The 40,450-nt window shown below is 51.9% G+C and carries 39 protein-coding genes and 1 other RNA gene; 29 read left to right on the forward strand and 11 right to left on the reverse strand.

Annotation, left to right across the window (positions count from 1 at the left end):
• Positions 1-691 (reverse strand): glycerate kinase (locus PKO01S_RS22610; RefSeq protein ID WP_164779713.1); only part of this gene is annotated, 691 nt, incomplete at its 3' end.
• Between the two features lie 325 nt (positions 692-1,016).
• Between PKO01S_RS22610 and bioB the strand changes: the two genes are divergently transcribed.
• Positions 1,017-2,063 (forward strand): biotin synthase BioB, encoded by a 1,047-nt coding sequence (bioB, locus tag PKO01S_RS22615; protein ID WP_127533715.1) that lies wholly within the window; start codon positions 1,017-1,019, stop codon positions 2,061-2,063.
• Positions 2,064-2,069: 6 nt separating this feature from the next.
• Here bioB and PKO01S_RS22620 read toward each other — a convergent pair whose 3' ends face one another.
• The 6 genes from PKO01S_RS22620 to PKO01S_RS22645 form a co-directional block, all read right to left on the reverse strand.
• A complete protein-coding gene (locus tag PKO01S_RS22620) occupies positions 2,070-3,389 on the reverse strand; it encodes an ABC transporter substrate-binding protein (RefSeq protein WP_127533716.1) in 1,320 nt (439 codons plus the stop codon).
• A gap of 77 nt (positions 3,390-3,466) precedes the next feature.
• The gene (locus tag PKO01S_RS22625) at positions 3,467-3,844 is read right to left on the reverse strand and encodes a hypothetical protein (protein ID WP_127533717.1); all 378 of its coding nucleotides are present in this window, start codon (positions 3,842-3,844) and stop codon (positions 3,467-3,469) included.
• A gap of 60 nt (positions 3,845-3,904) precedes the next feature.
• The gene (locus PKO01S_RS22630; RefSeq protein ID WP_127533718.1) at positions 3,905-5,116 is read right to left on the reverse strand and encodes an ABC transporter substrate-binding protein; all 1,212 of its coding nucleotides are present in this window, start codon (positions 5,114-5,116) and stop codon (positions 3,905-3,907) included.
• A gap of 226 nt (positions 5,117-5,342) precedes the next feature.
• A complete protein-coding gene (locus tag PKO01S_RS22635; protein WP_127533719.1) occupies positions 5,343-6,065 on the reverse strand; it encodes a cupin domain-containing protein in 723 nt (240 codons plus the stop codon).
• 234 nt (positions 6,066-6,299) lie between these two features.
• Positions 6,300-7,652 (reverse strand): arsenic transporter, encoded by a 1,353-nt coding sequence (locus PKO01S_RS22640; RefSeq protein WP_127533720.1) that lies wholly within the window; start codon positions 7,650-7,652, stop codon positions 6,300-6,302.
• Positions 7,653-8,053: 401 nt separating this feature from the next.
• Positions 8,054-8,602 (reverse strand): pyridoxamine 5'-phosphate oxidase family protein, encoded by a 549-nt coding sequence (locus PKO01S_RS22645; protein ID WP_127533721.1) that lies wholly within the window; start codon positions 8,600-8,602, stop codon positions 8,054-8,056.
• 112 nt (positions 8,603-8,714) lie between these two features.
• Here PKO01S_RS22645 and pdxR point away from each other — a divergent pair, with 112 nt between their 5' ends.
• Positions 8,715-10,151 carry a MocR-like pyridoxine biosynthesis transcription factor PdxR gene (gene pdxR / locus PKO01S_RS22650; protein WP_127533751.1) on the forward strand — a complete coding sequence of 479 codons (1,437 nt, stop codon included), beginning with the start codon at positions 8,715-8,717 and terminating at the stop codon, positions 10,149-10,151.
• Between the two features lie 89 nt (positions 10,152-10,240).
• On the opposite strand, the gene PKO01S_RS22655 is transcribed toward pdxR, so the two are convergent.
• Positions 10,241-11,311, reverse strand: coding sequence for a branched-chain amino acid aminotransferase (locus tag PKO01S_RS22655; RefSeq protein WP_127533722.1), 1,071 nt, complete (start codon positions 11,309-11,311; stop codon positions 10,241-10,243).
• Positions 11,312-11,455: 144 nt separating this feature from the next.
• Here PKO01S_RS22655 and PKO01S_RS22660 point away from each other — a divergent pair, with 144 nt between their 5' ends.
• The 6 genes from PKO01S_RS22660 to PKO01S_RS22685 all read left to right on the forward strand — a co-directional run bounded on the left by PKO01S_RS22660 (position 11,456) and on the right by PKO01S_RS22685 (position 17,180).
• Positions 11,456-12,355 carry a LysR family transcriptional regulator gene (locus PKO01S_RS22660; RefSeq protein ID WP_127533723.1) on the forward strand — a complete coding sequence of 300 codons (900 nt, stop codon included), beginning with the start codon at positions 11,456-11,458 and terminating at the stop codon, positions 12,353-12,355.
• A 195-nt stretch (positions 12,356-12,550) separates the two neighbouring features.
• Positions 12,551-13,432, forward strand: a complete 882-nt coding sequence (locus PKO01S_RS22665; RefSeq protein WP_164779714.1) for an ABC transporter ATP-binding protein — start codon at positions 12,551-12,553, stop codon at positions 13,430-13,432.
• Positions 13,425-14,135 carry a hypothetical protein gene (locus PKO01S_RS22670; RefSeq protein WP_127533725.1) on the forward strand — a complete coding sequence of 237 codons (711 nt, stop codon included), beginning with the start codon at positions 13,425-13,427 and terminating at the stop codon, positions 14,133-14,135. Before PKO01S_RS22665 ends, PKO01S_RS22670 begins: the two co-directional genes overlap by 8 nt.
• Before the next feature lie 231 nt (positions 14,136-14,366).
• On the forward strand, positions 14,367-14,930 hold the full coding sequence (locus PKO01S_RS22675) for a hypothetical protein (protein ID WP_127533726.1): 564 nt from the start codon (positions 14,367-14,369) through the stop codon (positions 14,928-14,930).
• Between the two features lie 82 nt (positions 14,931-15,012).
• Positions 15,013-16,305: an ABC transporter substrate-binding protein gene (locus tag PKO01S_RS22680; RefSeq protein WP_127533727.1), complete on the forward strand. Its 1,293-nt coding sequence runs from the start codon at positions 15,013-15,015 to the stop codon at positions 16,303-16,305.
• A complete protein-coding gene (locus tag PKO01S_RS22685; protein WP_127533728.1) occupies positions 16,305-17,180 on the forward strand; it encodes a metal-dependent hydrolase in 876 nt (291 codons plus the stop codon). The genes PKO01S_RS22680 and PKO01S_RS22685 overlap by 1 nt, the downstream gene beginning before the upstream one ends.
• 16 nt (positions 17,181-17,196) lie before the next feature.
• Here PKO01S_RS22685 and PKO01S_RS22690 read toward each other — a convergent pair whose 3' ends face one another.
• A complete protein-coding gene (locus tag PKO01S_RS22690) occupies positions 17,197-17,733 on the reverse strand; it encodes a response regulator transcription factor (protein ID WP_127533729.1) in 537 nt (178 codons plus the stop codon).
• Between the two features lie 177 nt (positions 17,734-17,910).
• Positions 17,911-20,097 carry a transglycosylase domain-containing protein gene (locus PKO01S_RS22695; protein ID WP_246070690.1) on the reverse strand — a complete coding sequence of 729 codons (2,187 nt, stop codon included), beginning with the start codon at positions 20,095-20,097 and terminating at the stop codon, positions 17,911-17,913.
• A gap of 315 nt (positions 20,098-20,412) precedes the next feature.
• On the opposite strand from PKO01S_RS22695, the gene speE reads away from it, so the two are divergent.
• From speE to argS, 7 genes are all read left to right on the forward strand, one after another.
• Positions 20,413-21,240 (forward strand): polyamine aminopropyltransferase, encoded by an 828-nt coding sequence (speE, locus tag PKO01S_RS22700; protein WP_127533730.1) that lies wholly within the window; start codon positions 20,413-20,415, stop codon positions 21,238-21,240.
• 95 nt (positions 21,241-21,335) lie between these two features.
• Entirely contained in the window at positions 21,336-22,205 is an 870-nt protein-coding gene (gene speB, locus PKO01S_RS22705) for an agmatinase (protein WP_127533731.1), read from the forward strand.
• A gap of 174 nt (positions 22,206-22,379) precedes the next feature.
• Positions 22,380-22,625 (forward strand): DUF7667 family protein, encoded by a 246-nt coding sequence (locus tag PKO01S_RS22710; protein WP_127533732.1) that lies wholly within the window; start codon positions 22,380-22,382, stop codon positions 22,623-22,625.
• The gene (locus PKO01S_RS22715; protein ID WP_127533733.1) at positions 22,570-23,196 is read left to right on the forward strand and encodes a DNA-deoxyinosine glycosylase; all 627 of its coding nucleotides are present in this window, start codon (positions 22,570-22,572) and stop codon (positions 23,194-23,196) included. Before PKO01S_RS22710 ends, PKO01S_RS22715 begins: the two co-directional genes overlap by 56 nt.
• A gap of 60 nt (positions 23,197-23,256) precedes the next feature.
• Entirely contained in the window at positions 23,257-23,484 is a 228-nt protein-coding gene (locus PKO01S_RS22720; RefSeq protein ID WP_127533734.1) for a hypothetical protein, read from the forward strand.
• Positions 23,485-23,686: 202 nt separating this feature from the next.
• On the forward strand, positions 23,687-24,154 hold the full coding sequence (locus PKO01S_RS22725; RefSeq protein WP_246070691.1) for a DUF1934 domain-containing protein: 468 nt from the start codon (positions 23,687-23,689) through the stop codon (positions 24,152-24,154).
• Positions 24,155-24,192: 38 nt separating this feature from the next.
• Positions 24,193-25,869, forward strand: a complete 1,677-nt coding sequence (gene argS / locus PKO01S_RS22730) for an arginine--tRNA ligase (protein WP_127533736.1) — start codon at positions 24,193-24,195, stop codon at positions 25,867-25,869.
• Between the two features lie 126 nt (positions 25,870-25,995).
• Here argS and PKO01S_RS22735 read toward each other — a convergent pair whose 3' ends face one another.
• A complete protein-coding gene (locus tag PKO01S_RS22735; RefSeq protein WP_127533737.1) occupies positions 25,996-27,129 on the reverse strand; it encodes a S8 family peptidase in 1,134 nt (377 codons plus the stop codon).
• Positions 27,130-27,489: 360 nt separating this feature from the next.
• Between PKO01S_RS22735 and rpoE the strand changes: the two genes are divergently transcribed.
• From rpoE to PKO01S_RS22805, 14 genes are all read left to right on the forward strand, one after another.
• Positions 27,490-28,059, forward strand: coding sequence for a DNA-directed RNA polymerase subunit delta (gene rpoE / locus PKO01S_RS22740; RefSeq protein WP_127533738.1), 570 nt, complete (start codon positions 27,490-27,492; stop codon positions 28,057-28,059).
• Positions 28,060-28,532: 473 nt separating this feature from the next.
• On the forward strand, positions 28,533-30,137 hold the full coding sequence (locus PKO01S_RS22745; RefSeq protein WP_127533739.1) for a CTP synthase: 1,605 nt from the start codon (positions 28,533-28,535) through the stop codon (positions 30,135-30,137).
• Positions 30,138-30,431: 294 nt separating this feature from the next.
• Positions 30,432-30,842, forward strand: a complete 411-nt coding sequence (locus PKO01S_RS22750; protein ID WP_281278949.1) for a response regulator — start codon at positions 30,432-30,434, stop codon at positions 30,840-30,842.
• 208 nt (positions 30,843-31,050) lie between these two features.
• Positions 31,051-32,316, forward strand: a complete 1,266-nt coding sequence (locus tag PKO01S_RS22755; RefSeq protein ID WP_127533741.1) for a UDP-N-acetylglucosamine 1-carboxyvinyltransferase — start codon at positions 31,051-31,053, stop codon at positions 32,314-32,316.
• Between the two features lie 113 nt (positions 32,317-32,429).
• Complete coding sequence (gene rho, locus PKO01S_RS22760) at positions 32,430-33,788, forward strand: transcription termination factor Rho (protein WP_127533742.1); 1,359 nt, start codon at positions 32,430-32,432, stop codon at positions 33,786-33,788.
• A 181-nt stretch (positions 33,789-33,969) separates the two neighbouring features.
• Positions 33,970-35,232, forward strand: a complete 1,263-nt coding sequence (locus tag PKO01S_RS22765; protein WP_127533743.1) for a radical SAM protein — start codon at positions 33,970-33,972, stop codon at positions 35,230-35,232.
• A gap of 149 nt (positions 35,233-35,381) precedes the next feature.
• Positions 35,382-35,579, forward strand: coding sequence for a 50S ribosomal protein L31 (gene rpmE / locus PKO01S_RS22770; RefSeq protein ID WP_127533744.1), 198 nt, complete (start codon positions 35,382-35,384; stop codon positions 35,577-35,579).
• A gap of 73 nt (positions 35,580-35,652) precedes the next feature.
• Positions 35,653-36,084: a hypothetical protein gene (locus tag PKO01S_RS22775; protein WP_127533745.1), complete on the forward strand. Its 432-nt coding sequence runs from the start codon at positions 35,653-35,655 to the stop codon at positions 36,082-36,084.
• Positions 36,085-36,167: 83 nt separating this feature from the next.
• An RNA gene (gene ffs / locus PKO01S_RS22780) (signal recognition particle sRNA large type) lies at positions 36,168-36,433 on the forward strand.
• 179 nt (positions 36,434-36,612) lie between these two features.
• Entirely contained in the window at positions 36,613-38,418 is a 1,806-nt protein-coding gene (gene dnaX, locus PKO01S_RS22785; RefSeq protein WP_127533746.1) for a DNA polymerase III subunit gamma/tau, read from the forward strand.
• A gap of 40 nt (positions 38,419-38,458) precedes the next feature.
• Positions 38,459-38,770 carry a YbaB/EbfC family nucleoid-associated protein gene (locus PKO01S_RS22790; RefSeq protein WP_127533747.1) on the forward strand — a complete coding sequence of 104 codons (312 nt, stop codon included), beginning with the start codon at positions 38,459-38,461 and terminating at the stop codon, positions 38,768-38,770.
• 97 nt (positions 38,771-38,867) lie between these two features.
• Positions 38,868-39,467 (forward strand): recombination mediator RecR, encoded by a 600-nt coding sequence (recR, locus tag PKO01S_RS22795; RefSeq protein WP_127533748.1) that lies wholly within the window; start codon positions 38,868-38,870, stop codon positions 39,465-39,467.
• Positions 39,468-39,611: 144 nt separating this feature from the next.
• On the forward strand, positions 39,612-39,899 hold the full coding sequence (locus PKO01S_RS22800) for a DUF2508 family protein (RefSeq protein WP_164779716.1): 288 nt from the start codon (positions 39,612-39,614) through the stop codon (positions 39,897-39,899).
• 2 nt (positions 39,900-39,901) lie between these two features.
• Positions 39,902-40,165, forward strand: coding sequence for a pro-sigmaK processing inhibitor BofA family protein (locus PKO01S_RS22805; protein ID WP_127533750.1), 264 nt, complete (start codon positions 39,902-39,904; stop codon positions 40,163-40,165).
• Positions 40,166-40,450 lie beyond the last annotated feature (285 nt).

The raw sequence follows: 40,450 nt of genomic DNA on the forward strand, positions 1-40,450 counted from the left end.
CCGCGAAGCGGACAAGCCCGCGGTCAAGCTGTTGAACCTCGGCGGGCGAAGCGCCCTTCTGCGGCGCGAATACATGAGCCGCTCCTTCTGGTCCGTGCAGCGGATTGTTCACATCGCATGCAGCTTGAATACGTACATCGGCGAGCCGAGGGTGCGCTCCCGACAGGTCGATGCTGGCAATCGATTCCAGCGCGGCGCCGCCGCGTGCGACCTCGAAGCCATTCCGGTCGCGGAACGAGCAGCCGAGCGCTTGCAGCATGCCGACGCCGGCGTCATTCGTGGCGCTTCCGCCGAGCCCGATCAGCAGCTCGCGGCATCCGCGACCGAGCGCGTCGGCGATCAACTCGCCGACGCCGAACGTCGTTGAGGCCAGCGGATTGCGCGCATGCGGCGGCACGAGCGGCAGACCGCATGCGGCCGCCGCTTCGATGACGGCGGTCGAACCGCCGTTCAGCAAGCCGTAGACAGCCTGTACTGGTTCGCTGAGCGGACCGGTGACCGTTAATGCAATCCGCTGCCCGCCGGAAGCGTGGACGAGCGCGTCGACTGTACCTTCGCCGCCGTCCGCAAGCGGTACGCATACGGTGCGGGCGTCCTCATAAGCTTCATTGATCCCTGAGGCAACGGCTTCGGCGGCCTCGATTGACGACAAACTTCCTTTGAACGAGTCGATCGCGATAACGACTTTCATTTTACGCAGCGCCTCCATCCCTATCTATAAACGGTTAGCGTCACGCTGTACCGTTCATAGCCTTTGCGTACGGTTGACGTTTCGAATTTCAGCTTAACAAGGTGTATAAAACAAGTAATAAAGCAAACGCCAGTCTCATAACCTTCCACCAGCCTAATAAAAGGGTTCGCCATCGAATGCTCTATTCCTATCCCTATTGCAATTCGGCCCATGTCTATGTTTGCCAGTATTTACATCAGAGATGCTGTCCGATACAATGAAAGAATCTATTTGTTAACCGTTGTATTTAAATTTTGGTTAACTAATAATCATGGGAGGGGAAGTAATGACAATCGAGAACACGCTGAATAGACAGGGATCGAATCATCAGACTGAGATAGCGGCCGGTGGAAGCAACCGCTGGCAGTTACTGGCGAACAAGGCGTTGGAAGGGGAGAGGCTGACGCTGGAAGAAGGGTTGTCTATTCTTGAAGCAGACAATTCGGAGGTACTGCCGCTGCTGCATGCCGCCTATACGGTACGCAAGCATTATTACGGCAATAAAGTGAAGTTGAATATGATCCTGAACGCCAAAAGTGGCTTGTGTCCCGAAGACTGCGGTTACTGCTCGCAATCGATCGTATCGACCGCTTCCGTTCCGAAATATACCATGCTGGATAAAGATACGCTGCTCGCCGGTGCGCGAGAGGCGATGAATCGCCAAGCTGGAACATATTGTATCGTAGCCGCGGGGCGCGGACCGACGGAGCGGGAGCTTGGGCAAGTTATCGATGCGGTACGCGAGATTCGTGATACAATGCCGCTCAAAATTTGCGCCTGCCTCGGCATTCTTAACGAAAGCCAAGCGGAGCGTCTTCAAGAAGCCGGCGTTCACCGGTACAACCACAACTTGAATACGAGCCGCGACAATTACAAATCGATTACGACGACGCATACTTATGACCAGCGGGTCGACACGGTCGAGAAAGCGAAGCGGAGCGGCATGTCGCCTTGCTCCGGCGTTATTGTCGGGATGGGTGAAACGCCGGAGGAGCTCGTCGAGACAGCATTTGCTCTGCGGGAGCTCGATGCCGACTCGATTCCGGTCAACTTCCTGAACCCCATCCCAGGCACGCCGCTCGAGGGCAGGCCGTTAACGCATCCGATGCAAGCGCTCAAGACGCTGGCGTTGTTCCGCTTCGTCTGCCCGAGCAAGGAGATTCGCGTTGCCGGCGGGCGCGAGCTCAATTTGCGCTCGCTGCAGCCGCTGGCGCTCTATGCCGCTAATTCGCTGTTCGTCGGCGATTATTTGACGACGGAAGGGCAAGCGGTCGAAGCGGACCATCAGTTGATTGCCGATCTCGGGTTTGAGATTGAGAAGTGCGCCCTGTAGGTAGCTTTAGCGCATGATGGATACGCCTTGATCTTTTAACCGGCCGATTGCGGCGGAGAACACGGTCTGTCCTTCTTGTGCGATCTGCTCTAAAGCTTCGTCGACCGAGATTTGATCCTTGATGGCCATATCGATCCATTTCTCTCCGTTCTCGACGAACGCGTCCGCTGCTTCATGGTGGAAGAAGCCATATGGACTGTACGTTTTCATAGTAGGTTGCAGCATGGTGAACGGAGCAAGGTCGTGGCCTGCAATGGCTGGCAAATATTCGGACCGCGATGGGATGCCCCAGTTAGTCAATTGCACGGCATTGGAAGACAGGTATTTATCGTCATTCGTAATAAATGATATAAATTTCCAGGCTTCTTCCGAATGAGCGGAGGCGGACGATATCGAGAAAATTTCATCGACTGAATATTGATTGGAAATGTTCGGGTTAGCCGGATTAACGGGAGCCGTAACCATTCCCCAATCGATATCTTCGCCTTCGTGTTGAAACTGTTCATTGAAGATTTGGAAGTTATATGCCGTTGCCAAAGAGCCGAAAGACATTGCCGTGTTGCCCATTAAGATCGGATCATAAGTGAACTCGTTAATATCGGGTTTGTTAAAAACGGCTTGCTTGCGAAAAGCCTCGATTACGTATGAGCTGATTTCTTTCCATTTCGGTGTATTGAACGTGATATTCGAGGTGGCGGGATCGATGGCCTGCAGCCCTTCGGTCTCGCCAACGGCAAGAATCGTCATGAACGGAATAAACCGATAGTAGCTCGTAACGAGACCATACAGGCTGCGGCCGTCGTCCATTTGAGAGGGAAACCGTTCTGCCAACTGCAGGATCTGCTGCCAGCTCATTTGATTCGAAGGTTCGGGAACGCCGTATTGGGCAAACAGTTTCTTGTTGAAGAAAAGCACTGAGCTATTGAAAGACGGAGAGATTCCGAACAGCTCCTTGGTTGAAGGGTCTTGGAATGTTTGGTATGTAATCGGGTGCAGTTTGTTCAGGTCCAATCGTTCTTTTCGGATATAGGGACTGAGATCCGTAAGCTTCCCTGCTTCTTGGAGTCTCTTAAATTCGGTAATCTTATTGTTGAACACAATATCGAGCTGGCTGGGATCGAATGATCCATTAGGCGGAGTCACGATAACCTCAAGATGGATGGCAGGATACTTTTGTTCGAAAAAGTAGCCGACACGCTTATAAAAAATGTCGGAGTCCGGGTAATTAACCTTAAGAGTCACAGGCTTGTCGGCAGATTGTGATGCACATGAAGTCAGGATCAATCCCATTGCGATAATGATTTGAATGAACGATATTCGCTTCATAATTCCTCCTGCGGCTAGCTGGTCTTATTCATAAATGATACAAAAGGCGAGGAATTGCTTCCTCGCCTTCCTTTTTATTACCAGGTATTTGTGGATAAAGATTGCTCGCTCCAAGTATTGTTCGTGTAATAGGATCTGGCTGCTGCTTGAAGGAGTAATCCCGTTTTTTTCGTCTCGTAAACGTAGATATCATGCGTGTATCCGTTTGAAGCGGTTTGGCTTTGCTTTAACGTACTGCCGTCATATACGGTGACATATAATTTGAGATCATCCAAATCAGGATTATGGCTAGTCGCCGTACCCCAGCCTGTAATCGTGCTTCCGCCTCCGGAAGACCATTGCGCAAATACGGAACCGTAAGGGTCTTTCACTCCCGTAGATCCGGCTAGAGCAGGGACAGCGGAAGCGAGCAGCAGGGCTAGAGCAAGGACTGAGGTTGTAACTTTCTTGTTCATTATTAATTCCTCCCCAAATAAATGATCTATGTATGAACGGGCGCGCACCGTTGATACCGATTAAGGCGATGATTGGCCGGAAACAAATTCCGATGTTTTCTGCTTGTACGCCGCAAGAGCGTCCTCTCGTGAGATCCCTTGTTGTATGGATAGAATCGCTTCGTTACCCCATCCAATGAACTCGGCTGGAATATCATCAAAGTAAGGGGACGGTGTTAACTGCCCGACGGCGGCCAAATAGTCGCTCGGCGTTACCGATTTATTCGAGCTGATCCCATATATATTGACTTCCCACTTGGCTGCTGTGCTCGAGGTTAAAAACTTCAGTAGTTCGAGAGCGGCGTCAGGATAGGCGGTTTGGGCGGAAATAGCGTAAAATCCTTCGGCCGAAAACAAAGGCGAGCTGTCTGGGTTTTGGGGATCAATGGGCATTGGAGCCAGCTCCCATTGGAAGTCGGGTTTTATATGCTCAATTGTGGCGTACTGTCTGTAATTAATGATCGCCATTGCACACTTGCCCGATATAAAATCGTCGATATCGCCGAAACGGATATTTTGTTTCGCGATAGGTTCCTCCACCATAGCCCATACGGATTGCCAGCCCGGGTTGTCCACTAGAGAGGCCGGGGGACTGGTTTGATATAATCGATAGCCTAGCGTCGATCCAATATCTGTCAAGAAAAATATAGGGGCAGGCTCCAAAGCGGCCAGTCCGTAAGGGAAGCGTTGACTCAACAATAAAAATTGATCCCACGTAAGAGGCGGGGATGGGAAATCAATCTTCTGTTGTTCGAATAAGGTCTTATTGTATACAATGACCCTGCTGTCAATTGACGGCGGAATTCCGTAAAGATTCCCGTCGCCAAGCTGCTTGGCCAATTCAATAGCAGCCGGAACGTAGGAATCCAGTTGAAGCCGCCCCGTCTTAATGAACGAGCTTAGGTCAAGGATTAAGCCTTCCGATATAAACTCTTTCATTCGGGTATAAGGGACGTACACGAGATCGGCAGGGTGCTGGGCCATCCAGTCTGCTGGGGTCTGATCGTCCATCCACACTTCGGAATTGGAGATCACGGTATAGTTCAAATTAGGAAATTCATTCTTGAGCAGCTGCGGGTACCGTTTCTCGAATTCTTGGGAAGAACGGTATCCGATCGTTAGCGCGGCATCGTCTCGAAGCAACGGGTTGTCGCTGGATGGTTTAGAGCTGCAGCCGAGCGGGGCGAGCATACATAAAGCGGTTAATAGTACGAAGTTGAGTACGCGTTTCATCGGGCACACCTCATCGGTCTAGAAAATATTTAAAATATTAAACTTTCTCACATGTTTCATAGTTTAACTAAATCGATCAAATAAGGAAACGAAATGGAAAATTCGGTATACCGCAAATAAAAAGCGGGGAGCGAAAAGAAGGATAGGCAGAATACGTATGAAGGGTGTGTGAATGTTAAGCGCAGTGTAACAAAAAGAACAGCCGCATGCGATACGGCTGTTCACATTATCTACGTTTAATATTCACCGTCGGCTGCGGCGGATTTGGCAGTGTATAGGTGCCTCCTGCCCGTGACCGCATCGAACCGTTCATCGGACTAATATCGCCGCCCGTACTCGTGCCAGCTTGATTGCCGCTCGCTCCGGTTCCGGTTGGACGACTGCTTCCGCTAGAAGCGGGTGGACCGACGAATACGGTCTCATTGACTGCCTTGATCGGAGCGAGCGCTGCCGAGATAAGCGCAGGGTCGATGTTGTACGACAGCTTGAACACTTCGGAAGGCGTCGTGCGCAGAAAATCGGACACTTCGGCATTCTCCACTTGGCTGCTGTTGAAGAACAAGTGCAGATGCGTCCGGTCCGTTACCGGCGTGATCCAGTGGAGCCAGCCCATCGGGATGAAGACGACTTGGCCGGGGCCTGCAGAATTGTTGATGAGCTGCGATGTGTCAGGGTTCAGAATCGACACGATGACTCTGCCTTCAATGACGACGTCGAGCTCCCAAGCGTTCGGGTGCCAGTGCGGTTCGCGGATATGTCCCTTCGTCATATACAGGTCGGCGACAGAGCCGCCAACCATGGCTGGAATTTGTGTCGCGGATACTTCATAGGCGAGGTTTGCCTCGTCAGCCTTGAACAGCAGGTTGTCTTTCATGTTATAAGCCAGGTTCGGGTTGCCTGCGCTTTTCTTTAAGTTCAAATTACCGGGCACGAATCCGGCTCCGCCCATCCCGTAACATCCTCTCGCTAATCGTTATGTTGCAACGTATGGCATTGAGGGTTGCGAGGTGTATGTCCCGCATGGCGGAAGGACCTGCAGATGAACGAGCACAAATCAAGAGCGCCGGCCTCAATAAGAAGCCGACGCCCGTACGCATCCCTAATATTCGACATACATATAAAATGTGCGTTACCTTACTCTTCTCAACACGGTCGTCTGCCAGGATGACCGCGTTTTTTTTGTTTAGAATACGAGATATACCCAATATGACAGCAAAATCAGCGTAAACATGACGGTCAGCGGGATGACCAGAATGGTCACTTTCACATAATCGCCCCATGAGATTTTGACGTTTCCTTTCCGCAGAATATGCATCCACATCAATGTAGCTAGCGTGCCAATCGGCAGCAGCAACGATCCGATATCGCTTCCGATGACACTGGCCAGATAGGAAATTTTCAGTGTGACTGGATCGAGTCCCATGTTCGTCAACGTCAGTGTGCCGACCATAAGAGCGGGATGATTGTTGAACAGGTTCGAGAGCAGCGAGACGACTACGCCCATACCGATGCTGGCATGGAGCAGGCCTCCATGGGCGAATGGGCTTAAATACTTGATCAGCAAGTCCGTCAGGCCGATGTTGTGCAGGCCATAAATGATAACGTACATACTGAACGCGAATATAAGGATATGCCAAGGCGTCTTGCGGACCATGTCGGTCGGCGGGATTTTCAGATTCCACCAACGCCATCCGAGCAGGACGAGCGAGCCGATGACGGCTGCGACCGGCACCGGAAAACCGACATAAGAGGCGACGAACAGACTGATGCGGACGCCGAGCACGAACAAAATAATGTTGCGCATGAACGCTCCCCGGTTTCCGGCAGGGGCGGTCCCTTGTTCATACTTCAGCGGATGGTGTCCAGGCATTGGCGAGTAGGGTCTTGGGCCAGCGGACAGCTTGTTCAGCTTGCGCGGCAAGACTGGATAGAACACGATGAACAGCAGGCCCGACATGAACAGCAGGCCGAGCGTAGCGGGAATAAACATCATGGCGGTGTGCATGTACAGCGACATATGAACGATTTTGAGCGCGATCAGGTTTACGATGTTGCTCACGCCAATCGGCGCGCTGGAGGCGGTTGCGATGAGTGCTCCCGAGATCAGGTAGGGCAGCTTTTGATGGTTTTTGAGTCCCAAATTGTGCAGGATGAGCAGCAGAATCGGTGTCGTAATAAGGATGCTTCCGTCATTATTGACGAAGAGCGTCATTAGGAAACAGAGCAGGTTCGTATACCAGAACAGCTTGATGCCGGAGCCGCCAGACCGCTCGGTCAGCCTCTCGGCGACCCAATGGAAGAAGCCGAAGCTTTCCAATACGATGGCCATAACGATCGTCGCCATAATGGTGATGGCCGCTCCGCCGATCGTCTCGGTAATCGTCCATAGATCGGGCAGGGAGACGGTTCCGCTGAGCAGGACGATGAACGCGCCGACCGTAGCCGGGATTGCCTCATTGACGGTGGGCCGCCAGAATATAAACGATACGGTGAAAATAAACGATAGGATCGTAATCCATATCGCCAGGTCTTGCATCTTACATTCCTCTTCTCACGAATGAATTGATGGTTGTCCTCCTTAGGTTCAGGCCGCTTGCTTCGGTAATCCGCGCTTGCAAGGTAAGGCCTTCCCGAATGTGCCAGCATTTGCGTGATCCTCCTCTCAAGCCCCGGCGCAGCATGCTAGAGTAGCTAGCTATGATGTATGTATACGTATCGGGTAGATGACTTGTACTACGCTATATCCCTAATTCTATCAACTTCCAACGGATATCAATTAGAGACAGGTGCCGTGGATGAACGTCTATCCTATCGTGGCGAAAGCCCATTGCGGGCTCGGACAAAAAGACTGCCCCGCAAGCTTTGCATTGCGAGGCAGTCTTATCTTATTCATCTGGTTATGCCATTTGGTGCACGATGCTTGGAGGGGCGGACAAGCTATGCCCGGTCTTGCTGAACGGTTCTCCCTGTATAATACATGCGGTCAGGCGCGGGCTCGTTCTCTTTGGCGGCCATAGAAGAAATAAGCAGCTTGAACACGGCCGTCTTGCTGCCCATGGACGACACATACCGCTCCAGATGGCTTCGCTTAAGCGGCTCGTTATAATAGCCCGGCGTATATTTGTCGATCAAGCCTTGCATCGCTTCTGTCGCTTCCGATAGATCGATTACGATCTCGACGGAACCGTGGATGACCACGCTCATATACGCGGTATCAATATGCGCAGGGACCGGGTCGGCGATCGTGCCGTACTCTTCGCTTACGGTGAAGCAGGCTCTCGGATTCTCGTGCATAATGGCGACTTTCCGTCCTTCCTGCGCTCCGTGGAAGTACACGGCATCTCCCAGCCATACGAAGTTGAGCGGAATAACGTAAGGGATGCCGTCTTGGGACAAGCCGAGGAAGCCGGTCCGTGCCTGGTTTAGAAAGTCTCGGATACGGTCTGCATCCGTGCAGGCCCGTTTTTGCATGCGAATGGGGAACATCGCTCTCTCTCCTTCAAGTTAACGTCGATATGATATACTCATTTTAGGTATGAAGTGTCCTTTGCAAAAGATACAGTTTCGAACAATTTAAGAGGGACAGATGGTGAGAGATATGATTAGTTTAACGCCGGAGATCGATCGGCAAAGCCGTGTTCCTCTCTATCAGCAGCTATATGGCTACATTCGCAAGCAGATCGAGGACGGCATTCTGAAGGAGGAGGAGCGGATTCCTTCCGTGCGGCAGATGTCCTCCTATCTGCAGGTTAGCAAGAATACGGTGGAGACGGCGTATCGGCAGCTATTGGCGGAAGGGTATATTCACAGCCGGTTGCGAAGCAGGCTCTGCGTGTTTCCGATCGAGACATTGGCTTCGAGTGCGGTGGGGCGGCGGCAAATACCTGAGGGCTTAACCGAAGAGACCAAGGTTCGCACTGCTGTGCCGGCGGCGCATGACGTGATTGATTTTGAATACGGGGACGTGGAGAAGGATAAGTTCCCGCTGAAGCGGTGGAAACAATGTTTGACAGACGCGCTGAATGACCATTTGGAAGAGGTTGTCGGTTATGGCGACCGGCAGGGCCATAAGGGGCTGCGGACGGAAATCGCGAAGTACTTGTACCAATCGCGCGGGGTACTATGTTCGGCGGAACAAGTGTTTCTCGGTGCAGGCACGCAGCAAATGATCAGTCTGCTCTGCCAGTTGCTCGGCTTGTCGGGGCGGGTTGCCATGGAGGATCCGGGCTATAACGGAGTTAGAACGGTGTTCGCGAACCACGGGTACGAGATCGTGCCGGTTCCGCTCGATCCTGACGGCCTGTCCGCCGAACATCTGCGAATGAGCGGCAGCCGGTTGGCGTATGTAACCCCGTCGCATCAATTTCCGATCGGGATGGTCATGCCTGTCCGGTTAAGGACGAGACTGCTCCAATGGGCGTACGAGAATAACGCCTATCTGATCGAAGATGACTACGACAGCGAGTTCCGTTACCAAGGCCAGCCGATTCCGGCGCTCAAGGCGATGGATACTGGCGACAAGGTCATTTATCTCGGCACGTTCTCGAAGTCGTTCTTGCCTGGCGCCCGGCTTAGTTATGCCGTACTGCCGGAATCGCTTGAAGCCGAATTCAAGAAAGGGCAGCAGGTGTACAGCCAGTCCGTGTCCCCGCTCATCCAGACGGCAACGTATTTGTTCATGTCCCGCGGGTACTTCGAAGCGCATATCCGCAGAATGAGGAAGCTGTATCAGAACAGGCATCGGACACTGATCCGCGCCATATCAGAGTATTTGGGAGACCGAGTCGGTGTCATTGGGGAGAAATCGGGCATGCATCTGCTGCTCGACGTGCATGGTCGCGACAGCGATGAACTGCTCGAGGCGGCGTTCTCGCACGGTGTGAAGGTGTATTCGCCGCGAATCCAATGGATGAATCCGGAGGAGTGCCCGCCAACCTACGTCATGCTTGGGTTCGCGGGATTGACGGAGGAGCGTATCCTGAGCGGGGTGGCCCGGCTGCGGCAAGCTTGGTTCGGTGAATCAAGTTCGATTTAAATAAAAATAGCTTCCCGCACATCCTGTCGCAAGGATCGTGCGGAAAGCCAGCTAATTAAACGTTCTTATCAACCGAACGGACCGGTCGATTATACCTCGATAACCCAGCCGAACGGATCCGGCAGGTCGGTGCGTTGAATGCCGGTGATCGTGTCATATACGCGGCTGGACAGTTCGCCCGTCTTGTTGTTGTTAATGACGAGCTTCTCGCCCGCGTAGTGAAGAGCGCCGACTGGCGAGATAACTGCAGCCGTACCTGTACCGAAGGCTTCTTCAAGCGTGCCGTTCTTGTGTGCTTCTACGAGCTCGTCGATCGAGATTGCGCGCTCTTCGACCGGGATATCCCACGAGCGGAGCAACTGCAGAACCGACTTGCGCGTAATGCCGTCAAGAATGCTGCCGTTCAGCTCCGGCGTGATGACCGTGCCGTTGATTTTGAAGAAGACGTTCATGCTGCCGACTTCTTCGATATATTTGCGGTGCACGCCGTCGAGCCACAGCACTTGGGAGTAGCCGAGCGCCGATGCGCCTTCTTGTGCTTTCAGGCTTGCCGCATAGTTGCCTGCCGTCTTCGCGTTGCCGACGCCGCCTTTGACTGCGCGGACATACTCGGATTCGACGTGAATCGGAACCGGGTTCAAGCCTTCGCTGTAGTAAGCGCCGACTGGCGACATAATAATCATGAACATGTACTTCAAGGATGGCGATACGCCAAGCGCTGGTTCAGTAGCGATGACGTACGGACGAATGTAGAGCGACGTGCCCGGTTCCGACGGAACCCACTCGCGGTCGACGTCGATGAGCGTGCGAAGCGCTTCAGCCGCAACTTCCGGATCGACCGCCGGAATGCTCAGACGCTCGTTGGAGCGGTTCAGACGCTGCCAGTTCTGATCTGGGCGGAACAATACGACGCGGTTGTCGTCTGTCCGGTACGCTTTGAGGCCTTCGAAAATCGTCTGGCCGTAGTGGAACACCTTCGCAGCGGGATCGAGCGATATGTTCTGATACGGAATGACGCGAGCGTCGTGCCAGCCTTGACCAGCATCGTAATCCATAATGAACATGTGGTCGGTGTAAGTTTTGCCGAATACAAGATTTTTCTCATCTGGACGCGGCTTTGGATTGCTCGTGCGGGTAACCGAAATTGAAACTTTCGACAACGTGAACAGCCCCTTATCGTTAAATTAAAGTGAAGTAATCGCTTTTATTAATTGAATGGTATCATTCTCTTCTATATATTGAAAGTATCTGTTTTATTGAGTCAACATACTTTTTAGGTATGGACAGGACGGAGGGTGACAACGGTGGATATACGGCAGCTGCGCTATTTTATCGCGATCGCGGAGGCGGGCCAAATTACACGTGCTGCAAAGACGCTCAACATGGAACAGCCGCCGCTCAGCCGGCAGTTGAAGCAGATGGAACGGGAACTCGGCGTGATCTTATTCGACCGCAGCGGCAAGCAATTGACGCTAACGCACGCCGGAGAACTGCTGCGGGAGCGTGCAGAAATGCTGCTGCGGCAGTTCCATGAGACGGTGCAGGAAGTGCGGGAGGTCGAGGAGGGCGTACAAGGGCTGCTGTCCATTGGCGCTGTCGTCTCGTGCGTCTCGCTGCTTCCTCGTGCGATCGAACGTTTCCGGGAAAAGTATCCCCAAGTCACGTTCAAAATAAGCGAAGGTGACCACTTTTTGCTCGGCGATGCGCTGGTGAAGCGCGGTATCGAGCTGGTCGTCGCCAGGCTGCCGTTCGAATTTGCCGCCGATTCGCCGTATGAACACGATGTGCTGCGGCTGCCCTCCGACCCGTATGTAGCCGTTATTCCGCGCAAATGGACGTCCGCCGACACGCAGTCGTCGATATCGCTGGAGGAGCTTGCCTCGCATCCGTTTCTGACGCTGAAGACGGATCAGACGATCGGCATGCACGAGCAGGTCATGAACGAATTTCGCCGCAGTGGTCTTGCCCCGCGCATTATTTGCGAATGCTCGAGCGTCGCGATTATTTTATCGTTGGTTGCAGCGGGCATCGGTGCCACCGTGCTGCCGAAATCAGTCGTTGCAATGTCGCCGATCGATGCGCTTCGCATGCTCCAGATCGAGGGCGCCGACTTCCAATCCGAAGTAGGCATCGTGTGGCTGAAAGACCGGTATTTGTCGAAGAGCGCGCGGCGTTTTATCGAGCAGTATAAGGACGGATATTAAGAGCCTAACACCCATCAACCTAAGGGGAGTGTACCCCCGTTGGATATTGGTGTTATTTGATGGAGTCTCGAGGCGTTTTTGTGCTGGATGGATTGGTGCATGGTGCAGATGTTTATGTTTGGCCAGGTGGCGTTATATACATATATTGTTATTCGAGACGTTTTAAAGAAGAGTATGTTTCGGGAGGCCGGCAGGATGAGCGCGGTAGTTCGTCTGGAAAACGTGAGTAAGGTCTATGAGAACATTGAAGTGTTGAAGCGAATCAACCTTTCGATCGGTAAGCGGCAGGTGGTCGGTGTGGTCGGGCCGAACGGGTCGGGCAAAAGCACGTTGCTCAAAATCACTGCCGGGTTGATTCGGCCAACGGGCGGCGGCATACATACTGAGGCGGGAGGCGCTAAGGCGGCCGTTGGTTATGTCCCGGAGCGGTTCCCGCAGCTGAGGCTGACTCCGCGGGAGTATTTGTTATCGATGGGCCGGTTTCAACGGATCGAACGGGCAAGACTGGAAGCTCGCATTGCTGAACTGCTGGAATGGTTCGGTATGACGGGAGCGGAGCGCCGCCGGATGAATGATTTCTCCAAGGGGATGCTCCAGAAGGTTAATCTGATGCAAGCGGTGCTGAATGAGCCTGATTTGCTCGTAATGGACGAGCCGTTGTCGGGCTTGGATACGGCAGCCCAGCATGAACTGGTTCGGCTGCTTGGCGGGTTGAAAGAGCAAGGGATGGCCATGCTGCTGAGCTGCCATGAGGAGCTGTTGCTCGAGCGGCTCGCTGACCGGGTCGTTGCTCTTCGGGCAGGAGAACTGGGGGAACGTCATTCCTCTATTATAAAAGAAGCCGATGTTGTCATAACATGCAGATTCCAATCGCCGGACCGGGTGCTTCAATTGGAGAAGAAATGTGCGGACTTGCTGCTGCAATCTACCGGCGGCGGTCTACATTTGATTCAGGTTGAAGTATGGCGAGTGGATGATGTGCTGCGGCATATTTTGGAGTTGGATGGTTCGGTCGTTTCTGTCATTCCGGGCACGCACGGCGTGCGTGCGGTTGAAGGGGGGATGGCGGGTGTATAGAGAGCTGGTCGTGTATTTGATCCGTAATTACAGCCGGTCTTACCGGTATGTCCCTCCGCTGTTTGCTTTCCTTATGTTCGTTGTGTTCCTCTATTCCTACAAGCCGAATTACGTGATGAGCAGCTTCGCAGTGACAGCTTCCGCTCTCTTCGTCGTATCGAGCTGGATTTGTTACACTTTTATACGGTCGGAGCATCCGGTCCAGGAACAGCTGTCGATGATTCATATGAGAAGTGTGCCGCGCTACTATGTTGGGATGCTTGTCTCCGTTTTGGCGGTTGTTTTTGCTTTTGCAGTTTTTGCCCTAGCGTATCCGATCGTATTCAATAAACTGGTGAGAATGCCAACGCCGGCCGAGATTGTTGTCGGCTTGCTAGCGCATATGGGGATGGCTTGCTTGGGATCGGTGATCGCTTGCTTCTTCAACCAGCGGTTTGTACCGCGTCCGTTTTTTGCTATTGGCGGCCTGTTAGGCGTCGCGATATTGTCGTTCAGCCAAGGTGCGTTAGCGCAGCAGCTGGGCGAGCAGTTCCAATGGATCGAATGGGCGTTGCCCCCGGCTTTTCAGCTTCTTGATTTGATGATGAATTACGGCTCCTATTCCTCTGGGAGTACAATCGGGAGCATCGTGCTGCCGTTTCTGTACGCGGCGGTGCTTGCGGCGATCTTCGTCAGGCTGATGAAGAGAAGGCTAGCCGGATGATGGGGGCGGCTGCAGCGCGCAGTCCCGCTGACCCATAACGACACAAAATGTGTCGTAAAAGTCGGAGCGTCGGAGCGCCGCTGCGCGGGTTTGTAACGAAGAAAAAAATTATAACAAAATCTCCCCCTTGGGGGTGATAGTCCATAATTGGAAAAACATATAGTATTTTGTGTAGAGAAGCTTGGCGCCAGCGACTCTTCTGTTTATTTAATCATGAACTGGAGGCTCGTTATGAAATCTATTATTAAAAAATCTTCCAAATTGTTGGCTGTTTCACTTGTTTTTGGTGCAATGTTCGCCGGTAGCGCTTTTGCTAAGTCGTCTGAGTATCACATTGACTATACGACCGACTATATTAAGCCGAGTTTGAAGAGCTTGGTTAGTGCTGCGTCTTCGTCTTCCTCCTCCACCCCTACCTATCAATGGAGTTACTCTGGAACGTTTAATCATATTATCTATACCTCAAGTCAGCTTACAGTTACACCAAGCACCACTATCTCCATCGCCGCGAAGCAGAAACTAAATAACAGCAGTTATGCTACTCCTAAAGTAGAGTACCGCTGGGTTTATAAAGGTTCGGAACCTAGTAATGATACAAATCTTACAAATGCTATCACTTGGGAAGGCGGAACATCAACGGTATATGCCTCTAAAACCCTAACGTTTAATGTCGGTACGAATGCTGATCCAGGCGGTACGATTGCCTATTTAAGAATGTGGAATCAAAACAATGCTAACGGCTCAAGTAATCCTGGTACAAAAATTATTGAGATAAGCGGCGATGTAAGCTACTAATTTTGTATAGAGTTTAATGTGGATGTAGAACCTATGGCTTCGAGTCATAGGTTCTATCTTTAGTAGGAGGCGATGGGACTGCATGGTGTATTATGGCCGGAAGACATATATGCTAGCTTTTGCAATAATCGTAGTATTCGCGGGTGCGCTGTTAAGCTCGTGTGGTAAGGAGGAAAATCATAAAAGAGAGGGGGGGCAATTAGCGATTACGGTACCCTATTCGTCATATAAAGAATATTTGGAGAGTTCAATCGTCCAAGAGTTTCGAAAAGTGCATCCGGATATTAATGTAACAGTAGGATATAGCTATAATGATTTTAAAGACGATTTCAGTCGTGACGTGGAAGGGAGTGTTCTGAATCAATTGGAACATACCGATTTATATTTTGGTATTACATATGCTCAATATGACTATTTAAAAAAGGGGGACGAATTGACGGATCTAAGAACGATGTTTCAGATTACGGATTTCAAGGAAAACAAATTATTTAACCCAATAATAGAGGCTCTTTCGGAAGAGAAACGTATTTTTGCAATGCCTATGGGCTTCTTCTCTAATTCAATAGCATACAATGTCTCTATATTCGATGAATTAGGGATATTGTATCCGAACGAGCGCAATACCTGGGACGAGCTTTATGAGATTTCAGAAAAGATCGTCGAGAAGTCAAACAAAAAGTATTCCGGAATTGTACTGAATGATGAGAGGTACAATAATTTCGGGAAAGCGCTCGATGTGCTTAGTTTTCCGTTACAAGGGGATCTTTATGAGAAGAAAGGGGATCATGTGGTAATTAAACGAGATAAGATGTCTTATTTCATTGATTTCTACAAGAAAGGAATCGCGGGGGACATTATTGCACCGAGGATGGAAGACTTCTGGAATGGACGCGCAGGTATGGGGTTTTTTAATCTGTATGATTACGGCGCATATGATAACGGGAGAGTTGATTATAAGATTATTAGCGCTCCATACTTTGCGGGAAGTTCTAATACTTATGTATTGCCTGGAGATATGTTTGCAATTCCGGTTTCGAGCTCTAATAAACAATTGGCCTGGACATTCATCGATTTTGCGGTCAGAAACTACGGTCCCCAGTTCGATAGTGGCTCTACCGGATGGTTCCCGGTATTACAAAGCGAACGATTAAAGGAACAAAAAATCGGTAATGTACCCGCCGCTCCCTTCTACCAAATGGGTACATTGGTCAAGCAGCAGGTACCGATATATAGTCTTGACGAATATTTCTCTTTCAACGAAATCCTTCATGACAGTTTTAATCAGCTATTAAGCGATCAGATTACGAAAGAGCAGTTTTTTCGAGATACAGCTGATCAACTAACAACCGTTTATAAGCAGATGGAGGAAGAATAATGGATATTTTACCTCATATTTTTACTGGAGCTGCATGTGGTAGTTTGATTTTAAATCGTAGATACGACAGTAAAAAATTTCGGACAATGCCGCTTCTCTGTGGAGCGTTGGCTGGCATATCCCCTGACTTGACCAAACAATTTGGAGATTTATTCGGTCATTCTATATTTTTTTCATCAATTGTCGCCATCCCGGCTACCGTTATGGGGATCATAATTCTAAAGGAGACAAAGGCCTTTTTTCGCCTGTGGGTGGGCTTGACGTTAATCGTCATTATTGCCCACCTTTTGTTGGATTACCTGCAGAACGGCGTGGCTCTGCTATATCCATTCATTACAGATGAATATTCATTCCCGATCGTTCTTGCAAACGATTATTATATTATAGGCATGTCTCTACTCGCTATTTCTGTAAGATTATTTTCAGGAAAAAGCACGCTCTTTGCTAAAACTGTTCCCGGAATAATGAGTTTAGCGGCAATTTATTTAATCAGTTTGTCTGTCTTTCGAATACAGCTTATTGATAATATAAATGAGAAATTTGCGGCATACGAGCCTTACACATTGGTTGAAGCATATCCTGACGGGTTAAACCGCTTAAGAATGCCCCAATGGGGATATATGATTCGCAACGAGCGGTTCTTCATTAAAGGACAGGCTTCAACGGCTGGACGACCCAAAGGCGATTCAAATATTCAATTCGTAGGGGCTAATGGATTAACCGAAGTAGTTCTTGATACGACGATTCACGGCCGCCGATATATCGTATGTGAGCAGGAGGCTGAAGATTCGCAAGTATACATGTATAACAATGGGGAATGGGAGCTAGTTCACGATGCTGAGGTGCAATCAGACCTTCTTGCTTTGCTACGTTGATCCAATAAATTCCAATCTATTGTATATTAGGAAACTTGTTGTATTTGCGAATAAATTGGATCCGTGTTGACACTTCTAGCTTCCTGTAAATGCTTTTGATGTGAGAACGGATCGTTTCTTCGGAAAGGTATAAAGCTTGGGCTATTTCTTTTCGAGTCAAGTCTGTTGCCCAAAGGTTTGCGATTTCATGCTCTTTATTCGTTAATCCCAATGCTAGTAACGCTGGCCCGATTGCTTCCTTGGTATTCGTTATTTTGAAGGTTATATGTTTAACCAGTTGGTTCATAAACGGAGTAGCGAACAAGCAGTTGTGGGTGCGGGGAAGTATTAAAATAACGTAACCAGCTATAATTTGGTGAGGCATAGGTATGGTCTCGCAACCATGTTTGCTAACAATGCGTCCGCCAATATCTATACATATCATAAGAAAAGGAATTGTAATCAACTCACTGGTGCTTGCCAGAGCATCGCGAATAATGTGTACAACTTGTTTCCCCATGGCTATAGGAGATACGACTTCGTTACAGTGTGGTGTATCAATAAATAAATTCAACTACTACACTCCTTAAATATGTCCTCTATATAACATTTTATCATAAATTTGTATATATTTACCGCAAGAAGTGCTGCGGATTACCGAAAAAAAGATGTCCTTTACGGCAACTCGCTTAAGGTAAAGAGATAGGCCCTTGTCGGAACATAATACCTGCAAGGGCCTATTTCTTTGAAGCTAGTCTTTCCGCCACCATTTCTTCAGATCGCCCCACCACGATTTGCGCTCCTGGGCCTGACGGTCGGCAGTGCCGTCTGTCTGCGACTTATCGCCGCTGCCGCTGCCTGCCGGCTCGGATCCGTCGCAGGTGACAGTCGGCTCGGTGCCGGCGACGAACGTCTCCAGCCGCTTGCTATCCGCGCAGCCTTCTCCGGCGAGCTTGCCTGACTTCGGATCGACGTAGGCGCTGACGACCCCTGCCGGCATCGGGAATATTTTCGGCGGGACGGATGCCAGTGCGCCTTCCGTGAACGATGCGAAGATCGGCGCCGCGCGGTGCGCCTCTGTCGTCGAAAGCTGCCGGCCTTTGTCATACCCGACCCAGACGGCCGTAGCAAGCTCTGGCGTATAGCCGACGAGCCATGCATCCGACGACGTTGTGCCAGTCTTGCCTGCGACAGGGCGGTTCATCGAAGAGGATACCCGGTGGCCTGTGCCGCCGGTCTCGAACACGCTCTCCATCAAGCTGGTCAGCACGTAGGCGTGCGCGGGATCGACGACCGGTTGGGATTCATGCTTCGCTTCATATAATACATCGCCGCTTCGGTCCTCGATTCGAAGGATCGCAATCGGCTTTACGCGCACGCCTCCGTTGGCGAATGTGCCGAACGCCGAAGCCATTTCGAACGGGCTGACCGGGAACGTGCCGAGTGCAAGCGACGGCACCGGTTTCATCGGACTGTCGATGCCGAGCTTGCGTGCCATATCGATCACTTTGTCCGCGCCGGTCTGCATAATGGTGTTGACCGCATAAATATTGTCCGAGCTCGCAATCGCCTGGCGCATATCAATAAAGTCGCCGACATACTTGTCGTTATAATTATGCGGTTCGTACGTCAGCCTGCCGTCGTCGTAGGTGAACGTCGTCGGCTCGCTTTTGTATGCAGTGAGAGGGGTAATCCCCTGCTGCTCCAGTGCGGTCAGATATAAAACAGGTTTGAACGATGAGCCGGGCTGCCGGGTCGTCGCGAATACCCGGTTGAACTGATTGTTCGGGTAATCGCGTCCGCCGACCATCGCTTTCACGTAGCCGTTGCGCGGGTCGATCGCAATAAGCGCCGCCTGCTGCTCCGATCCGGCCGGAATGCCGTCTTCAACTGCTTTCTCGGCAGCCAGCTGCGCATCGCGGTCGAGCGTCGTATAGATGCGGATGCCGCCCTCGTTCAGCAATTGCTCGTCGATGCCGAGCTCTCCTGTCGCGACGGAACGGATATAGTCGCGGAAATAGGGGGCGAACCCATCCCCGCGCGACTCCGCCAACGGCTTGAACGCCAACAGCTCCGCATAGGCTGAATCCGCCGCCTGGCGCGTAATAACGCCGCCGTCTGACATGGCATGCAGGATGGTAAGCTGCCGGTCCTTCGCATTTTTCATATTCATGTAGGGTGAATAATACTTCGGCCCTTTCGGAATGCCGGTTAGCATGGCGCTTTCGGCCAGATCCAGCTCCGATGCCCGCTTGCCAAAATACTGCTCCGCTGCCGCCTCAATGCCATACGCTCCATGCCCGTAATAGATCTGATTTAGGTACATATTAAGGATGTCGTCTTTGGAATAGTGCATTTCGAGCTGGACCGTATACATCGCCTCCTTCAGCTTGCGTGTCCAGGTGCGTTCGTGCGTCAGATAGAGATTGCGGGCGAGCTGCTGCGTCAGCGTGCTTGCGCCTTGCTTCTTGGACATGTTCTGGGCGTTGACGAGAATGGCCCGTGCCATGCCTTTCATATCGAAGCCGCCGTGGTCATAGAACCGCCGGTCTTCGATCGCAAGTGTCGCCTGCACGACATAAGGCGATATTCGGTCGAGCGAAACGGAGCTCCGGTTCTGCGTCGTATGGAACGTGTCGATGACGTTGCCCTGCAGATCGAGCATTTGGGACGTTTGAGTGATGGCTGCGGCAGGCAGCGATTGAATGCGCAAGTACAGCAGCATGCTGGCAATCGAAGCGATGAATAAGGCGGCGATTACGCCGGTCAGCTTAGCGATCCTCTTCCACTTGGCGCGTCCGGTAAGCCGGGGCCATATCCGTTCGGCAATAATCGGGAACAAAGGCGGCCTGCGGCGTGCAGCGGGTTTGGGCATAGCCGCCTGTCCGGATGAACGGGTTGTGCGGCCTTTCAGTCGGGTGAACCAACGTGTAGTCATGCGGCAGCTTCCTCTCAGGTTGAAAACTTCTCATTCCCTTAGTATGGAAAAAGGAAGGGGCTGCTATTCGCGGTGGAGCCGAAATGTTCACGTTAGGGAGGTGAGAAGAAGAAAATCCAATTTTTACATTCCGTAAACATTTACGAAACATTAACAAAACAGTCGACATTATAATGATTGGGAAGGGTCTAACCGCTTGCGGGAGCTGCTTTTCCAGCCGCTGATTATTCGTTTGTAATGAGATAGGGGTTACTCTATAATACAGGAAGAAACACTGACCCCGAGGGAATTCGATGGAAAGAAGGGATCAATGATATGGAATTGTGGTACACCGAGAAGCAGACCGAGTCGTACGGCATTACGGCCAAAGTGAAAGAAACTTATGTCAGCGAGCAGACGGATTTCCAGAAGCTCGATATGATCGAGACGGAACAATTCGGCACGATGCTCGTCCTCGACGGCATGGTCATGACGACGGATAAAGATGAATTCGTTTATCACGAAATGGTTGCTCACCCAGCATTGTTCACGCACCCGAATCCGGAGAATGTCCTCGTTGTCGGCGGCGGCGACGGCGGCGTAATCCGCGAAGTGCTGAAGCATCAGAGCGTGAAGAAGGCGGTACTCGTCGAGATTGACGGCAAAGTAATCGAGTATTCGAAAAAGTATTTGCCGAACATCGCAGGCGGGCTCGACAACCCGCGCGTCGAAGTGATTGTGAATGACGGCTTTATGCACATTCACGACCATAAGAACACCTATGACGTTATTATGGTCGACTCTACGGAGCCTGTTGGCCCAGCGGTGAACTTGTTCACGCGCGGGTTCTACCAAGGCATCTTCGAAGCGCTGAAGGAAGAGGGCATCTTCGTTGCGCAGACGGACAATCCTTGGTTCAAAGCGGACCTGATTGAGAGCGTCAACCGCGACGTGAAAGAAGTGTTCCCGATCGTGCGCGTCTATTGCGCGAACGTGCCGACGTATCCATCCGGTCTATGGACATTTACGATGGGCAGCAAGAAGCATGATCCGCTTGCGGTCGACGAGACGGCGATTCCGGAACTCGACACCCAATATTACTCCCCGCGTCTTCACAAAGCGGCGTTCGCACTGCCGAAGTTCGTCGAAAACCTGGTGAAGTAACTTGAGTTCCCGGCACCCTTCGTTCTGATGACAGAGCGGGAGGGCCGGGAATTCGATTGTACATAGTTTCTAATCTTGAGGAGGTTCTTTTTTCAATGAAAATCGATCAAAAGTATTCCGGTAACGTCTTTATCCTTAGTTCCGATGATTATGCGGCATCCAAAGCCGTTATTTATGGTATGCCGATGGATTTCACCGTATCGTTCCGTCCAGGCTCCCGGTTCGGCCCTGCCCGCATCCGCGAAGTGTCGATCGGACTTGAAGAATACAGCCCTTATCTTGACCGCAGTCTCGAAGATATCGAATATTTTGACGCTGGCGACCTGCTGCTGCCGTTCGGCAACGCGGGCCGTTCGCTCGAAATTATCGGCGAGTACGTTGGCGGACTGTTGAACGACGGCAAAATGCCGATCGGTCTTGGCGGCGAGCATCTCGTATCGTGGCCGATTTTCCAAGAGGTATATAAGAAGTATCCGGATCTTGCGATCATCCATTTCGATGCGCATGCCGACCTGCGCGAGAACTATGAGGGAGAACCGCTGTCCCACTCGACGCCGCTTCGCAAAGCAGCCGGCCTGATGGGCGGCAAGAATATCTACCAATTCGGCATTCGTTCCGGCTCCCGCGAAGAGTTCCAATATGCGCGTGAGAATATCAACTTCTATCCGTTCGAAGTGCTTGAGCCTTTGAAAAAAGTGCTGCCGGAGCTGGCTGGCCGTCCAGTCTATCTGACGATCGACATCGACGTGCTGGATCCGTCTTGCGCACCGGGTACGGGAACGGCAGAAGCGGGCGGCATTACGAGCAAGGAATTGCTCGATGCGGTTCATGCAATCGCACGCGCGGGCATCAACATCGTCGGCTGCGACCTTGTTGAAGTAGCGCCGGCGTACGATCCGACAGAACAGACGCAGATCGTCGCGGCGAAAGTGATTCGCGAGATGCTGCTCGGATTCGTGAAATAATAATTACGTGAAGTAATATAGAATAGAAGAAGTTGAAGAAGCTCCGTTCCGATCGGCTTGAAGCCGGCTGGGGCGGAGTTCCTTCGTTACAGCGCAGGCTATAACTCTTCCACCTAGGGATGCTATATTGCAGCCGAAATGTGGGCATGATGGATACCAAGAGGAGGTGTCCATATGAAGTTAATGCCGATTTATGAACGGATGGCGGAGCTTCGCATTATCCAGAAACGGCGCAAGCTGACTGATACGGAGCGTCTGGAGTTGGATCACTGCTTGGACGTCAATGCCGATCATTGTCTTCGTCTCGCGCAGCTGTACAATTTGTCATTAATGGCCTCGATGACGGAGGATAAGGAATGGCAGCATGAGCTATGCCAAGAAATCGAACGGTACGGCGGCGGTTTGCCGAGCAGCGGCTGAGCAGAGACGTTGCGAACAGCCGGCACTGTACATGAAGGAGGCTGCATACAACATGTCGTTAACCGTCTATTCTTTCGAGCCGGTCGTTGACGAACGCAGCCAAGTGCTCGTTCTTGGGAGTATGCCGGGGGTGCCTTCCCTTGAGCTCAATGAATACTACGGCAATCCGCGCAATTATTTATGGCGGGTACTGTATGGCTTGTTCGGCCAGGAAGTTGATGAGGAATACGAGAAGCGGCTCGAATTCGCGCTTTCTCACCGGGTTGCCATGTGGGATGTGCTAAAGTCGTGCAAGCGGGAAGGAAGTCTGGATTCGAATATCCGGGATGAGGTCGTCAACGATATTCCGGGACTGCTCACGCGGTACCCGAATATTCGCTGCCTCGCGCTGAACGGCACGAAAGCGCACGATACGTTCATGCGCCACTTCGGCAAGACGGACGCCGCATCGCGCGTCGTGTGCTTGAAGCTGCCTTCCACGAGTCCAGTTCCGACGAGAACGATGAAGACGCTGGACGACCGGCTTGCAGCCTGGCGGGCGATCGAGCCATACTTGAGCTCGGCGGACTAGTGCGGGAACCCTATTCTTTCATTTGCAATTTTTGAATAATGACATATAATAGATGCAATCATGTTACAGACGATGAACGGGACAGTACGAAGCAAGTGCGATGCGGACAAGCGAGCCGGGGTGGTGAGAGCCGGCGGTATCGACGTTTCGGAAGCGCACCCGGGAGTTGGCGGCCTGAAGGCGGTGTCGGACGCGGAAGCGGACGAATTCAGCTGGGTAGGGCGGCCCGGTCACGCCGTTATCGTGTTCAAGAGGCTGCAAGGCATGAAGGGCGCGACGATGCGCTAGTGCAGGCAGCCAGAAGAGTGGTACCGCGGATCGACCTCCGTCTCTTTCCTAATAGAGACGGAGGTTTTTTTGACCACATAACCTCATGTGCAGTACGCAATAGAGATTTGTACATGACATGATGCGGGATTGGATTCGATCGGAAGTCTGGGATATAGTAGGAGCATACAGGCTGATACAGGAGGTGCCGGGATTGAATGATATGGCGATCGTGCGGCTGACGCTCACAAGCGAGATCGACGGCGACCGGCAGGAGCACCAGCTTCGGGGGGAATGGTTCCGCAAAGGCCGAACGGTCTACGTCCGATATACGGAGAACGACGATAATGCCGGTGAGGTTAGGACGGTCGTGCGATGGCGGGACGGAGAGCTGCATGTTTCAAGACGCGGGATCGTGGAGTCGGAGCAGACGTTCGTTGCGGGCGTTCGAAGAACGGGGAAGTACGTGTCGCCCTTTGCCCGGTTTCAAATGGTGACCGATACGTCCTTGCTATGGATGCAGTGCGGGGATTGGATGCAGAAGGATCAGGTGCAACAGGAGGGAGATCCGGACGACAATCCGGTGCCGGTACTGCCCATGCTGTTGGAATGGCATTATAAGATGTATGTGGACGAAGAACTGACCGGACAATTCAAAATCAAACTGAAAGCGGAGACGGGCACGAACTGATTGCCGAATCTCTTCATTCATGAAGGAGGTATCATTCCATGACGAATGTACTTGATCAATTATATGTGAATATCAAAACAGCTATCGCTGATGCTGTCGTTACCGCAGGTATCGCAGCCCGTGAGGAGCTGCCTGAATTCGTGCTTGAAGTTCCGCGGGACAAGTCCCACGGCGACTTGGCGACGAATGCAGCTATGCAGCTGACGAAGCTGGCGAAGCGCAATCCGCGTCAGATCGCAGAAGCGATCATCGCGAATTTGAATGGCGCGTCCGCTTCGATCGAGTCTGCGGAAATTGCGGGACCCGGCTTCATCAACTTCCGGCTTAACAAGAGTTATCTGTATCCGGTCGTCGGCCAGGTGCTTGATGCGGGTGATAACTATGGACGTACGGGAGATGGCGCGGGCAAAAGCGTTGAGGTTGAGTTCGTCAGCGCGAACCCGACGGGCAGCTTGCATCTTGGCCATGCCCGAGGCGCAGCGGTAGGTGATGCGCTATGTAACGTACTCGATTTCGCCGGTTATGACGTAACGCGCGAATACTATATTAACGATGCCGGCAACCAAGTGGCGAACCTTGCTTACTCCATCGAAGCGCGCTACAAGCAAGCGCTTGGCCAAGATGCTGTTATGCCGGAAGACGGCTATCATGGAGCGGACATCGTCGGCTTCGCGCAGGAGCTGGCAGCCCAAGAAGGCGACCGTCTGCTGTCGCTGCCGGATGATGAGCGGTTCACGTTCTTCCGTCAATTCGGCTTGGAGCGGGAGCTCGATAAAATTAAGCGAGACCTTGGACGGTTCCGCGTAGGCTTCGATTTGTGGTACAGCGAGACGTCGCTCTACGAGCAAGGTCTTGTCGAGCAAGGTCTTGACGCTCTGCGTGCGACCGGTCATGTCTATGAAGAAGAGGGCGCAACGTGGCTGAACACGATGCAGTTCGGTGACGATAAAAACCGCGTACTCGTGAAAAATGACGGCTCGTACACCTATTTGACGCCGGACATCGCTTACCATCGTGTCAAATACGGCCGCGGCTACGACCGTTTGATTAACATCTGGGGTGCTGACCATCACGGTTATATCCCGCGTATGAAAGCAGCTATGGAAGCGCTCGGCAACGATCCGGGCAAACTGACCGTTCTGATCGCACAGATGGTCAGCCTCTTCCAGAACGGCGAGAAAGTGAAAATGTCCAAGCGGACCGGCAAAGCGGTCACGATGGAAGATTTGATGGACGAAGTCGGCGTCGACGCGATCCGCTACTTCTTCACGATGCGCAGTATGGATTCCCATCTGGATTTCGATATGGATCTGGCGGTTTCGACATCCAACGAGAACCCAGTATTTTATGTTCAGTATGCGCACGCACGGATTTGCAGTATTTTCCGTCAAGCGGAAGAGCAAGGCGTGACCATGCGTCCGCTCACAGACATCCATTTGTCCAATCTTGTGACGGAGCAGGAGTACGACTTGCTGCGTAAGCTCGGCGAATTGCCGCAGGAAGTATCGGATGCGGCGGAGCAGTATGCGCCTCACCGATTGATCCGTTATGTATACGAGCTGGCGTCCCAGTTCCATAGCTATTATAGAGCGGAGCGCGTTATGACCGAAGACGCAGAGCAGACGCAAGCGCGTCTCGCGCTGCTTGCTGCAACGCGTATCGCGCTCGCCAACGTCCTGCGTCTGGTCGGCGTAACGGCACCGGAGCGGATGTAATTCCATCAATCGATCAGGCAAGAATACAAGGCCGCGAACCGATCATTTCCTGTAAGAGGAATGCTCGGTTCGCGGCCTTGTCGTATTTGCAAGCAATGGACCCTGCATATTTGACATCACCATAAGTTATCGGTCCGACGCTTGCAGCATCTTCGAAATATCGAGCTCGCCCGTCTGGCGGGGAGAGCGTTTACCGCGAAGCGGCTGCATTGACCTTCTTAAAATGTTTTTCACATCCGATGGCGTTAGATCGGGGTGTTTGGCCAACAGGAGCGCAACGGCGCCGCTCACATGCGAGGTAGCCATCGATGTGCCGCTCATTTCGTGGTACTTCCCTTTCAGCCAAGCGGAAGTAATTTTGTCTCCGGGTGCATAAATGTCGATAAAAACGCCCCGGTTGCTGAACGGTGCGATTCTCCGCAATCTGTTCGTCGCTCCGACGGATATTGTCTGCGGATACCGTGCCGGATAGTCGATTGACCGCCGCTTGCCGTCGTTGCCTGAAGAAGCAACAATAACGACGCCGGCGTTAGCAGCGTTCGTTACGGCGCTAAGCAGCGCTTTGCTTCTTGTTTTCATCCCGAAGCTCATGTTAATAATGTGCATCCGGTTTCGCACACACCACTCAATTGCGAGTATAATATCGGAGACATAGGCGCTGCCGTTGTGATCGAATGCTTTGATTGGATGAATGGAGGAGCGGGGAGCGACGCCGATCATTCCTTGCAGTTGATTGGCGGCTGCGATGGTGCCTGCGATATGAGTCCCATGTCCGTTGTCGTCATGCGGCAGCAGGCTGCGGTTGAGCAGATTGATGCCCCGCGCCAGCGATCCGCGAAGATCGGGGTGGTTGAAATCAACGCCGGTGTCTACGACGCCGATCTTGATTTTGTGTCCCGTTGTCGAGCTCCACGCTTGAGGTGCTTTCACTTGGGCTACGCCCCAAGGGATGCCTTTGTCAGGTGCCAGCGACCGCTGTGTCGTGGCATGAATTCGGACACGCTTATCGTTCTCTACCCAGACGCGGCCATCGAATCGGCGGTGCGGCTGGTCGTCGGGAATCGGACAGGATATCGCCTGTATGAGTCCCATTTGCCTGACCGACTGCAGTGATGAGACGGATGACTTCATTTCAGACCATTCATGGACGAATCGGCGAAAGTCTTGGCTGTGTTGGAACCGGATAATTCTCTTTTTATGGCTTGTGTTTTTTTCGGTCATCAAACCCTGCAGCCAACGGAGAAAAGCGGTGGTGTCCAAAATACGGGTCCCCTCCCGACGACGATGCTGAGGTATTGTATGAACGAGCGTAGGGACGCGCATGAGCAAGTGGCCTTTTTTCAGATAATTGGGCTTGAAACCGTGTCAAAAAGCGGAACAGGACATAGGATGGTGTAAGGGCCGGCAAGGCTCTTGCCTTCCCGGAAGGCGGATTGCCAACAATCCTGTCCGGAAGGATACAGTCACAGCGAAGGGATATACCCTTCGCTTTTTGCGTGCGGACATGCTTCGAAGCTTGCAATTTTAGGGGAAATAGGTTTTACTATAGGTTGATACGGTAACACTCGTATGTGAACGGGTATTTTACGATATTGAGGTAGCACGGGAGGATGGGCCAGTATGAGCAGCGATTTCGCCGCAAAATGGGACCGCGAACATATTCAAGAAATGCCGATGGTGGATCTGGCATTCGAAGTGCTGAAGTCAGTCAACACGCCGATGTACTATCGGGACTTGATGATGGAGATTGCTAAGATCCGTGAACTGGATCCAGAGACCATCAATGATGTTATTGCGCAAGTATATACGGAAATTAATATCGATGGACGTTTCGCGTGCGTCGGCAGCAACAACTGGGGACTGAAGCGTTGGTATCCAGTCGAGCGCAACGAAGATCCGGTTACGAGCTCCAAACGCCCTCGCATCATTAATGATGACGACGACGAGGATGAAGATCTGTACGCGGACGAGGAAGAAGAAGCGTACACGCCGGAAGAGGACGATTACGACAACTACGACGAAGACCGCGAGGGATTCGAAGAAGCTGAAGAAGAGACCGAAGTCGACGAAGATGTTGCGATTGATGACGAAGAGATTGAGGAAGAAGTCGAGGGCGAGGATTCCGCTGGAGAAGAAGAGGAAGACGACTTCGACGGCGATCTCGACGAGAGCGACGAAGACGATAACTAAATCAGCATTCATTCGAGCGGCCTTGGCGGGTCCCTTCCGGGACGGCGGGGCCGCTTGTAATTGATATTCGTATGCCGGGCGGCATACCTTTCGTTTATGCGGACAAAGGCGAATAATGGCGCGTTCATTCACTTGACAGGCCCCGTATGCAGCAGGTAAACTATTGCATGGGCTTCTGATGCAGGTGGGAACCAGACGTGCGAACGTTCATTTTCCTAGTTCTGCTCATAACTTGTATATTCGAGAACGAAAGTGCCCCGTGGACACGGGTGTCACTTTTTTTATTTTGCCCATTTACCGTTCTCCTGACATAGGACGCCGTCCGATTCCGGACGGCGCAACCTTTTTATCATGCAAGGATGTGGATTTAGTCCCCATAATTTGGACGGAAATCCTTGCGGCAATAACCGCTGAATCGCGCAGAAATAGGCAAACCTAAACATTAACATAGGAGCTTGGAGGGTATTGGTACAGTGACTAAATACATTTTCGTAACTGGCGGCGTCGTGTCTTCCCTTGGCAAGGGTATTACGGCGGCTTCGCTTGGCAGGTTGCTCAAGAACCGCGGTCTTAAAGTGACCATTCAGAAGTTTGATCCTTACATTAACGTCGACCCGGGCACGATGAGCCCGTATCAGCACGGTGAGGTGTTCGTTACCGATGACGGTGCTGAGACGGACCTTGACCTCGGTCATTATGAACGTTTTATCGATATTAATCTGTCGAAGAACAACAACGTGACGACGGGCAAGATTTACTCGACCGTTATTACGAAGGAACGCCGCGGCGAATATTTGGGCGGTACGGTTCAAGTTATCCCGCACATCACGAATGAAATCAAAGACCGGATCTTCCGTGCAGGCAAAGAAGCAGGCTCCGATGTCGTCATTACCGAAATTGGTGGTACGGTCGGCGATATCGAAAGCTTGCCGTTCATGGAAGCGATTCGCCAGATCAAGAGCGATATCGGACGCGATAACGTCATGTACATCCACGTTACGCTCATTCCTTACATTAAAGCAGCCGGCGAAATGAAAACGAAGCCGACGCAGCACAGCGTGAAAGAGCTGCGCAGCATCGGTATTCAGCCGAACGTCATCGTCTGCCGCACGGAGCAAGAGCTGCCGGATGACATGAAGCGCAAGATCGCGCAGTTCTGCGATGTGGACGCGAACGCTGTTGTGGAATGCCGCGATGCTTCGACGCTGTACGAAGTGCCGCTCATGCTCCGCGAGCAAGGGCTGGACGATATCGTCGTGAACCATCTGAAGCTGACGACGACACCTCCGGACATGACGGAGTGGGAAGCGCTCGTGAAGCGGGTCAAATCGCTGCACAAGAAAACCGAAATCGCAATCGTCGGCAAATACGTCGCGCTGCATGACGCCTATCTGTCGATCGTTGAATCGCTCGGCCACGCTGGTATCGCGCTCGAGTCGGATATCGACATTCGCTGGGTCAACGCAGAAGAGGTTACGGACCGTAATGCGGCGGATCTGCTGCAAGGCGTTCACGGCATTCTCGTTCCAGGCGGCTTCGGCGACCGCGGTATCGAAGGCAAGGTAGCGGCAATCCGTTACGCCCGCGAGAACAACGTACCGTTCTTCGGCATTTGCCTCGGTATGCAGGTAGCAGTTATCGAATATGCCCGCAACGTTTGCGGCTTGGACGATGCGAACAGCTCCGAGATTAATCCTTCTACGCCTTACCCGGTTATCGATCTGCTTCCGGATCAGAAGGATATTGAAGATATGGGCGGCACGATGCGTCTTGGCCTGTATCCGTGCAAGCTTCTTCCAGGTTCGGTCGGCATGAAAGAATACGACGATGAGCTCGTGTATGAGCGCCATCGCCACCGGTACGAGTTCAACAATGAGTACCGCGAGCGGGTCGAGTCCGGCGGTCTTGTATTCTCCGGTACATCGCCTGACGGCCGTTTGGTCGAAATGGTCGAACTGCCGAACCATCCTTGGTTCCTGGCTGTTCAATTCCATCCGGAATTTACTTCGCGTCCGAACCGCCCGCAGCCGTTGTTCCGCGGTTTCGTCCGCGCTGCGCTTAAATATTCCGAACAATAATCGCGCCTGCGGTTTCTATTCTATAACCAACAGTCCCGTTCATCGCATTCCAACGAATGCAGTGAACGGGATTTTTTTTACGAATTGTCTTGTTTTGGTGATTAAAGAAGAAGGTTTAGCGGGTAGTGTATGTTGTTAGACCTTCTCGTTGTTGTTCTTTATCAATATCTGACAGAACGTGTAATTCCTTTTTTTGAAAAAGCGGCAGGAAAATGTGATAACTCATGCGAATAGTATAGTTACAATATGACGGAATTTGAAAAAATCGACTGTAGCCGTGCGGCAGTGTCGTTTATGGGAGGTAGAAGGGTGGATAAGAAAGTTCTGATCGTCGACGACCAAAACGGGATTCGAGTGCTGTTAATGGAAGTATTCAGCAGTGAGGGGTATGCAACGTTCCAAGCTTCGAATGGTAAACTTGCATTGGAGATCGTACGTAACGAACGGCCGGACTTAGTGCTGCTCGACATGAAGATTCCAGGAATGGACGGTCTTGAGATACTGCGTCATGTGAAGACGATTGACGCTGATATTAAAGTCATCATGATGACGGCTTATGGAGAACTCGATATTATTAAGGAAGCGACCGACCTCGGCGCGCTGATGCATTTTACGAAGCCATTCGACATCGACGAGATGCGGCTTGCGGTCAATAGTGAGTTAAGAGGCGATCAATCGAATAGCCGTTACGCAATCGGGACCTGATTCTTTCAGGTCCTTTGTTGTCAAGATAAACCGATTTACCATGTTCGGGCGCATTGTGCTATAATAATTCAGTATGTCATTCGAAAGTCTCTCCTGCAGCTATTGATTCGTAAGGAGAGATTTGTGTTATCTATAGACAATGTGTGAGCACCAGCCGAAGCGGTTCGTTGTATTGTTCGCTTCTGACGGGGAGGAATCGGTTAAAGGCATGGAGAAGTTGATGATTAGAGGCGGGAATCCGCTTCATGGAGAAGTGCAAATTAGCGGGGCTAAGAACAGTGCGGTTGCGCTGCTGCCGGCTGCCATCTTGGCGGAGTCGGAAGTAACGCTTGATAATTTGCCGGCGATTAGCGACGTTGCTGTATATAGCGAAATTTTACGGGATCTTGGTGCGGTTGTGGAACGCAAAGAAGATGCGATTCGAATCGATCCGTCCAATCTCCAGTCGGTAGCGATGCCTAACGGCAAAGTGAAGCTGCTGCGGGCTTCTTATTATTTGATGGGAGCTCTGCTTGGCCGGTTCGGCGAGGCAGTTATTGGTCTTCCTGGAGGCTGCAACTTCGAGCCGCGTCCGATCGATCAGCATATCAAAGGGTTCGAAGCACTCGGAGCAACGGTAACGAACGAGCATGGTGCGATGCGCATCACGGCGAAGGAGCTTCGCGGAGCGAAGATTTACTTGGACCTCGTCAGCGTTGGAGCGACAATTAATATTATGCTTGCCGCTTCCAGAGCCAAGGGCTCTACGATCATTGAGAATGCGGCCAAAGAACCGGAGATCATAGACGTGGCAACGCTGCTTAACTCCATGGGTGCCAAGATCAAAGGAGCCGGTACCGAGACGATCCGAATCGAAGGCGTCGAGCGGATGCACGGATGCCGGCATTCCATTATTCCGGACCGCATCCAAGCGGGGACGTATATGATAATGGCCGCCGCGACCCGCGGTGACGTCACGGTAGAAGGTGTCATTCCGAAGCATATGGAGGCGGTTACCGCTAAGCTTCGCGAATTGGGAGCGACGGTGGAGGAACTCGACGATGCGATTCGCATTGTTGCCTCAGGGGATGCGCCGTATCAGGCGGTCGACGTGAAGGCGCTTGTGTATCCAGGCTTCGCAACGGATTTGCAATCGCCGATGACAAGCTTGCTTACGCAAGCTAGCGGTGTAAGTGTGCTGTCCGACTATATTTACGGCAACCGGTTCAAGCATGTGCCTGAGCTGGCGATGATGGGCGCGAATATTCGCGTTGAAGGCCGTTCGGCGATCATCGAAGGCGGACCGCTGAGTGCGGCCAAAGTGCATGCGACTGACCTGCGGGCTGGAGCTGCGCTCGTGATTGCTGGCCTGACGGTAACGGACGGCATTACGGAAGTGACCGGCGTGGAATATATCGATCGCGGCTACGATAATCTAGTGGAGAACTTAAGCCGGCTCGGCGCTGATATATGGCGGGAGACGGTGTCCCAATAACGGCTCGAAGCTTGCTGCTTGGCGGAACGGAAGCGCTATTTTGCCTCTTAGCGGAATAGCGCACGTCTTTTCCGGCAATGCTGGTAAGCAAAATCTAATAGTGTGGTGAGATTATGACGGATCTTCAGATCGCCGATCTGGAAGAGATGAAGTTGACCGATCTGTACAAGCTGGCTAAGCAGTATCAGATACCGTATTATGGTCAATTTAAGAAGAAAGAATTGATTTTTGCCATTTTGCGGGCGCAAGCCGAGAAGAGCGGGTTTTTCTTCATGCAAGGCATTTTGGATATCCTTCCGGACGGTTTCGGATTTCTGCGTCCGATCAATTATTCCAGCAGCAACGAAGATATTTATATTTCGCAGTCCCAAATTCGTAGATTCGATCTTCGCTCTGGCGACCTCGTATCAGGCAAGTGCCGTCCGCCGAAAGAAAACGAACGGTATTACGGTCTGCTGCAAGTCAATGCGGTAAACGGAGAAAACCCTGAAACAGCTGCTGAACGCCTTCACTTTCCCGCCCTTACTCCTCTTTTCCCTGAGAAGAAACTGGTCTTGGAAATGGCCCCTAACAAGCTTTCGACCCGAATTATGGATTTGCTTGCACCGGTTGGACATGGACAACGCGGTTTGATCGTGGCGCCACCGAAGGCCGGCAAGACATTACTGCTTAAGGAAATTGCCAACAGCATCTCGAATAACCATCCGGATATCGAGCTGTTCGTGCTGCTCATCGACGAGCGGCCGGAGGAAGTAACGGACATGCAGCGGTCGGTCAAAGGGGAAGTGGTCGCTTCTACATTCGACGAATTGCCGGAGAATCATATTAAAGTCGCGGAGCTGGTGCTCGAGCGGGCGCTTCGTCTTGTTGAGAGCAAGAAGGATGTTGTTATTCTGCTTGACAGCATTACAAGGCTAGCGCGGGCTTACAACCTTGTTATTCCGCCATCCGGACGTACGCTAAGCGGCGGTATCGATCCAGCGGCATTCCATCGCCCTAAACGGTTTTTCGGTTCCGCCCGCAACGTGGAAGAAGGCGGAAGCCTGACGATTCTGGCGACTGCGCTCATAGAGACGGGTTCGAGAATGGACGACGTCATTTATGAAGAATTTAAAGGTACGGGCAATATGGAGCTCCATCTGGACCGCCGCTTGGCGGAAAGACGCATATTCCCTGCGCTTGACATTCGTCGCTCCGGCACCCGCCGTGAAGAGATGCTGTTGACCAAGGAAGAGCTTGACAAAATATGGGCGATTCGCAAGAGCATGAACGACTCGATGGAATTCGTCGACAGTTTCCTGAAGAAGCTTGCCGATTCGAAGACGAACGAAGAATTCCTTATGTCGCTCGACACATCGTCATTCCCAAGCGCGCCAAGTGGCGGCAGCTCAGGAACATCAAGCGGTACTGGCGGGGCAAGTGCGGCTGGCCGCAGACCGGCAACGCGTTCGACGGCAACGCCGCGCGAATAGTTTTGTGAATAATGTTTTCTTGGAGCGAAAGCTTAGATAATGCTTACGAAGTAGCTTTGTTCCATGCGATTTGCAATACAAATCGCAAAGTCTCAAAGCTTAGATAATGCTTACGAAGTAGCTTTTGCTCAATAATGCCTAATCAGGCATAGTAATGAGCAAAAGCTTTTAGGAGGACACCATGAATCTCGTTTATGCAGATGCCAAGGGTCAAGTGTTTGACCATCCGAGCTGGATCGGCCTTGGGCGCAGCGGCGATATGGTCGTCGAGTTGTTGGAGGACGAGCTTATACCGCTTCCGGACGGCGCGACGTTGGTTGGTCTGCCGCATACGCGTCCGATCGGCCTTGATCCGAGGACGGGTCAAATGGCTGTGCTGCCCGGCGATGTCCAAGCGGTCGGCGCTTTGCTTCCACAAGGCTATACCCGTTTGAACATCCCGTCTTATATGAAGACGGATAAGAATGAAAAGTTCCCATTGTTCGGATATACAGCGGTTGTATGGAAAGATGACCAGTTCTACGTTGCTGCCGAGCCGACTGATGATCCGGAGCGCTGGAATCCGGAGAACTGCGACCGCCGAGAAGTAGCTAACGGTGTCGAGCGGCTGATGAATAAGTATCCGGACAACCGGTTGTACAAGCATCTGTCCAACTGCGCACTCGGTTACGAATGCTTAACTTCGTCGAACACGTTCCTGCATCGGTGGGAAGGCGGAGTGCCGGTATCGTACTCTTGCAACGCGGGTTGTTACGGCTGTATTTCTGAACAACCGGACGACAGCGGCTTCGTAGCGCCGCAGACGCGAATGAACTTCAAGCCAACGGTTGAAGAAATCGTTCAAGTCATGATGGAGCAGCTCGTTACACCGGATGCGATCATCAGTTTCGGACAAGGCTGCGAAGGCGAGCCTTCAACCCAAGCCAAGATCATTATCGAAGCGATCAAAGAAGTGCGCAACCGCACTTCGATGGGCTATATCAACATTAATACGAATGCGGGCTTGTCTGATCATATTCGGGGCATTGTTGATGCGGGCCTTGATCTCATGCGTGTCAGCACGATCAGCGCATTGGACGATCATTACAACGCTTACTACAAACCGCGCGCCTATACACTCGCTAACGTTGAGAAGTCACTCAAGTATGCGACGCAGCAAGGCGTCTACACGTCGATCAACTATTTGATCTTCCCTGGCGTCACCGACCGCGAAGAAGAGATCGAAGCGATGATCGGCTTCGCCAAGAGGACAGGTCTGAAGTTGATTCAGATGCGTAATCTGAATATAGACCCGGAAAGTTATTTGGAGCTGATTCCGAAGGCGCGGGGCGAGATTTACGGTATGAAACAGATGCTCGAGATCTATCGCGAGGAATTGCCGGATGTTGTCATTGGATCTTATACGCATGTGCCGCCGGGCGAGCTTCGGCGCGTTCGTACTTGATAAAGTCTGCATTTCTTATCCAATGACAGCCCTGGGTAGGGTATAGATGTCATTGCGCATGAGGAATCGCCCATGCTATAATCGTGTTTGTATTGCGTAATTTACTCTGGGTTCGCATGTAATCCAGGGCGGAAAGAGGTGAACAGACGATGAAACAAGGCATTCATCCGACGTACCACGTAACGACGGCAACGTGCGCTTGCGGTAACACGTTCGAGACGGGTTCGATCAAATCGAATCTTCGTGTCGAGATTTGTTCCGTATGCCACCCGTTCTTCACTGGCAAACAGAAGTTTGTTGATGTAGGCGGCCGTGTGGACAGATTCAAAAAGAAATACGGCATCTAATATTCTGTCTGAAATTGGCAGAATACAACAGCCTCCCTCAGCCATCCTATGGTCTGAAGGGAGGTTTTTTGTTATGTTTCGATTCATGCACCAGCGGCTGCGTTCGAACTTGCGTATAGGCCTGCTTCCGGGCTTGCTTGTTATCGCGTCATTGTTGTTGCTGGCGGGCTGCGGCGGAGGCAGCGGAAAGTACGATAATAAGATGAGGGTTCAGCACTACGGCCATGACGGTTATATGGGGCTTACGAATACGAATCCGTCATTGCCGAATTCGCCGCACAGCTTAACGCTTAAGAACGATACCGATTTCATCGATCAGAAGCTGCGCACAATCAGGGGCGTCGACCATACGCGTATCGTAGTGGAAGGCTCGAAGATGGTCGTCACGGTATATCCGGTAGCGGGACTAAGCGCTATTGAGAGAACGGGTGTGAAGAATCAAGCGGAAGCGATGGTCAGGTATAACATGCCGCGCTACAGCGTGAACGTCAATATTGCGCCATAAGCAGGCGGATACCGGAAAACTGATTTTTGTAACTTTTTCTAAGCGGTTGCGCTTTGCTTCTGAATGGTCTATACTTAGCTTTACCGTGCTAGACGGGGAGGTAGCGGTGCCCTGTAACTCGCAATCCGCTATAGCGAGGTTGAATTCCTGCTTGAGGTTATGTGATGCGGGGTTTGGCACTTGCGAACAATGTTGACAGTTGGGTCCCTCGCAATGGGCATCTGTGAACCCGGTCAGGTCCGGAAGGAAGCAGCCGTAAGCAGACACGTTCATGTGTTGGGGGAGTGCCTGACTCGAGTTGGGAGCAAGGATGCCGCCCGGATCGCATGTATCGGGAGCAGGTGCACGGTTCCTACATATCATGCGAGCCATATCCGGCTGCGTGAAGAACGATTGAATCGTTCTTGCGCAGGCCGGATTTTTTGTTATACAACTTTTGCCGGGCATAATGCTTGTTTTGTTGCCGCAATGGTTCGTGTATAATGGAATAATCGGATCGAAATGTCATTGCAGAAAGGACGGGTTCGCATGTCTCACATAGCCTTATACCGAGCTTGGCGTCCCCAGACGTTCCATGACATGGTCGGACAGCGGCACATCATTCAGACACTGCAGAATGCGATACGCGAGGATCGCGTTTCACATGCTTATCTATTCAACGGACCGCGCGGTACAGGCAAGACGAGCGCCGCTAAGATATTGGCGAAAGCGATCAACTGTGAACGCGGACCGGCACCGGAGCCTTGCAATGAATGCGACGCATGCGTAGGCATTACAGCAGGCACGGTGATGGATGTCGTTGAGATTGATGCCGCTTCCAATCGAGGGATTGACGAAATTCGCGAAATTCGCGACAAAGTCCGTTACGCCCCGTCCGAGGTTCGCTATAAAGTGTATATAATAGATGAAGTGCATATGCTGACGACGGAAGCTTTCAATGCGCTGCTTAAGACGCTGGAAGAACCGCCTGGGCATGTTATCTTCATCTTGGCGACGACGGAGCCGCATAAGCTCCTGCCGACCATTATATCCCGTTGCCAGCGGTTCGATTTCAGGCAGGTGTCACTGGATGAACAGACGGAACGGCTTCGCCTTATTTGCCAGGAAGAAGGTATTCAGGCGGAGGACGAGGCGTTGTCCTACATCGCGAGGCTGTCTGAAGGCGGCATGCGCGATGCAATCAGTCTGCTGGAACAGTCGGCTGCTTTCGGCGGGGAGAGCATTACGCTGGAAGGGGCTATCGACGTCACCGGCGGTTTGGCTGCGGAGCAGTTCGCGAAGTTGGCAGAAGCGGTTCGCGACCGGAATGCTGGAGCTATTCTGCCTCTTGTAGAAGGGTTGATGCAGGCAGGCAAGAGCGCCGAGAAGTGTATGGAGAACTTTATCTATTACTTCCGCGACTTGCTTGTGCTGAAGCTTGCACCTAACAGCGGAGCTCAAGCGGAGCGAATCGTCGACGAGGGCAAATTCCGCGAGATGGCGGAAGCGTTCAGCACGGGCCGTTTGTTCCGAATGATCGATGTGCTCAATCGTTACCAGACGGAGATGAAGCATGCGTTGCAGCCGCAGACGTTGTTCGAGGTTGCGCTCATGAAGCTCTGTACGATGGGGGAACATGGAGATTCAGGCGAGCGGTCACCGGCTTCTGGCGAAAATTCATCTTCGGCCTCTGCGCAAGACGGATCGGGCGGCGATGTCATTCGGCTTCAGCGTCAGGTTGAGATGTTGGAGAAGAAGCTGGAGCAACTGCTTCGCAGCGGAGTTGCGGCTGGGGCAGGCGACGGAGCAGGAGCGGCGCAAGGAAGTCAGGCTGCAGGCGGAGCGAATCGCAGAGGCGGTAACCGCAATGCTTTCGGATCCGCAGGCGGATCGGGTCTTGGCGCCATCGGCAAACCGAAGCTGGAGCCTTTTGTTGCGGCGATGAACGGGCAAGCCATTTCTCAAATCCGGATGCGTTGGGGCGAACTGCTGCAACGTGTGAAAGAAACGAGAATTACGGTACATGCTTGGCTCGTAGACGGCGAGCCTGTATCAGCGGCGGATGAAACGGTTCTTGTTGCGTTCAAGAGCATGATGCACCGGGAGACGACGGAGAAGCCGGCGAACCGCGAACTGATCGAACATGTTCTGAACCAAGTATTCGGCAGAGCAGTAAGATTGGCAACCGTCATGATGAAGGACTGGCAGGCGGCTTCCGAGGGTGGAGAAAGTAGTCCCGCCTTAGAAACTTTGCAGTTGGAACCTGAGGGCGATGAGCCGGCCGAAAGACCGGAATGGGTAGAAGAAGCGTTCAAATTGTTCGGCGACCAGCTTGTCGAGCTGAAGCGCGATTAGGTAGAATAGCGGTATCTATATTTCCCATGGGGTGATTAATATGACGAATATGCAGCATATGATGAAACAAGTGAAGAAAATGCAGGAGCAAATGCTTAAAGCTCAAGAAGAGCTCGGCACCAAAACGGTTGAAGGATCTGCAGGCGGCGGTGTTGTTACGGTTAAAGTAAACGGCCATAAGCAAATCTTGTCGATCGCGATTAAGCCTGAAGCGGTTGATCCTGAAGATGTCGAAATGCTCCAAGACCTCGTTATGACGGCTGTGAACGACGCTTTGGCTAAAGCGGAAGAAATGGCGAACGACGATATGGGCAAATACACAGGCGGCATGAAGATTCCAGGCCTGTTCTAATTATAGATTTACAGCGACATTCATGAGAAGTGGCCTGTCGGACCCGCATCCTGCGACCGGCAGGCCGTTTGTTATGTTGAGAGAGGAGAACGTAATCATGTATTATCCTGAGCCGATAGCCAAATTGATCGATGCGTTCACTCGTCTCCCGGGAATCGGGCCGAAGACGGCGGCTAGGCTGGCGTTTCATGTGCTGCGGATGCAGGAGGATGACGTCATCGATTTCGCCAAGGCGCTCGTCAGCGTTAAACGCAATTTGCATTACTGCTCGGTCTGTTGCAACATTACCGATGTTGATCCGTGCAGAATATGTCAGGACAAGAGCCGTGATCAAGCGGTCATCTGCGTCGTTCAGGAGTCCAAGGATTTGGTAGCTATGGAACGGACGAAGGAGTTCAACGGTTATTACCATGTTCTCCAAGGTGCGATCTCTCCAATGGAAGGGATCGGGCCGGATCAGATCCGGGTTGCAGAGCTGCTGCAGCGTCTGAGTGATGAGCGCGTGCAGGAACTGATTATGGCGACGAATCCGAATATCGAGGGCGAAGCGACGGCAATGTATTTGTCTAGGTTGGTTAAGCCGTTCGGAATCCGGGTTACGCGTATTGCTCATGGTTTGCCGGTAGGCGGAGACTTGGAGTACGCGGACGAGGTGACTTTGTCGAAAGCGCTGGAAGGAAGGCGCGAGCTGAACTAATAAGGGTAAGAGACCGGGCGCCGGCAAGCGGCCCGGTTTTTCTTTTTGTCATGACGGTGTATGTCCATCTGTTCATGTTCTATTGATTCATCCGCTCTCATAAATTGTGGTGATACAAATTTGGACGAGCGGAGCGTGAACGGGATGACGATGTTGTTATCGTGGTTGAAAGTAAAATCGCCGAAGTTCAGTAAGAAACAGAAAGCAGTCGGATATGTACCGGATGAAGTGATGCAGCTCAAGAAAGACATTGATGAGGCGCGCCGCGGCTGGCAGGCAGCTTGCCGTTTCTTCGAATATGTTGTCGAGCCGGATGAGGTTGACTATGCCGTCTATCATTTAATGGCGACTGAACAACGTTATATCATGTTGATCCGGAAAGCGAAGGCGATGACATCCGTTCAGTGGCCGGCATGGGTAGGGGGCGAATAGCAATGAAGTGGGTCATGATTGCTGTCCTCGTTGTCTCGTCCTTATCATTAGTGTTGGTATTAATTCGAAACCGGTATTCGCTCGAATGGATACGGCGCCTGGCGCTTCATCTCATATTGGCGGCGATCGGCTTATACGCGATCAATTATTCGGGATTGCTGAGCGGTTGGGAGATACCGTTGAACTTTGCGACAATCGGAACTGTTATGGTACTTGGTCTCCCGGGCATTGCTTTGATTGTGGGATTGCGCTATACGTTGTTTTGATGAGCGCAGCTTGCGGCGGTTGACTCTGTGGACGAGATATGTTAAATTGAATTCCTCGCCCTTAACGGCGGATGAGTAGCAGAGAAAGCCTAAAAAAAGAATTTCAAAAAGTGCTTGCATTCATCTGGGTGGCTGTGATATATTATAAAAGTCGCCGCTGAACGAAAGGCGAACGAGAAACAAAAAAAATAAATAAATGCTTGACCAACTGATTAACATCTGATATGATGTAAAAGTTGTCGAAACAAAACGAATTGTTCTTTGAAAACTGAACAACGAGCGAAA

Origin of the sequence: Paenibacillus kobensis NBRC 15729, from assembly GCF_004000825.1 — a bacterium.
Classification (GTDB): domain Bacteria; phylum Bacillota; class Bacilli; order Paenibacillales; family Paenibacillaceae; genus Paenibacillus_T; species Paenibacillus_T kobensis.

Bases quoted from the DNA above. Each gene is read 5' to 3' on its own strand.
- PKO01S_RS22695 (WP_246070690.1), bottom strand. From the start codon at position 20,097: ATGACTACACGTTGGTTCACCCGACTGAAAGGCCGCACAACCCGTTCA.
- PKO01S_RS22665 (WP_164779714.1), top strand. From the start codon at position 12,551: ATGAGCGCGGTAGTTCGTCTGGAAAACGTGAGTAAGGTCTATGAGAAC.
- PKO01S_RS22640 (WP_127533720.1), bottom strand. From the start codon at position 7,652: ATGCAAGACCTGGCGATATGGATTACGATCCTATCGTTTATTTTCACC.
- PKO01S_RS22765 (WP_127533743.1), top strand. From the start codon at position 33,970: ATGAATCTCGTTTATGCAGATGCCAAGGGTCAAGTGTTTGACCATCCG.
- PKO01S_RS22675 (WP_127533726.1), top strand. From the start codon at position 14,367: ATGAAATCTATTATTAAAAAATCTTCCAAATTGTTGGCTGTTTCACTT.
- bioB (WP_127533715.1), top strand. From the start codon at position 1,017: ATGACAATCGAGAACACGCTGAATAGACAGGGATCGAATCATCAGACT.
- PKO01S_RS22710 (WP_127533732.1), top strand. From the start codon at position 22,380: ATGAAGTTAATGCCGATTTATGAACGGATGGCGGAGCTTCGCATTATC.
- pdxR (WP_127533751.1), top strand. From the start codon at position 8,715: ATGATTAGTTTAACGCCGGAGATCGATCGGCAAAGCCGTGTTCCTCTC.
- PKO01S_RS22805 (WP_127533750.1), top strand. From the start codon at position 39,902: ATGAAGTGGGTCATGATTGCTGTCCTCGTTGTCTCGTCCTTATCATTA.
- rpmE (WP_127533744.1), top strand. From the start codon at position 35,382: ATGAAACAAGGCATTCATCCGACGTACCACGTAACGACGGCAACGTGC.
- PKO01S_RS22620 (WP_127533716.1), bottom strand. From the start codon at position 3,389: ATGAAGCGAATATCGTTCATTCAAATCATTATCGCAATGGGATTGATC.
- PKO01S_RS22790 (WP_127533747.1), top strand. From the start codon at position 38,459: ATGACGAATATGCAGCATATGATGAAACAAGTGAAGAAAATGCAGGAG.
- PKO01S_RS22680 (WP_127533727.1), top strand. From the start codon at position 15,013: ATGGTGTATTATGGCCGGAAGACATATATGCTAGCTTTTGCAATAATC.
- PKO01S_RS22635 (WP_127533719.1), bottom strand. From the start codon at position 6,065: ATGGGCGGAGCCGGATTCGTGCCCGGTAATTTGAACTTAAAGAAAAGC.
- PKO01S_RS22720 (WP_127533734.1), top strand. From the start codon at position 23,257: ATGTTACAGACGATGAACGGGACAGTACGAAGCAAGTGCGATGCGGAC.
- dnaX (WP_127533746.1), top strand. From the start codon at position 36,613: ATGTCTCACATAGCCTTATACCGAGCTTGGCGTCCCCAGACGTTCCAT.
- speE (WP_127533730.1), top strand. From the start codon at position 20,413: ATGGAATTGTGGTACACCGAGAAGCAGACCGAGTCGTACGGCATTACG.
- PKO01S_RS22685 (WP_127533728.1), top strand. From the start codon at position 16,305: ATGGATATTTTACCTCATATTTTTACTGGAGCTGCATGTGGTAGTTTG.
- PKO01S_RS22625 (WP_127533717.1), bottom strand. From the start codon at position 3,844: ATGAACAAGAAAGTTACAACCTCAGTCCTTGCTCTAGCCCTGCTGCTC.
- argS (WP_127533736.1), top strand. From the start codon at position 24,193: ATGACGAATGTACTTGATCAATTATATGTGAATATCAAAACAGCTATC.
- PKO01S_RS22725 (WP_246070691.1), top strand. From the start codon at position 23,687: ATGGCGATCGTGCGGCTGACGCTCACAAGCGAGATCGACGGCGACCGG.
- PKO01S_RS22630 (WP_127533718.1), bottom strand. From the start codon at position 5,116: ATGAAACGCGTACTCAACTTCGTACTATTAACCGCTTTATGTATGCTC.
- PKO01S_RS22645 (WP_127533721.1), bottom strand. From the start codon at position 8,602: ATGTTCCCCATTCGCATGCAAAAACGGGCCTGCACGGATGCAGACCGT.
- recR (WP_127533748.1), top strand. From the start codon at position 38,868: ATGTATTATCCTGAGCCGATAGCCAAATTGATCGATGCGTTCACTCGT.
- PKO01S_RS22715 (WP_127533733.1), top strand. From the start codon at position 22,570: ATGAGCTATGCCAAGAAATCGAACGGTACGGCGGCGGTTTGCCGAGCA.
- PKO01S_RS22755 (WP_127533741.1), top strand. From the start codon at position 31,051: ATGGAGAAGTTGATGATTAGAGGCGGGAATCCGCTTCATGGAGAAGTG.
- PKO01S_RS22750 (WP_281278949.1), top strand. From the start codon at position 30,432: ATGGGAGGTAGAAGGGTGGATAAGAAAGTTCTGATCGTCGACGACCAA.
- PKO01S_RS22775 (WP_127533745.1), top strand. From the start codon at position 35,653: ATGTTTCGATTCATGCACCAGCGGCTGCGTTCGAACTTGCGTATAGGC.
- rho (WP_127533742.1), top strand. From the start codon at position 32,430: ATGACGGATCTTCAGATCGCCGATCTGGAAGAGATGAAGTTGACCGAT.
- speB (WP_127533731.1), top strand. From the start codon at position 21,336: ATGAAAATCGATCAAAAGTATTCCGGTAACGTCTTTATCCTTAGTTCC.
- rpoE (WP_127533738.1), top strand. From the start codon at position 27,490: ATGAGCAGCGATTTCGCCGCAAAATGGGACCGCGAACATATTCAAGAA.
- PKO01S_RS22800 (WP_164779716.1), top strand. From the start codon at position 39,612: ATGACGATGTTGTTATCGTGGTTGAAAGTAAAATCGCCGAAGTTCAGT.